This is a genomic window from Desulfonatronum thiosulfatophilum (genome assembly GCF_900104215.1).
Classification (GTDB): Bacteria; Desulfobacterota; Desulfovibrionia; order Desulfovibrionales; family Desulfonatronaceae; genus Desulfonatronum; species Desulfonatronum thiosulfatophilum.
In genome coordinates this window covers 172,874-230,544 of the sequence record NZ_FMXO01000003.1, presented here as the reverse complement: position 1 = coordinate 230,544, position 57,671 = coordinate 172,874, and the positions used below count along the sequence as shown (strand labels likewise).

Below are 57,671 nucleotides of genomic sequence, written 5' to 3'. Positions count from 1 at the left end.
AATCAAGGCAAGCAGGACCTCAGCTGAGTAGTTGCAAAATAAATCTCGTGAGCAGCGCTCAACGTGAGCCTGACATCTTTACAAGATGCGCTGGACACTGTTCCAATCATAAAACAATATTTTTGTCACCTTCTCGGCTCTGCCCTCAACGTTGAAACTCCGTCTCAAGAACCAGAATCTCGACGGATGACCGAACTTGCCACCAAACACGGCTCCGGGGTAGAGCCTCAACCGGAACGCACGAACACTCGTATTGCAACGGGAGACGCCTATGTACATCGTCACAGGGGGAGCTGGATTCATCGGCAGCGCCCTGGTCTGGAAACTGAATCAGCAGGGCATCACGGACATCCTTGTCGTGGATGATCTGGGGCGGGGGGGAAAGTGGAAGAATCTGGTCAACCTGCGCTATTCGGAATATCTGCACAAGGCCACGTTTCTGCAGCTTCTGGAACAGGGGAAACTGGGTCCGGAGGTGCAGGCGATCCTGCACATGGGGGCCTGCTCCTCCACCACGGAAACCGATGCCGAATACCTGATGGAGAACAATTACCGTTACACGAAGATCCTGGCCCAGTTCTGCCTGCGCCACGACGTCCGGTTCATCTATGCCAGCAGCGCGGCAACCTACGGCGACGGAGTCCTGGGTTTCGACGACGACCCGGAGATGATGCCCCGTTTAAAGCCGCTGAACATGTACGGCTACTCGAAGCAGCTCTTTGATCTCTGGGCCCTGCGCAACAACCTGACGGACCGGATGGTCGGGTTGAAGTTCTTCAATGTCTTCGGTCCCAACGAATATCACAAGAACGATATGATGAGCGTGGTCTGCAAGGCCTATCGCCAGATCCTGGAAACCGGGAGGCTGCGCCTGTTCAAGTCCCACCGGCCTGATTACGCCGACGGCGCCCAGCAGCGCGATTTCATCTACGTCAAGGATTGCCTGGATGTGGTCTGGTGGCTGCTCGAGAACCGGGAGGTCAACGGCATCTTCAACCTGGGACGGGGCGAAGCCAAAAGCTGGAATGATCTGGCCCGCGCCGTTTTTTCAGCCATGGAGCAGCCGTTCAATGTCGAATACATCGACATGCCGGAGGCCATACGCGAAAAATATCAATACTACACCGAAGCGAGCATGAATCGCCTGTACGATCTCGGATGTCCCGTCATCTTCGGCTCCCTGGAAACCGGCGTGGCCGATTACATCCACACCTACCTCATGAAAGAAGATCCCTATCTGGGATGATAACAGCTGAAACCGCTCGCCCGCTGACCGTCCTGCAGTAAACTTCAGATCGTCTTCAGGCGATCACGAACAAGGGGCGCACTCTCGTGCGCCCCTGCCAATTCTTTATCCATCCGTGAACCGCGGATCAGCCGAAGCCTCGTTACAATCCCTTCTCAGCCAAAAACGCCGCCAGATCCGCAAGACGGCAGGAGTATCCCCATTCGTTGTCGTACCAGGCCACCAGCTTGATCAGGTTGCCCTGACCGCCCATGACCAGGGTGAATTCCTCATCCACGATGCTGGAGCGATCGTCGCCGATGAAGTCCGAGGAAACCAGCGGCAGGTCGGCATAGCCGAGGATGCCGTGCAGTGGTCCGTCCGCCGCGGACTTCAACGTGGCGCGGAGTTCCTCGGTAGTGGTCTCGCGCTCCAGAAGAATGGAACAATCCACCACCGAGACCGTGGGCGTGGGCACCCGCAGGGAGTACCCGTCGAAGCGCCCTTTCATCTCGGGCATGACCAGTGCCAGGGCTCTGGCTGCGCCGGTGCTCGTGGGAATAATGTTGCAGGCCGCGGCCCGGGCCCGCCGGAGATCCTTGTGCGGCAAATCCAGGATGCGCTGGTCATTGGTGTAGGAGTGGACCGTGGTCATGGTGCCCTTGACGATGCCGAAGGCGTCGTGCAGCACCTTGACCGGTGGCGCCAAGCAGTTGGTGGTGCAGGAGGCATTGGAGAGAATGTGGTGCTTTTGAGGATCGTACCGGTCCTGATTCACCCCCAGGACAAGGGTTACATCCTCCTCCTTGGCTGGAGCCGAAATTATCACCTTCTTCGCCCCGGCCTGCAGATGCTGACCGGCAGTGGCCCTGGACCGAAAAATTCCGGTACATTCAAGAACAATATCCACCCCTACATCCTGCCATGGAATCTGGGAGGGATCACGCTGGGCAAAGCTACTCACGGTCCAGTCGCCGATGGTCATCTGGTTCTCGCTGGCCCCGGCTTCGAAACGAAACCGCCCGTAGCTCGTGTCGAACTTGAAGAGATGAACATTGGTGGCAACATCGAACAGATCGTTGACCGCCACCACCTGCAGTCTGTCGGCGTGCTTTTCATGAATCGCCTTGAGCACTTGGCGACCGATCCTGCCGAACCCATTAATTCCAATATTTATTTTTTGCATATCTACCTATCCTTACTTTCACAAAAGTAAAACCGATTCGCAAGGGAAAACACTTTGCGTTCTCTCATCCTTAATCATCAAAGAGCCGGTAGTCGTAGGCTGTCTGCAGCTCGCTATCCAGTTTGAGACGATGGTGTAGGCGGGCATTTTCAATGGCAATGGCACTCAGGTTGGCAATGATGGTCAGAAATTCGATTTCCTCCTCTGAAAAATCCCGGCACTGCTCCGAATAACCCCGCAGCACGCCAATGGCTTTTTCCTCGGCCAGAAGCGGCAAGACCACGACGGAGGAGATTCCCTCTTCCTTGGCTTTTTCCGGATACTGAAAACGCGGATCGGAACAGGCCTCGCGAATGGTGACCTGCTTCCCCGAGAGCGCCTCCTGATCCAGCCCGCTCTTGGCCACTTCAACGGCGCCTTTGCGCAGGTAGCCTTTGCTGAGTCCATGGGAAGCGCCCATCAAGAGATTCTTGCCGTCGTCAGCCAGGAGGCGGATGGAGCAGGCCTTGAGATCAAGGGCTTTGGTCACCTGCTGGGTGATGGCGTCCAATACCAGTGAGGGATCCAGGCTGGAATTGATTACCTTGGCCACTTCGTACAGGGAATGATAATAGTCCTTCTCTTTGGTCATGGGGTCTTACCTCCGGAGGATTCAAGGTTTCGCGCAAATTCTCAGCATATGCATCGACGTCAAGACGTAAAATGGTCCGGCTTGCCTTGTCAGGCTGTGAACAATCATTCCATACCAATGCTACGATAAGCAATTTTCTACCCGGATTCTCCGCAAAGGTCGATATCACGGCAGACGAAAATTTTGCCGTCGAACGAATGAAGTTTAATGTCGCTTACCGATGATTTTCCTCCTTTCATGGGAGAGCACTGACAACTTCAAAATGATTCATGCAAAAAAGAATGCAGTATTGTGATCAGAATCCTTTAATCACTTTCAAAACACCTTCAGCCAAGGAGAGCCAGATGAGAACAAAATTGATGACGTTTCTGATGGGGTTGGCAGCATTGGCCTTGTCTTTCGGAGTCACCCCCGCCGAAGCCCAACGCGCCTCATTCCTCGCTTTCGGCGGCGGCCCGACCGGGGGCACATTCAATTATTTTGCAAACGGCATCTCCATTTATCTGTCCAGAGCCATGACCAATGTGGAAATCTCATCTGAAGGTTCCGGCGGTTCCGGTGAAAATCTGCGAAGGCTCCATGCCGGCCAGGTTGATTTCGGCATTGTGTACGCCGGCGACGCCTACCTTGGCCGCAATGGTCAACTGCCCAATGACGACAGAGAATACGTCAATGTCAGGACCATGGGCTATCTGTACGGCGCACCGGCACAGTTGGTCGTGCGTGCGGATGCCGGCATCAACTCCGCCAAGGATCTGGCCGGGAAACGGGTTGCCGTGGGCAATGCCGGTTCCGGAGCAGCCTTGGCCGCGGAACGTTTTTTCCGGCACATGGGTCTGTGGGATGACATCAATCCGCAATTTCTGGGCTATTCTCCGGCTGCCTCAGCCTTCAAGGATCGCAAGATCGATGCGTTCTGGGTTCTTGTCGGCTATCCCAATGCCTCGATTATTGAAGCGGCCACCCAGGACAATATCGCGCTGGTAAATCTGCACAAGGATGCCGAGGAAAGCGGCTTTTACTCCGAATTCCCCTTCTACGCCCGGGTTGAAATTCCCGCGGACACCTACCGCGGGCAGAGCGAGCCGGTGGTCACTTTCCAGGATTCCACCTTCTGGATGACCAATGTGAAGGTTTCCGACGACGTGGTCTACGATGCTCTGAAGATCATCTATTCACCGGAAGGCCTGCAGCACATGGTCACCGCGCATTCCGCGGCCCGGGAGATGTCCATTGAAGGCGGTCTGAACGGTGCTTCCGTACTCCTGCACCCTGGAGCTGCCAAATTCTGGTCCGAGCAGGGAGTTGCCATCCCTGAAAATCTGAAACCTTAGTTTAACCTTACAAATACGTAGTCCCGGAGCTTTGCAAGGCTGCGGGACTACTTTGTTTCTTTCACAGCGAAACCGATTGGTCGCAACCACACGTGCCCAAAATATCCCCAGTGTAGCGAGCCGCATGATGCATGCCCATGAATAGTCGACGTCAGGCCTGTTCCGCTAAGAAAGCAAAGACCGACGAATGAATTTCACCAACCAGACCTTCACAGCACTCGGAGAGCTTGTACATGACTGACCCACAGGAAATGTCCGTTGCCCGCAAGGAAGAGTTGAAGCGGATTCAGGCCAAGGATGCCAAGACCGGCCGGAAATTGACCGGGGTCTGGAAATGGATGATTTCCATCATGGGTCTTTGCATGGTGCTCTTTTATTTCTACGCCGCCGGCATTCGTCCGGTGAGCGATCAGTATCACCGCGGGGTATATGTCTTTTTGACGTATATCATGATTTTTATCTCCTTTCCTTTCTGGAGACACTCGAACCAGACCCGCCCGACGGTGGTGGATGTTCTCCTGGCGCTGATATCCGCGGGAGTCATCGGGTACTGGATCTTCGAGTTTGAAAACCTGAATTACCGCGCGGGCATGGAAACCCAGATGGATGTCTGGGTCAGCATTGTCGGGATCATCATATCTCTGGAAGTCTGCCGTCGGGTTCTGGGCTGGTCCATCACCATGGGCGGGGTCCTGTTTCTCGCCTACGGATATTTCGGCCCGTATTTCCCCTCGGCCATCGCCCACCGCGGTTTTGACCTCGACCGTCTGGCTCCGTATCTTTTTCTGACCCAGGACGGCGTGTTCGGCGTCATGGCCAGCGTTCTGGTCACATACGTCATTCTCTTCATTTTTTTCGGCGCATTCCTTCAAAAATCCGGAGTGGGGCGTTTTTTTATCGACTGGCCCCTGGCCCTTGCCGGGCGCTCCATCGGCGGCCCAGCCAAGGTCTGCGTCATGGCCTCGGCTTTTTTCGGTTCGGTTTCAGGATCGGCCATTGCCAACACCGTGACCACCGGCGCCTTCACCATCCCTTTGATGAAAAAAGCCGGATTCCGGCCGCATGTTGCCGGAGCCATAGAGCCGGCGGCCTCCATCGGCGGCATGTTCATGCCCCCGATCATGGGCGCGGGCGGATTCATCATGGCCGAGCTGACCAATACGCCCTACGTCCAGATCATGCTCATCTCCATCTTTCCGGCGATACTGTATTTCCTGTCCGTCTTCACCATGATCCATTTCGAGGCCAAAAAGATGAATATCAAGGGGCTCGACTTGGACGACATGCCGTCACCCTCTGCCATATTCAAGCGACACTGGTATAAGTGCGTGCCCCTGGTAATCATCATCGTCATGATGCTCATCGGCTATTCTCCGGGCAACGCCGCATTTTGGGCGACGTTGTCCTGCATCTTGATCAGCCAGTTTGATCCGGAATTTAGGATGGGCCCACAGCAGGTCTGGGAGGCCTTGGTCGCCGGAGCGAAAAGCACACTGGTCATCGGCGCCACAGTGGGAGTCATTGGGATCATCGTGGGCACCATTGCCTTGAGCGGCATCGGTCTCAAGTTCTCGGACATCATTATTTCTCTTTCCGGCGGACACCTGTTGCCGGCACTGATCCTCATCGCCTTGGCCTCATTGATCCTGGGCATGGGCGTACCGGTAACGGCCTCATATCTGATCGTGGCCGTACTGGCCGTACCCGCCCTCCATGAGATGGGCGTCGGTTTGATCGCCGGTCACATGATCGTCTATTGGTTCAGCCAGAATTCGAACATCACGCCGCCGGTCTGCGTGGCCGCCTACGCCGGCGCGGCCATTGCCGGTTCCGATCCCTGGAAAACAGGCTGGACGGCCTTCAAGTTTTCCAAGCTGCTTTATGTCATGCCCTTCCTCTTTGCCTACGAACCGGCCATGACCCTCTATATCGGCTGGGATGAAGCCGTCACGGGTGACGCGGGGTGGGCCGGAATCGCCTCGGTCTATTTCGCCGCGGCCATCGGCACGGTGGCGTTCTCGGCCTGGTCCATGTTCTATCTGTTGCGACGGACTACCATGGTGGAATGGATCATTTTCGGCGGCGCCACCTTCCTCTGCTTCCAGCCGAACCTCCTCAGCGATGCTATAGGCATCGGCATCGTCGTTCTCTTGGGGATGTGGCAGCACCGCAAGAACAAGCTGGAAGAGGCCTTGGCGGCAACGGCAAAATTTATTGCCCCCGAGCAGACAATTGTGGGGGGAAAAATCGTCTGAGCATCGAGACGGATGTCGTTTCCTGTTGAACAAAGGGTACCAAACAGCAAGGCCCGGGAGAAGTCAAAAACTTCCCGGGCCTTGCTTGTGAAGCGGCGATGACGCCTGACGCATGCCTTTTGGGAGGTTTTACGGAATGCCTCCCGTCTGGCGCAATGCTTCGTAGAGTACGATTCCGGCACAAGTAGACAGATTCAGGCTGCGCACTTCTCCCCAGATCGGCACGCGGATGCAGGGCGCATCGTTTGCAAGCAGTTCCGGAGGCAGACCTCTGGTTTCCGGCCCAAACACCAGCAAATCCTGCTCCTGAAATGGAAACTGATGGAGCTCAACTCCTTTTCTCGCACTGCTGAATACCAGGCGGCCAGGACTGATTCCCTCAAGAAACTCCTCCCAGTTCGGCCAGACCCGAACCTGGACGTGCTTCCAATAGTCCAGTCCCGCCCGACGCAGATATTTATCCTCAAGCCGAAATCCCAGGGGTTCGATCAGATGCAGCGGAGTCTGCGTCGCCGCGCAGAGCCGTGCAATATTGCCCGTATTCGGAGGTATTTCTGGTTGATACAAGACTATCTGCACTCACGACTCCGTGAAGCATCCAAGATGGAAGGGAAATCCGGCAACGGCACTCGACTCCGTCGTGGATAATAAGGTCTGAAGATCATTGTCCGGCACGCCGCTGAAGAACCCACTGCTCGGCCTGTCTGCGGGCATCGCTGATCTGTCCCGGCGTCATGCGTGTTTCAGCCAGATTCATTGCTTCGGCTGCCTGTTCAAGCCCATGGAATACGGCCAGGATGAACCACTTGTAGGCCAGCACGTTTTCCTGGGAGACTCCCTGACCGGTCAGATACATCACCCCCAGATTGAGCTGCGCCTCGGGCAGTCCCTGTTGCGCGGCCATCTTGTACAAGGCGGCGGCTATGTGAAGATTCTGTTTCACGCCCTCGCCCCGCTCCAGCAAATATCCGGCGTGATACTGCGCCGGCGCATAGCCTCTTTCAGCTGCAGCAACGAGCAGATCCAAGGCTTTCTGAACGTTCTCTTCCGCATCTTCCTGCTCCAGATGCAATTGGGCCAGATTATACAATGCCTCTGGGTGGCCCTGATTTGCAGCCTCGGTGTACCAGCGCAGCGCCTGGTTCTTGTCCGGAGCGAATCCCAGTCCCTCTTCGAAGAGGATGGCCAGATTGTTCTGGGCTTCCGGGTGCCCCCGTTCAGCGGCGATTCGGTACCAATGGGCGGCATGCAGATAATTTCGCTGCACCCCGACCCCCATGGCGTACATGGCTCCCAGATTGACCTGGGACTCCAGATGTCCCTGCTCGGCTGCCTTGGTAAACCAGTAGAACGCCGACTCCGAATCACGCGGCACGCCGCGACCCTCGCCGTAGATCAACCCCAATTGATGCTGAAACATTGCATCACCCGCCAGGGCATGCTGCTGGACATAACCCAGGTCATGGCCGGAACCCGCGGAATAGCTTCGTTCCGCCCCGGCAAAGAAAAACATGACAACGAGGCAGCCGCAAAAAGCGATCCGCTTGGACATGAGAACTCCTCGGATGAAGTTAAAGGCGACATTTCAGCGATTGAGGCTGCCGCCAAGGGCGGCAACGTCTTCATCGGAACAACCATTGCCCGTTGAGAGAAAACGGATACTTGTCATTGACCTCTCGCTTCGCATCGCTGTAGATTAAATATTGCCGGCGAAACGGGTCTCGTCGAAAAGCCGGTTCTGCCCATATTTCTCTAATGGATTCCAGAGAAGTCCGCTGCTGAAATCCCATTGCCTGTGTGATGTACAAAATCCACGTTCATCCGGCAATCTCCCTTGCAGCGCATTTCCGTGTACAGGCAACCACGCCCCTCGCCGGCTCTTCAACACCCGCTCCGGCGTATACTCAACGTTCATTCTGCTGAGGAAGGCATACATGAAATTATTAAATCTTATTCTTCTTTTTGTTCTCCTGGTCTTTTCGGCACAGTTATCCTGGGGGGGGACCACCAAATCCCTGACCGTCACCGTCTACAATCACGGTCAGGCCCTGATCAACGAGGTCCGCGAGCTGGAACTGCCCACCGGAACCGGAACGGTTGAGTTCAGCGGTGTCGCCGAAACCATTGCGGCCTCGACGTTGCAGGTTCGCTCACGGACCGCTCCGGAAGACTTTGCCGTGCTGGACATGAACTACGAGTATGACCTGATCAGTGTGCAGAACCTGCTGGATCGTTATGTCGGGCGATCCCTGCAGGTCGTTCTGCCCGATCCCCACGACCGCAAGGCAACCATCCTTCGCGAAGCCACACTGCTGGCCAATAACGATCGCCCGATTTTCCAGGTTGAGGGTCAGATCTACGTCGGCGACTACGACTCGGTCTATCTGGCCGAAATGCCGGAAGGACTACGGCCCAGGCCGACATTGGTCTGGCTGGTGAACAATCTGGGCCCGGTTCGGCAGGACATTGACGTCTCCTACCTGGCCGGAGGCATGAGCTGGCGTGCCGATTACGTGCTCAAGGTGGACCGCGACAACGACCGGGCCTCCTTGTCCGGCTGGGTCACTCTGGACAACCAGTCCGGCATGGCCTTTGCGGATGCCGCCCTGAAACTGGTTGCCGGCGATGTGCATGTGGTTCGCCCCGAACCGACCCGAATACGCCGCGACATGGTCATGGCCGCGCCCATGGTCGCGGAGCAGATGCAGCAGGAAGATTTTTTCGAGTACCACCTCTACAGCCTGCCCCGTCCGGTGCACATGGCCAACCGCCAGACCAAACAGGTCAGCCTGCTGCAGGCTCCGGACATGCTGCTGGAGAAAAAGCTTGTCTCCCGCTACAGCGGATATCCCGGCCCCGGGCAGGGAACCATCAAACAGGGCGTCGACGTCTTCTTGATCTTCAAGAACGCCGAAGACAACGGACTGGGCATGCCTCTTCCAAAAGGAATCGTCCGGGCCTATCAGGAAAGCCGGGACGGCAGCACCCTGTTCATTGGCGAGGATCGCATTGATCACACCCCACGGGACGCGGACGTGGAATTGAAGATGGGTCAGGCCTTTGACGTAAACGTGGAGCGGCGCATGCTCTCCCATGAGCAGATCGGCAAGAACATGGCCCGCTACACCTGGGAGATCCGGGTCCGCAACAGCAAGAACGAACCGCAGCGGGTGATCCTGGAGGAGTATGTGCACGGTGACTGGCGGCTCACGCAATCCAGCCATCCCCATGAAACCGTGGACGCTCGCCTGATCCGTTTCCAGGTCGTCGTTCCGCCTTCCAGCGAGCAGGACCAGCTCGTTCTGACCTATACGGTGGAACACGATTTTGATTCCACAAAACCAGGTTTCGTCTCGGGCATTTCCCACTCCGGCGGGAATCTGTCCGAACCCCCTATTCCCATTGCCGCCTGGAGCCAAACCATGCCCAACTACTGGCTGCTCAAAAGCGAGCCCACCTGCTTTGCCATCGACGACCTTGCCGCGGCCCCGAACCAGACCACATACTGGGACGGGGTGCGAAACTATCAGGCCCGCAACCTGATGCGCGATATGCGCACCGGGGATCAGGCCCTGTATTATCATAGCCAAGTCAACCCTTCCGTGGTCGGTCTGGTCGAAATTGTCCGTGAAGCCTATCCGGACCACACTGCCTGGGATCCCCAAAGCGACCACTTTGATCCGAGATCCACGCCGGAAAAACCGGCATGGGACATGGTGGACATCCGCCTGATGCAAAAGTTCGCCCATCCCCTGCCTTTGCCCATGCTGCGCACCATCACGGCACTGACCGGCATGGAACTGCTGCGCAAAGGCAGCCGACTTTCCGTCCAGCCCGTAACCGCGGACCAGTTCGCAATCATCCTTGAGCTGGCCGCGAATCAATCCTCATCATCGATTTCCCAGGAACTCCATGCAACTCAATGAAACAAGCTCCCCGTCCTTCAAGCCGGAAATACTTGCTCCCGCCGGAGACCGACAGGCCTTCCTGGCGGCTCTGGCTGCCGGAGCCGACGCCGTCTACTGCGGCCTGAAGCACTTCTCGGCCAGGATGGAAGCGGAGAATTTTTCCCTGCGCGAACTGGCCGACCTGACCCAGCTGGCCCAATCCAAGGGCTGCAAGGTCCTGGTGGCCATGAACGCGCTGCTCAAGCCCCGGGATCTCACTGCCGCCGGACATCTGGTGGACCAGTTGCAGCGCCACGTCCATCCGGACGGACTCATTCTTCAGGATCTGGGACTGCTGGAACTCACCCGCCAGACCGGCTTCTCCGGCGAGGTGCATCTCTCCACCCTGGCCTGCGTCAGCACGGCCTCAGGCCTGGAGACCGCGGCGCGCCTCGGCGTGCGGCAGGTGGTGCTGCCCCGGGAACTGCATCTGGATGAAATCAAGCAGATGGCCCAGGCTTGCCCATCGGGCATGAACCTGGAAGTCTTCGTCCACGGCGCGCTGTGCTACGCCGTCTCCGGACGCTGCTACTGGAGCAGCTACATGGGCGGCAAAAGCGGGTTGCGGGGGCGTTGCGTCCAGCCGTGCCGACGGGTTTACAAACAGGAGGGCCGCATGGGGAGCTATTTCTCCTGCCAGGATCTCAGCCTGGACGTGCTGGTCAAAACCCTGCTGGACATCCCGGAAGTTCGCACCTGGAAAATCGAGGGCCGCAAGAAAAGCGCCCACTATGTTTTCTACACCGTCACCGCATACCGCCTCCTCCGGGACGAAAGCAATTCGGTCCGCGCCCGAAAAGAAGCCGCTGCCTTGCTGGAAATGGCTCTCGGCCGCCCCGGATCCCATGCCGGATTCCTGCCCCAACGAAAATACACGCCCCTGGCTCCGAACACGCACCTCGCTTCCGGGCTTTTGGCCGGGCACATTCCCAAGGATGCAAAAACCGCCTTCATCCGGCCACGGCTTCCCCTGCATCCGGGTGATCTGTTGCGGCTCGGCTCCGAGGATCAGCCATGGCACAGGGTCCTGCGGGTCACCCGGTTCGTCCCCAAAGGCGCACAATTCAACCTTGCCGTGGAACAAGGAAAAAAAGCTTCCGATAAAACGAAACGTTCCTTCGATGGCAGACCAGGAGGCACAACGCCCAAGAGTACGGCCCCGCCGCCGGGAGCCCCTGTCTGGCTCATTGATCGTCGTGAACCGGAATTGAAACGACTGATCCAGCAACTTGAAATCGAGCTGAACCAGTTCGCATCGGATGATGTTCAGGCCTCGTCCTTTGCCCCGACTCTGCCTCGAGCCGCTCGCTTCGAGGGCCGCGGGCGAACCATGACGGTCTCCCGCAGGCCGCGACGAAGCCAGGAAAAAGTTGCCCAGGCAATGTGGTTGGACCCGAAATTCCTGGAGCACATGGGCAGGGAAACCTGCCGCCGATTGTGCTGGTGGCTGCCGCCGGTGATCTGGCCGGAAGAGGAATATATCTGGCGCAAAGCCCTGGAGCAGGTCCAATCTGCTGGAGCGACATTTTTTATCTGCAATGCATCCTGGCAGCTTTCCCTATTCGATTCCCCGATCTCCATGACGGATCGGGAAATCTGGGCCGGCCCCTTCTGCAACACGGCAAATGCCCTGGCCATAGATCAACTGCGGCAAATCGGATACGACGGCGCCGTGGTCAGCCCGGAACTGGACGAAGAGTCTCTCCTGGCCCTGCCCGAACAGGCCAGTCTGCCACTGGGAATTATTATCGAAGGAATGTTGCCTTTCTGCGTCTCACGCCTGCAGGCCGAGGAACTGGTCCCGGAAAAGCCTTTGGTCAGCCCCAAAGGCGAAATCGCATGGACGCGCAAATACCAGCAGAATCTCTGGGTCTATCCGGACTGGACCCTGGACTTGCGCCCTTACAGAGAAAAAATCGAATCCGCGGGGTACCGCATCTTCATCCAGCTTGAGGAAAAACTTCCTGCGGGACTAGATCAGCGGCCCCGGACATCCCCGTTCAACTGGAACTTGCGGTTGCTCTGAAATCTGGAGGAAGGAAAATCCGGCTCGCGCACGCGTCTGACTGATCTGTTCAACGAAAGCGCGAACCGGATTGGAAATTGCTCTAAGGCCTGATCGTGAGGACCTGACCTGGGTTGATCCGGTCTCCGCTGAGGTTGTTCTGGCGGCGAATGTCATCCACGCTCACATTGTAGGTCCGGCTGATGCGAAACAGGGTCTCGCCGGGCTGCACCTCATGGGTTACTCCCCTGGAGGCTGCCGGACGTTGCGGTGCCGGGGCTGATGAAGCGACCTGAGCTGGTGCGGGAGCCGGAGCCGGGGTGGGAGCGGGTGCCGGAGCGGCCGTTTGTTGCCGGGCAGGCTGCGGAGCGGGCGCCGCGGCTTGCGCGGTTTGCCGCGTTGCCGGCGGGCTGGAGACTTCAGCGACCTGCTCCTTCATTTCCCGGGAAAGCTTGTCCACCCGCATGGTCAGGATACTGAAATCGCCCTGCATCCGGACCAAAGCCTGCTGGCGTCCGCTCTCCTGATTTTCCAACCCCATAATCCTGGACTCGATGCTCTCCAGCCGGGCCAGAATGTCGCTGAAGTCCCGATCCGGATTCCCGCCCCGACCGGACGAGATGATGATCACCATGATGATCAGGACAAACAAGCCAACGCCGCCAAGAATCAATTGCTTTCCACGGCCTTCCAAAGCTTCTCGCAAAGTATACGGTTCCGGTTCAGGAGTCTCAACTTCTCTCGGTTCCTGCTCCATGGATTCCAACTTCTGCAACCAGCTTTTTTTGTCCATATATATTCTCTCCGGTTAGTGTTGACGTGCGTCGGCATGTTTCCAAAAAACACCGCAAGATGCAAGTCGATTCTGCTCCAGAAGCAGTGATATTCCCGTGTTCACTCATCCTTTGACAAGTTGACGCTTCCTCTTCCGATCGTAACAACCGGGATGATTTGCTTATTCGGGGTGAGGAACCGTCATTACTGTAATCAGGAAATTTTCTGAAATAAATGCTTGACACATAAAAACTGTTTCGACTAGCTTTATTTCCATGCCTTCCTCAATCACCTTCCTCTCCACCAATTTTTATTTTGGTTTTTTTTATTTTTGGCGTGGATTGGCCTGTGGTCAGAGGGAAGCGGTGTATCCAATACAATAGGAAACCAGAATAAACCGCTCTCAAAGGGCCGCAGGCAAACCGCCTGCGGCCTTTTTTTTGGCTCAGGCGGCGACGAGACGGACTCCTGGAGACAATGCCGGGGAGATGAGATCATGCAAAACATGCACTTGGGAAAAGCCGTCCGACTGGAACGCATTTTCAACCGCAACACGGGGCGCACCATTGTCGTGCCCATGGACCACGGCGTCAGCGTGGGGCCGATTTCCGGGCTGGTGGACATGCGCGAATCCATCAACAATGTTGCCGAGGGCGGAGCCAACGCCATCATCCTGCACAAGGGGCTGGTGCGCTGCTCCCATCGCGGCCGCGGCGCGGACATCGGACTGATCGTCCATCTTTCCGCCAGCACGTCCCTGTCCCCCTTTCCCAACGCCAAGACCCTGGTCGGCACGGTGGAAGACGCCATCAAGCTGGGGGCGGACGCGGTCAGCCTGCACATCAACCTCGGCGACGAGACCGAGCGGCACATGCTGGAGCAGATGGGTCGGGTGACCACTTCGGCCATGGATTGGGGCATGCCCGTATTGGCCATGGTCTATGCCCGCGGCCCGAAGATTCCCAGCGAGTACGATCCGGAAGTAGTCGCCCAGTGCGCCCGGGTCGGGGTGGAATTGGGCGCGGACGTGGTCAAGGTGCCGTACACCGGCAGCATCGACACCTTCCGTCCCGTTGTGGACGGGTGCTGCGTTCCCGTGGTCATCGCCGGCGGCCCAAAGCTGGACAGTAGCGAGGACCTGGTGCGCATGGTCTACGACAGCCTCCAGGCCGGCGGCGCGGGATTGTCCATCGGCCGCAACATCTTCCAGGCCAAGCAGCCTTCCCGCCTGGTTCAGGCCCTGCACGGCATCGTCCATGACGACTGGGAAGTGGCCCAGGCCATGGAACTGCTGCAGTAAAATCAAGACAAGTCGGACCTCGGCGAAGCAGCTTGCTCTGCTGAAAGAGACGCGACAACAAGAGGACAACATCATGCCCCAAGTCTGGTTTAAAGCCGTTCCCTTCGACAAGACCTCCGTGACTTTGGCCCTGGAATCCGGAGTGGACGCCCTGATTGCTCCCGCGGACCGGGTTGACGAGATCAGGGCCCTGGGCCGCGTTCAGGTCCTGGCCGAGAACGAAATGGAAACAATCTGTCTGGAACAGAAGGCCGACGAAGAACAGGCCGTGCACTGCCTGCGCACCCAGGGCAAGGTCCTGCTGCGTCTCGGCTGGGAGATCATTCCCGTAGAAAACATTCTGGCCCAGGGTAATGGGCTGGGCGTGGAGGTTGCATCCCTGGACCAGGCCCGACTCGCCGCGGGGATCCTGGAACGCGGCGTTGATTTCGTGGTTGTCCTGCCCGAAGCAGTGCAGGAATTGAAAGCCATCGTGGCCGCCTTGAAACTCTCCGAGGGCCGCCTGGACCTGGACACGGCCCGGATCGAGGAGATCACGCCCGTGGGCCTGGGCCACCGGGTCTGCGTGGACACCTGCTCTTTGCTGCGCACCGGCCAGGGCATGCTGGTGGGCAATTCCAGCGCCTTCACCTTCCTGGTCCATGCCGAAACCGAAGACAATCCCTATGTCGCGGCCAGACCGTTCCGTATCAATGCCGGCGCCGTGCATGCCTACACCCTGCTGCCCCGCGACCGGACCGCCTATCTCGGCGAAATTTCCGCCGGAAGGGAAGTGCTGGTCGTGGACGCCCAGGGCCGGACATCCTTGGCCGTGGTCGGCCGCGCCAAGATTGAAATCCGCCCCCTGATCCTGATTGTCGCGGTATGCGGCGAACGCAGGGGGACGATCTTCCTGCAAAACGCGGAAACCATCCGCCTGGTGCGTCCTGACGGGACCCCGGTCAGCGTGGTGGCTCTGGCTCCCGGCGACGAGGTGCTGTGCCGCCTGGACACGGCGGGACGCCATTTCGGCATGGCCATTAGCGAGGAGATCAGCGAAGCATGAGCCAGAACAACAGCCAGCCATCCCTCTCCGAAGAAACTCCTACCCGGATGAGCGAACTGCGGCAGGGGATCGACGCCGTGGACCGTGAGCTTCTGACCCTCCTGAACCGCCGGGCGGCCTTCAGCCTGGAGGTCGGACGGCTGAAGCGGGACCAGAAGGACATCATCTTCAAACCCTTTCGCGAGAAGGAACTCCTGACCAAACTGATCGCGGCCAATCCCGGCCCGCTTCCGGAAGAGCACCTGCGTACCATCTACCGGGAAATCCTCTCCTCCTCCCGCCGTTTGCAGCGACCGCAAACCATCGTTTACCTCGGCCCCGAAGGCACGTTTTCCTACTTCGCCGGAGTGGAATACCTCGGCCACAGCGGGGAATTCCGGCCCAAGCCGACCCTGCATGAAGTCTTCACGGCCATCGTGCGCAAGGAAGCCGAACTGGGCGTGATCCCCCTGGAAAATTCCCTGCAGGGCACCGTCGGACAGAGCCTGGACCTGTTTCTGCAGTTCGAGGTCCATGTTCAGGCGGAAATCTACTGCAAGATCAGCCACGCCCTGCTCTCCACGGCCCGGCAGATGGCCGACGTGAAACGGGTCTATTCCCATCCCCAGGCCCTGGAGCAATGTTCCGCCTGGCTGCGCGCCCAGTTGCCCACGGCCGGCATCGTACCCGCGGAAAGCACGGCCGCCGCGGCCCGCCGGGTCCTGGAGGAACCGGACAGTGCCGCCATCGGCCATGTCCGCCTCGGCCAAATGCTCGGCCTGACCGCCCTGGCCCAGCGCATCGAGGATCAGCCGGACAACTGGACCCGATTTCTGGTCATCGGTTCCGTCCCGGCCGGAACGGGCAATCAGGACAAGACGTCCATCCTGTTCACCCTGCCGGACAAGCCCGGTTCCTTGGCCGCAGTCCTGAACCTGCTGGCCCGGGAAGGCATCAACATGAAAAAACTGGAATCACGCCCATTTCGCGGCGAGAAATGGAAGTACGTCTTTTTCGTGGACCTGGAATGCGACATCAGCCGTGAGGAATACCAGCGGGTTCTGGCTGACCTGCGCGATAACTGCCATACCCTGCGGATTCTGGGCAGTTACCCGTCGGGTCCCTACCTGGACGTTTCCGCCGACACATGATCATTATTTTCTGCTTCATCAAGGACGCACCATGACCACACAACCCTCTCCGATCATCCTCCAGGCTCCGGCCTCCAAGTCCCTGTCCCACCGCGTGCTCATCGCCGCGGCCCTGGCTCCGGGCAAATCCCGCCTGTCCAATGTCCTGGAAAGCGAGGACCTCGAACGCACCCGAGACATTCTGGCCCTGGCCTCGGCCCTGATCCAGCGTGACGAACCGGGCCGGTACACGGTCTCCGGCATGCCTCGCGGCCCTCAGGGTCGCCAGAGCCAGGACGACCAGGAACCGCTGGTCATGGACGTGGGCGAATCGGGCACGACCTGCCGTCTGCTGACGGCGGTTTTGGCCGCGGGCCAGGGAGCGTTCCGCATCCAGGGCCGAGGCAAGATGCACGCCCGCCCCATTGCCAGCCTGGTCCGGGCCCTGCGCGAGCAGGGTACGGATGTCGACTACCTGGAACAGCAGGGCTGCCCGCCCCTGCTCCTGCGGGCCGCGGGCCTGCCCGGCGGCGAAGTATCCATCGATCTCGACGAATCCAGCCAGTACCTCTCCGGCCTGCTTTTGGCCGCGCCCTTGGCCCATGCCCCCCTGACCGTCCGGATCGGCGGGAGCAAGGTGGTCTCCTGGCCCTATGTCGGCCTGACGTTGCAGATCATGGAACGGTTCGGGGCACGCTTCCAGGTCCAGAGCCTGCAGGATGAACGCTGGACGGACGTGCCCTGGCAAGCCCCTGGAAATGTGGTTCCCGCACGCCTGCGCATCGTGGTCCAGCCCGGCGCGTATCAGCCCCGGGACATGGCCGTGGAAGGAGACTGGAGCAACGCCTCGTACTTTCTGGCCGCCGGCGCGCTGAGCCGTGTTCCGGTGGGTCTGCGGGGGCTGAACGCCGACTCTCTCCAGGGCGACCGGGCCATCGCGGACATCCTGGCCCGAATGGGCGCCGGGGTCACCTGGAAGGAGAACGAGGTCGTGGTCGCGGGCGGCCGGTTGCATGGCGTGGACCTGGACATGGGCTCCTGCCCCGACCTGGTACCCACGGTGGCGGCCGTTGCGGCCCAGGCCGAGGGAACCACCACCATCCGCAACGTGGCTCATCTGCGCATCAAGGAAAGCGATCGTTTGGACGCCGTGGTCACGGAACTCACCCGTATCGGAACCAAGGCCACTCCCCTGGAAGACGGCATGCGCATCGAGCCGGCGCCTCTTCCCGCGGGTCGGCGCTTCGCCTTCAAGACCTACGGCGACCACCGTTTGGCCATGAGCCTCTCGCTCCTGGAACTGGCCGGAATCGGCGTGGACCTGGACCAGCCGAGCTGCGTGGCCAAATCCTTTCCGGAATTCTGGAACCGCTGGGCCGAACTGAAAGTCGGCTTGCACGCGGCCGGACAGGAGACTTCATGACATCATTGACGGCTCCGCCGGCCGGCACGGGCAGCCGCGCCGTCGACCGGATCTCACGTTGCTGCGTGATCGGTTCGGGCGGACGGATGGGCGGCCTGTTCGTTGCCCGACTCCGGAAGGCCGTAATCGAGACTGCCGGGCTGGATCAGCCCCTGGAAGCCCCGCTTCTGGCCGAGGTGTTGCCCAGCCAGGATCTCGTGCTCCTGGCCGTTCCCGCGCCGGCCATGGAAGAGGTCCTGGTGAAATGCGCCCCGCATTGCAGGCCAGATGCCATTCTGGTGGATATCTGCTCCGTGAAGGTCCAACCCCTGCGCCTGATGCTGCAATATCACCCGGGACCCGTGGTGGGCACGCATCCCCTGTTCGGTCAGGATCCGGGCGAAGCGCCGCGCGTCGCCGTGGTCCCTGGCCGCGACGATCAGGCAACGCAAACAGTCTCCTCGGTGCTGGAAGACCTCGGGTTTCAGACCTTCCCCACCACGGCGGAGACCCATGACCGGGCCATGGCCGCAATTCAGGGGCTGAACTTCGTGACCACAGCCGCCTATCTGGCCGCGCTGGCCGGGGATGACGGCCTGCGGGATTTTCTGACTCCCTCCTTTGAGCGCAGATTGGAAGCGGCCCGCAAAATGCTGACGGAAGACGCAGCTCTTTTTGCTGACCTGTTCGAAGCCAACCCCTACAGCCAGGACGCGGTCCGCCAGTTCCGCTCCCACCTGAACATCGCTGCCGGCGGGGACGTAGACGTCCTGGCCCAGCGGGCCGGCTGGTGGTGGCGAAGCTCATGATTTAGGGGAAGATGGCTCAAAAGCTTGTGCATCGTCACGACATTTACTCAAAAGCCGCCTTCCCAGGGAAGGCGGCTTTTTTTATGGCATCAGTTGAATAGCGAACCCAAAACCAAGGAGAACGCAATGCACATCGATCTGCCCCAGACGGGCCAATGGCTGGCCGCGGACGTGCAAACGCCCATCAGTCTGTTTCTCGGCCTGGTCGGCAAGCGCCCGGGAATCTTGCTGGAAAGCGCGGAAGTGGACGGTCGCCTTGGGCGATACAGCCTGATTGCGTGGGACTTTCGGATGCGTCTGAGCTGTCGGGACGGCCGCATGGACGTCCAGACTCACGATTCCCGCCTCAAGGGTTTGGAAAAGCTGGACGGCGAGGAATTCATCTCGGCTTTGCGCGAAATAATGGCCACGCTGCGCATCACCGCGCAGGACGAGTTCGCGGACCTTCCGCCTCTGGTCAGAGGGCTGTACGGGTACTTCGGCTACGGCATGGCCGGGCTTTTCGAGCCCAAGCTGGCTCCGCTGCTGCCTCCGTCCCAGGCCGACTGCTGCCTCGTGCTTCCTGGCCGAGTGGCCCTGTTCGACCACCTGCATCACCGCTGCTGCGTGCTCGGCCTTGATCCGGACCGCAACTCCGTGGAAGAGCTGCAGAAGGCCGTTCCGGACGAGCCGCCGGTGGTGGGTCAGGTCCGGCACATCCCCGATGGCGACGAATTCATGGAACGGGTCCGTCGGACCAAGGAACTCATCCGCACCGGCGAGGTGATCCAGACCGTCATCTCCACCCGGTTCGAGGCCCCCTTTTCCGGCGAGCCCTTCGTCCTCTACCGACGTCTGCGCCAAATCAATCCGTCACCCTACATGTTTTTCATGCGCCTGCCCCGGCTGACCCTGCTGGGTTCCTCCCCGGAACTGCTGGTGCGTTGCGAGGCAGGCCTGCTCCAGTCCCGACCCATTGCCGGAACTCGGCCGCGCGGGGAAACCGAGGTCCTGGACCGGCAGCTGGCCGAAGAACTGCTGGCTGATCCCAAGGAGCGGGCCGAACACGTCATGCTCGTGGATCTGGGACGCAACGACCTGGGCCGCATCGCCGCACCGGGCACGGTGGAGGTGGGCAAGTATATGCAAGTGGAGCGTTTCTCCCACGTCATGCACATGACCTCCTACGTGCAGGCCCAATTGGCCGAGGGCAAGGACGCCCTGGACGTGCTCCAGTCCACCTTCCCCGCGGGCACGGTCAGCGGCGCGCCCAAGATCCGGGCCATGGAGATCATTGCGGATCAGGAACAACTGCCCCGGGGGCCTTATGCCGGAGCCGTGGGCTGGCTGGGGTTGAATCCGGCCAACGGGCCGAGACGGAACGAGGTCAACCTGGATACGGGCATCACCATTCGCAGTCTGTGGGTCCGGGACGGGCAGGTGCATTTTCAGGCCGGCGCCGGAATCGTGCACGACTCCGACCCTTTCAAGGAATGGGAGGAATGCCACAACAAGGCCAGGGTGCTTCTGGAAGCCTTCAAACGTCAGGGAGGAAGCGATGTTTTTACTTATCGATAACTATGATTCGTTCACCTTCAACCTGGTCCAGGCGTTCCAGGTTCTGGGGCTATTCCCCCACGTGGTGCGCAACGACCAGCCCGAGTTGACGGATCTGGCGCAAAATCCGGAGTTGCGGGCCGTGATCATCTCACCCGGTCCCAGCCGACCGGAAATGGCCGGACAATGCCTGGACTTCCTCAAACTCCTGCCGACCGCCGTTCCTGTTCTGGGCATCTGCCTCGGTCACCAGATCCTCGGGCATCATGCCGGGGCCTCAGTGGTGGTGGCCGACAGGATCATGCACGGCAAGACTTCCTCGGTGATGCATACCGGTGACGGCCTTTTCTCCGGACTGCCCCAGCCCCTGGAATGCGGGCGCTACCATTCCCTGCTGGTCCGGGTGGAGGAAGCCCCCGATCTGCTGGAGCGCACCGCCTGGACCGAAGAGGGCGAGGTCATGGGCCTGCGTTACAAGGACAGGCCGTGGTGCGGCGTTCAGTTCCATCCCGAATCCATCCTGACCCCGGACGGCCCGAAGCTTCTGGAAAATTTTCTCAAGATGCAGCCCATTGCAGCATAGCCGAGGAGGACACCGCAATGACCGACAGCGTGAACGACATTCTTGAACAACTGGCCCGCCGGCAGCCCTTGACCGACATCCAGGCGGACCGGATTTTCAATGCCTTGCTCCAGGGCGAATTGGGTCCGGCCCAGGCCGGAGCGTTCCTCATGGGCCTGCGGGCCAAGGGCGAGGACTCCACGGACCTGGCCGCCGGCGTCCGGGCCGGCCTTGAACATGCCCGCCCCATTCCCGGCCTTTCCGGCGTGCGCATCGACACCTGCGGCACCGGCGGAGACAACGCCTGCAGCTTCAACTGCTCCACGGCCGTGGCCCTGTTCCTGGCCGAGATGGGTTATCAGGTGGTCAAACACGGCAACCGGGCCGTATCCTCTTCCTGCGGCAGCGCAGATGTACTCGAGGCCCTGGGCCTGCCTCTGGACACAGAGCCGGACCAGGTGGCCTCCCGTCTGGCCGCCGACAAGTTCGTCTTCCTCTTCGCCCCGGCCTATCATCCAGCGTTTCGGCATATCATGCCCGTCCGCCGGGAGCTGGGCATCCGGACCCTGTTCAATCTCATGGGCCCCCTGCTCAATCCGGCCCGCCCCACCCACCAGCTCATCGGCGTGGGCGACCCGGCCTTTCTGTTCATCATGGGCGAAGCCCTGCTGCTGACCGGCGTGGAACGTGCCCTGGTGGTCCACGGAACCGGCGGCTACGACGAGCTGACCACCTTCGGCCCGGCCCGGTGCTACATCATCAAGGACGGGATCATGGAAAAGACGGCCATCAACCCGCAGAAACTGGGTTTTGAGCGTCATGCTCCGGAAGACGTCACCGTGAAGGACAAGGATCATGCCGTGGGCGTGATGCGGGAAATCCTGGCCGGCAACGGCCCGAAGGCCATGGCCGAGATGGCGGCATTGAACCTGGCCGCCTGCCTCTACCTCCTGGAAGAGGGTAAAACCCTGATCGAGTGCGCCGAAATGGCCCGGGCTGCGGTCAAAAAGGGCGTCGGCAGCCGGGTGCTCCATGCTTGAGAAATTCCGACGCGCCAAGGAGGCGGAAATCCATGTCCTGCGGCAAATGGCCGCTGATGAAACCCTGCCCAAACCCCTCTCCATGCAAAGACCATCCCTGCGCCGGGCCCTGCTGAGCCGTGGGCCGGGAGCCGTGATCGCCGAATACAAGCGCGCTTCGCCGAGCAAGGGATTGATCAATGCCGCCTGGACCCCGCGCCAGGCAGCCGAGGGCTATGCCCGGGCCGGAGCCGCGGCCCTGTCCGTGCTCACCGAGGAAGTTCACTTTCAAGGCAGCCTGGATTTTCTGCCGGTCATGGCCGAACCCGGCCTGCCCGTTTTGCGCAAGGATTTCCTGCTGCATCCATTGCAGGTCCTCCAAACCGCCGCCACTCCGGCCTCGGCCCTGCTGCTGATCGCCCGAATGCTTACCCTGGCGGAGCTGGAAGCCATGCTCGTGGCATGCCGGGATCATGGTCTGGAAGCCGTGGTGGAGGTCTTTGACACCACCGACTTGGCAAAGGCCAAAGCCGCCGCGGCGAGTATCATTCAGGTCAACAACCGGGACCTGGACAAGCTGACCACGGGCTTGCGCATATCCGAGGAACTGATCGAGCACAGGGCGTCCGGCGAAGTCTGGATCAGCGCCAGCGGCATGCATTCGGCCGAGGATATGCGCCGGATGCAGGGCGTCGGCTACGACGGCCTGCTCATCGGCACGAGGCTGATGCAGGAGACCGATCCGGGAATCGCCCTGACAAAACTGCTGGAGGAAATGAATGGAGCCTGAAACCGGCACCGGCCTGCCAAACGGGATTCCGCGTCCATTGATCAAGGTCTGCGGCTTGCTCAGGTCCGAAGACGTGCTGCTCTGCGAAGAGCTCGGCGTGGACTGGACCGGATTCATCTTCCATCCAGCCAGCCCCCGCAACGCAGACCCGAAGCTTGTGGCCGCGCTGCCCCGGGGCAAGGCCCTGCGGGTGGGCGTTTTCGTCGACCAGAGCGCAGAGGATGTGTGCAGGATCATGAAGGAAGCCAGGCTGGACCTGGCCCAGTTGCACGGCAGACAGGATCAGCAATTCTGCGCCGCCTTGGGGAGAGAGCGGGTCATCAGGGTCTTCTGGCCGCAACGCTATGCTGGCCGGGAACTTCTGGAGCAGGATCTGCAAGCTTTCGCCTCAGTTTGCAACTGGTTCCTCCTGGACGCCGGGACCAGCGGCGGCGGGCATGGAGCAAGTCTGAACTTCCGCGTCCTGCACGGGCTGAACTCACCCAGACCCTGGCTGCTGGCCGGCGGTCTGGGACCGGAAAATATCCGGCAGGCCCTGGACCGGTGTCTGCCCGACGGACTGGATCTGAATTCGGGCGTTGAAGATGCGCCGGGGAAGAAGTCAGGACCAAAACTGGAACTGGCTCTTCGTTTGGCGAGAATGCCGTAGGCAATCCCCCACAGAACACATCTTCTTGTAGACGAGACCCGTATAAGCATTGCACTTTATACAGATCAAAAAGGAGAAGCGATGAAAAAAGGATATTTTGGCGATTTTGGCGGACGATTCGCGCCGGAATTGCTCATGCCGCCGTTGTTGGAACTGGAAGAGGCCATGGAGCGGATCATGTCCACTCCGGCTTTTGGGCAGGAACTCGGAAATCTTTTGGAGCACTATGTCGGCCGCCCCACGGCCTTGTACCACTGCGCCCGCCTCTCTGAAGAACTCGGCTTCGGCGTCTGGCTCAAACGCGAGGATCTGGCTCACACCGGAGCGCACAAGATCAACAATACCGTGGGCCAGGCTCTGCTGGCCAAACACATGGGCAAGACCAAGCTCGTGGCCGAAACCGGCGCCGGGCAGCACGGCGTGGCCACGGCCACGGCCGCGGCCCTTCTCGGGCTGGAATGCCTCGTGTACATGGGGGCCGAGGATGTTGTCCGCCAGGCCCACAACGTCCAGCGCATGGAACTGCTGGGCGCCCGGGTCCAGCCCGTGGAGTCGGGCAGCCGGACCCTGAAGGACGCCATCAACGCGGCCATGCGCCATTGGATTGCCGAACAGGAACAGACCCATTACTGCCTCGGCTCCGCCGTGGGACCGCATCCCTTTCCGCTCCTGGTGCGCGAACTGCAAGCCGTCATCGGCCGCGAAGCACTGGAGCAGTTCCGGCGACGGACCGGCAGTCTTCCTGACCGGGTCGTGGCCTGCGTGGGCGGCGGGTCCAATGCCATCGGCATGTTCCATGCCTTCGTTCCCCATCCGGAAGTCGCGCTGATCGGCGTGGAGGCAGCGGGAGACGGTTCGCCGGGCTGCTGCCATTCCGCCACCCTGAGCACTGGAACCACCGGCGTGCTTCACGGAACCATGACCAAGCTCCTGCAGACCCCGGAGGGCCAGATCCTGCCGTCGCACTCCCTTGCTCCGGGACTCGACTACCCCGGCGTCGGCCCGGAGCACGCCCACCTGCAAGCCCTGGGTCGCGCCGAATATGTCAGCGTCACCGACAACCAGGCCCTGGCCGCCTTCATGCGTCTTGCCCGGACCGAGGGCATCCTGGCGGCCCTGGAGAGTTCTCACGCCCTGGCCTATGCCATCGGTCTCGCCGGCACCCTGCCTGAAACCGAGAATGTAGTCATTTGTCTCTCGGGCCGCGGAGACAAGGATTTGGAAATCGTTCGCGCCGCCCTGTCCAAAAGTGAATGATCGCAAAAACCGACTCGATTCAAAATCTCAACAACCTGGAGCTCCGATAATGTCCCAGAATCTTTTGACCCAAAAAATCGAACAGGCAAAATGCCAAGGCCGCAAAGCCGTGATGCCCTATCTCCCCGCCGGTTATCCGTCCAGGCAGGATTTCTGGACGCACATCCGGGATCTGGACGCCGCCGGCGCGGACATCATTGAAATCGGCGTGCCCTTCTCCGATCCCGTGGCCGACGGTCCCATCGTCGAACAGGCGGCCTTGCGCTGCCTGGAGCAGGGCGTCTCCCTGGAGTGGATCCTTGAGGAGCTGCGCCGAAAACGTGCATCAATTAACGCCGGAATCGTCCTGATGGGCTACATGAATCCCTTTCTGCAATACGGCATCCCCAAGCTGGCCCGGGAAGCCTCCGTAGCCGGAGTGAACGGCCTGATCATCGCGGACCTGCCCTTTGAGGAAAGCGCCGAGATCCGGGAGATCCTCCAGGCCCAGGCCATCGATCTGATCCCCCTGGTGGGACTGAACAGCTCGTCGGAACGGCTGCGCATGCATGCCCATGAAGCCACGGGCTTCGTCTACTTCGTCTCGGTCATGGGCACCACCGGCGAGCGCGCCGTCCTGCCCCCCGAACTGCGCACCGCCCTGATCCAGGCCAAATCCATATTTTCCATCCCCTTGGCCCTGGGCTTCGGCCTGCACTCACCCTCCCAACTCCAGGGCGTGGAAGATGCGGTGGACGGAGTGGTCATAGGCAGCTCACTGATCCGGCACATCACGAAGACTGGGCAGGTGGGAGATTTTCTGACAGCTTGGCTTAACTGAGCCCATCAGCACCCTTCTGCGGGAGTCCATAAACTGCGATGTCTGACTTATCTTGATTCGTTGTTCGGACCAATTGCCGAACGCTCACCCCAAGTGCTTATTGCGCAATGTTTTGATTGCAAGGTCAAAACAAGGCCGGCCAAAGTCTTGGAATAGGTTGCCAACACTTTTGTAACACTCGTTGCTTTTTTCACATAGACCTCGTACATGTCGCCGAAACTACACAGCATGGGATACTATTAGCACTATCAATCCATTACGACGCTACATGGAGGAAATCATGAAAAAGGCTGTGATTGGACTAGCCACAATTCTGGGTCTTTTGCTGGTTTGTTTTCTGCCGTTGATCACAGGTGCTCAGTTGCCGGACGCGAGTTACGTCGGCAGCAAGGAGTGTGCGGACTGTCATTATGATCTGTATGAAAACTTTACCAAACATGCCAACAAGTCAAAATCCGACCATAGCGTGCGTTTGATGGCGCCGAAGCTGACTACGGAAGAACTGCGGGAATGTTATGGGTGCCATACCACGGGGTACGGCCGGCCCGGCGGTTTTCGCAGTTTTGAAGAAACCCCCGATCTCGGACATGTCGGCTGCGAGGGGTGTCATGGACCGGGATCAATACATGTTCTCACCGGAGACCGGGCCGACATTCGGGGCAGTCTGACCATTGAAGTCTGCAGGCCGTGTCATGAGGATGAACGCGTTCGAGTAATAAATTATAAACCCCTGCTCCACGCCGGCGCCCACTAGAGGATACGATCATGAAAATAATTCGCGCCTCCCTGGGAGCTAAAATCCTCGTACTCGTCAGTATCCTCACGGCATCGGTCTTCACAACTCTTTTTCTCGTCAACTCCTACTGGCAACGCAGCGACGCCATGAGTCAGATCGACCGCATGGGTTTGCGCGTCACCGACCTCCTGCAACTGGCCATTGAAGAGCCGATGCTGATCGGCGACGACGAAGGCACCACCGCTCAATTTGCCAAGGTCGCCGGCCTGTATACGGACGTTGATATTTTTCTGACCGACTTTCGCGGCAACATCACCTACTCCACCCAACAAGAGACAATCCGGCGAGACATGACTGCCGTGATCGACCATGATCAAATCCGAGATCTTCTTGACGATGGTTTGCGCCGGAAAACCGACCGGGCCGTCACCATGGAGCAGGCGGAAGCCACGACATATGTCCGCCTGCGTTCTATTCCGAACCAGCCAAGCTGCTATCATTGCCATGGATCGTCCCAGCCGATATTGGGAGCAATGCTCGTTTTTCAAGATGTCAGTGAGGATATCGCAACGCTTCGAGACCATCAGGTCAAGGGAGCTGCGCTGTCCGCGGGTGGTTTTGCCATTTTGCTGATCGGCCTCCTGGTCTTCATGCGCAAAGCGGTGGTGAGGAAAATCGCCACCCTCGGCGCTGCCAGCCAGAAAATCAGCCAGGGCGACTATTCCGTGGAGTTCGAGGTCACGGGAAATGATGAACTATCAAAGCTCGCCGGCAATCTGCAATTCATGGTACGCGGCATTCAGAACCAGTTGGAATACAACAGAGGTGTTCTGGAAGGGATTGCCGTGGCCATGTACGTCACGGACAAGGACGAGCGCATTCAGTTCATTAATGACCAGGCCCTGCAGCTGCTCGGCAGGTCCAAGGAAGAGGTGGCAGGCAAAACAGCCGGCGAGATCATGCGCGGGCAAGGCGGCGCGGGTGCGGCTTCCGAAGTCCTGCGCGAAGGGAAGCTGGTCAAGGGCAAACGCGATTACCAGCATCCGGATGGACGGCTCGTGCCCATCTACCGTGAAGTTTCCCCGTTAAAAGATGCACAAGGTCAGGTGGTGGGGGCCATCGGCGTATTGATTGACCTGAGCCAGGAAGAGGAAGCCAAAAAACGCATCCAGAACCAGCAGGACAACCTTCTGGTCGTTGCACGGGATGTCACCGAGGTGGCCCACAATCTCTCTTCCGTAGCTCACAAATTGTCCGGCCAGATCAGCACGGTCAATGAACGAATCGGGCATACCGAGCAGCAGACCACCCAGGCGGCCACGGCCATGAACGAGATGACCACCACGGTCATCGAAGTGGCCCGTAATTCCGCCAGCACCGCGGATGCCGCGGCTCGGGCGACCCAAAGCGCCAAGGAGGGCGGCGAGGGGGTTCGCGGCACCGTGGAGGACGTCAAGAAAGTGGCGCAGGACACGGACATCCTCTCCCGCTCCCTGAATGACCTGGCTCATCGGGCCGAGGACATCGGCCAGGTGCTCGGAGTCATCAACGACATCGCCGACCAGACCAACCTCCTGGCCCTCAACGCCGCCATCGAGGCGGCTCGAGCCGGAGATGCCGGGCGAGGATTCGCCGTAGTGGCCGATGAAGTTCGCAAACTGGCCGAGCGGACCGTGCAGGCGACGAAGCAGGTGGAAGAAGTGATCACCACCATCCAAAACAGCACCCGGGACGCGGTTCGAAAGATGGAACAAACCCGCCAGGTGGTGGACGATACGGCCAAGAAGGCTTTGCTTACCGGCGAGGCCTTGCAGTCCATCGTCTCCCAGTCCGAGTCCATCGCCGACATGGTGACCACCATTGCCACCGCCGCGGAGCAGCAGTCCGTCACCAGCGATGAAATCAACGAAAACATCAGCCAGGTCAGTCAGCTCTCCATGGCCAACAGCCAGGAGATCCAGGCCGCGGACCTCGACATCCAGGAAATCGCCCGCATGTCGGATCGATTGAGCGAGCTGGTCAAGCGGTTCAAGGAAAGCTGATAATCAATGAAAGACTACGTATCCTTCCAGAAACTTCTGGACGAACAGTATTCCTGGCCGGCCGTATATCCGTTCAAATTCATCGTGCCCAGAGCGAGTTCCGAAAAGCTTCTGGCCGTGTTTGAGTCCCGAGAGGGTGTGAGCGTGCGCGAATCCGGCAAAGGCAATTACATCAGCGTGACCGCCAATGTAATCATGCCCTCCAGTGCAGGTGTGATTGCGGTTTATGAAGCTGTAGCGGAAATCGAGGGGATCATCTCGCTGTAGACGCAAGAGAGATTGCGCATTGCAGGCGTGATCAATTCGGGCAGGCCGTTGAACCATAACAGGTTCAACGGCCTGCCCTTTTTTGTATGCTTTTCAGGGACCAGCTAACCCATGGGCGTGTTTTCCACCAGATCCCAGACCCCGCACGGACAGCATTTGCCGCAGAAGCCGCAACCGATGCATTTGTCCGGGTTGGCGGCGCGTTCGTATTTGCCGTCGCCCTGATCTTTGCGCTCGATTGCCGCCGCGGGGCAGACCACATCGCACAGGCCGCAGTCCATGCAGGAACCGCAGGAGGAACACTGGGACGCGCAGTCGTTCAGGTTTTGGAGTTCAGTGATCCGGGGGTCATAGTACTCCAGGGTCATCCGGGAGTAGTCGATGCGTTCGGAGGATTCGCTGTACTCGATGGGATAATCCTTCAGCCATGAAGCGTTCATCAGCGGACGCTTGCCTGAGGTCATTTCGTCGATGATCCTGGCCGCCTTGCGTCCAGCGCCGATGGCATCGGTGAGCAGGCCCGGCTTGACGATGTCCCCGATGGCAAAAACCTGCGGGTCCGAAGTCTGATGGTTCTCATTGACCAGGACGAAACCCCGGTCCACGAGAATGGATTCAGGCAAAAAGCCCAGATCGGGCAGGTCGCCGATGGAGATGACCACGGTGTCCGCCGGGATGACCTCGCCGGTGGTCAGCATCACGCCCTCGGGAGTGATTTCCTTGGTGAAGCACGGATACCGGAAGACCGCGCCGGCGCGTTCCGCGGCTTTGCGTTCCTCACCGAAGGACGCCGGTTCCTGGATGTCGATCAGGGTGATTTCCTCCGCGCCCAGACGGTGCCCCTCGGTGGCCACGTCGCAGCCCACATTGCCCGCGCCGATGATCACCAGCCGCCGGCCTACTGGTTGATTGTTCAGCTTGGCGCTCTTCAGGAAGGTCAGGGCCGGGACGATCCGCTCCGCGCCGGGAATGGGGATTGTCCGCGGCTTCTGGGCTCCCGTGGCAATGACCACATAATCGAAATCAGCCTTGAGCTGTTCAAATTCCTTGTGGGTCAGGTTTTGTTGCAAATGAATGTGCGGCAGGATTTGACGGGCGCGCTCGACTTCCGCCTCCAACACCTCCCTGGGAATGCGCTGTTCGGGAATGGCCGTGGCCATCTTTCCGCCGAGCACTTTTTCCATATCGTAGATCCAGGTATCGTGTCCCTTGAGCCGGAGCTGCCAGGCCACGGAAATGCCTGCCGGTCCCCCCCCGATCACCGCCACGCGAGTGCCGCTCAACTCCGGGAGTTTGGGAGGCTTCGAGCCGACGCCTTTTCTGCCCAGATCCGTGATGTCCACGGGCTGCAGCCCCCCAGCCACGCCCTTGGTGCAGCCCTGCATGCACAAATGCGGACAGAGGTATCCGCAGATGGAGGCTGGAAAGGGTGTGAACGCCAGGGCCACGTCCACGGCTTCGTCCACCTTGCCTTCACGAATCAGTCGCCAACGCTCCTGGACCGGCATGCCCGTTGGACAGGCGGCCTGACAGGGCGCAAGATACTTGCGGTGCTCCCAGACCGGTACGTAGCGTCGTAAATCACCGGTGGTGATCAAGGGTATCGGGCTGCGATCCAGGTTGGTCAAATCGCCGATCATGCCGCCGCGGCCCAGCTCCTTGTCCCATACATCCCGTCGAAACTCGCTCATGGATCGGCGCTTCGCACCGATTTTTTCCATGGGCGTCCGCGCGCTCAGGCACTGCCACTCTTCGCGGATCGTAAGCCCTGCAAGAAGCTCCTTGCGATGCACTTTGTCCAGGAAATTCTCCATGTTCGTGGTCAGCCACTGCCATTCCTCATCGGATATGGGCGTCAGCTTGGCGTCCGCCTGGCTGTAGCCATGGATGGGCCCGCGAAAGAAAATTTTCCCGCCGACCATGCCCACACAGGGACGATAGCCCAGCACGTTGGACGGATCCTGCGCCTCGTGACCGCAAACAACCGCGACCCCCCCGGCCATGAACTCGGCGAAGTAATCCCCCGCCGACCCCAGAACCCACAATTCCGGATGGGAAAACCGCGGGTTGAACTTGGTCATGGTCATGCCCCGGGAACCAATGGGCCCGCCGACAAAAACCTTGCCCTGGGCCATGGCGTTGCAGGCCCCGTTGGTGACGTAGCCGTGGACGATGATTTCCGCGCCGGCATTAAGCCAGCCGATGTCATCGGAAGCCGGACCGTGAATTTCAATGGTCGTTCCCGGCGAACCCATGGATCCGGTGCGCTGACCGGGTGAGCCGGTGATCCGCACGGTGATCGGCTTGCCTTCCGGCTGAAAAAGCCGCCCGCCAATGCCGTGCTGGCCCCGGGCCGCTACCTCCAGATCGCAGGCGCCGCTGCGCACGGCCTCCTGAATGCGCTCTTCCAGTATTCGGGAGGAAACCCGTCCTGTCTCGTCTGTACCGGCAATATGTACTGCTTCTGCTTTGCTCATGTATGCCTCATCAAGAAATATTTCCGTTCTTCATGGACGTCACGTCGGAACGGTTCACTTCTTTGTCCTGGTTGAAAAAAGGAAGTGGCTCACGGTCGCGGCCATCGTGACGCCTGGGCTTGCGTACCAAGATTTAAAGACCGTGGCCTCGATCCCTACACCACGTATTTGATCTGCAGCCGTTCCGCCGCGGCCTTGTCCGCAATGCCCAAGGCGTCGGACATCCCGATGGGCAGGGAGGTGGAGCGGCCCAAGGGGGCGACGATCTTCTTCAGTTCCGTGTCGAATCCGACAAACACGTCCACCACCCGCTCGGCCACCTGTTCCGGGTCCAGGCGGCGATAAAGCCGCGGATCCTGCGACGTGATCCCTTTGGGGCAACGGCCGATATTGCAGATGTTGCAGCGGTCGCCCTCGGACCCCAGGCACCCCGCAGCGGCCTGCATAATGTACTTGCCGATCTGGACCGCGCTGGCGCCGAGCATGATCAGGGCCGCGGCGTTGGCCGCCAGGTTGCCGTTCTTGCCCGCACCGCCGCCGGCGATGATGGGCAATTCGTTCTGTTTGCCCAGCTTGACCAGGTTCAGATAACAATCCCGCAGATTGGAGGCGATGGGATGGCCCATGTGGTTCATGGACACGTTGTAGGCCGCTCCGGTGCCGCCGTCCTCGCCGTCGATGGCCAAACCCGCGGCATAGGGATTGCGGGTCAGATTGTTCAACACGGAAAGCGATGTGCTGGAGGCGGAGATCTTCGGGTATACCGGCACCCGGAAGCCCCAGGCCATGCTCATGGACTGAATCATCTTGGCCACGGCTTCCTCAATGGAGTACTTGGTCTGGTGCGTGGGCGGACTTGGCAGACTGACGCCGGGCGGCACACCGCGGATCGCGGCAATAAGCTGGTTGACCTTGTGCCACTGGAGCAGTCCGCCGTCGCCGGGCTTGGCGCCCTGACCGTACTTGATCTCCACGGCGCAGGGGTCTTCCTTCATGTGCGGAATGGCGTGAATGATCTCATCCCAGCCGAAATAGCCGCTGGCTATCTGAAGAATGACGTACTTCATGAAGCGCGAACGCAGCAGTCGCGGCGGACATCCTCCCTCCCCGGTGCACATGCGCACCGGCATGCCCAGCTCCTCGTTCAGATAAGCCACCCCCATCTGCAATCCTTCCCACATGTTCGGGGACAACGCCCCGAAGCTCATGGAACCGATCATCAGTGGATAGATTTCCCGAACCGGAGGCATCCAGCCCTGTTCCCGGCGGGTCTTGAGCGCCTCGGCCGGGGGCAGGATGCGACCGATCAGCGTGCGCATCTCAAACTCATGACGTCCGGCATCCAGGGCCGGGTCCGTGAGCATGGAGATGCGCATGAACTTGATCTGATCCAGAACGCTTTCCCCGGCATTGCGCCGGCCGCCGCGGGTTCGCGGCTGGCCGCCCCGGTCGCGGTGATAGCGCAGCGTGTCCGTGCTTTCCGACTTCAGCGGTCGGATGGCGTTGTTCGGGCAGACCATGTTGCACGTGGCGCAGCCGATGCAGGCATAGGCAGGGTCCGTGCGCTGCCGGATGCCGTAATAGACGTTGGAACTGGAGGAGGGCTTTTCCCGCAGGCCCAGGGGCGGCGTGACGATGGCCCGCTTGCGGAACGTGCCGAACTCAATGGCATTGACGGGGCAAACCGCCGTGCATTTGCCGCACAGGGTGCAGGTATGAATGTCCCAGTTGATCTGCCAGGGAAGGTCGCGTTGACTTAATGTAGATGGGGTAACGGCTGCGTTTGCCGGCATATTCGAATCTCCTGACAATCGGGCGACACAATGGCCGTGTCAAGGTGCATGGGTTGAAAATCCTTGGATTTGTCGCGTTCCGGAATGGCGGCGTCCAGCCCGCAGGCTTCGGACGAAAAGGCGAACAGGCCTGGCCTGCCGCCGACAATGCCGGGACGCAGTTTCTTGCGGTCCTGAACCATGAACATGGACTTGTCCGGCAGGCAGCCGATGACGCAATTCGGGCCGTCGATGATCAGCCGCCGGCAGGCCTGCTTCAAGGTATGCAGAAAATCCCGGTCCGGATGGGCTTCCAGATCTTCAGCCTGCAGCGGGGTAATCACGTGCTTATAGGCTTCCAGGCCGAGTCCGAGGCCCTTGAGGGTGAAATGGAGAATATGGGTGAACACCTCGGAGTCGGACTGGTACCCTTCATAGCCGGGAACGCCCTGAGTGCTCAAATATTCCTTGATGGGCACGAAGGCCGTATTCTCGCCGTTGGTCATGGTGGACACGCCCTGAATGAAAAAGGGATGGCACGCGTACAGATTGATGCCGTAATTGGTGTTCTGCCTGCCCTGGGCAAGTATTCGCCCCGCATACAGCTCTTTTCGATCCAGACCGAGGTATCGGCCGATTTCCATGGGATCGCCGACTTCCTTGATCATGATCACGTCCGGCCAGAAACTGAAGACGACCATGTCTTCCTCTACCTGCCCCATATGGCGCAGGGTCAGCCGGGTCCTGGTCAATTCCTGTTCGCGGATCGTCGGCTCCAGGTCATTCCAGTGTGCCGGGGGTTCATAGACCTGCGTCAGATAGACTTCTCGCCGGGGAGTGCCCGGAGGAGTTTGATTCATATCCAGGGTCAATCGGAATTTGGGGACAAAACCTTTTTCGGACATGACTGCGTCCAGACGGCGCAGACCATCCTGGGTGAAAATACCGGAAAGGATGGGCAGGTCTTTGAATTCCTGGAAGGGACCGGAAAGATCGGTCAGAAAAAGACCTATTCCCGAACCGTCATGACCTTCCTTCATCACATCCAGTGCCTCAATGGCCCGCATCGGCGATATGGGCTCGGAACTGGTCAGAGAGAATAAACGGCACATAGGTACACTCTTTCATTGAGGTGAGAACAGTACATCAACTTGATGACGCAGGACGATTGCCGGCTGAAGCAAAAAAGCAGCATAACAAATACCCGTAATTTCGACCATGAAATACCACATGAAATTCATAAGAAGATACAAAAATGTATTAACAGGCTGAAAAGATTTCAGCAAGAAAAACACAAACGTTACAAAACTGACATAAATTCGCCAGACCATGACAGATATCCACGGAAAAAGCAGCATGAACAATTCCATAACTTGTTATATTTAAATAAAATAACTTACAAAAATATAGGGTTATGGTGGCAGTTGCCATTTTTGAAACATTACTTAATGAATGCTTTTATTCATGGCAAGGTTTTTCTTATCAGGATTTCAATTGAAATCAGGACGGCGATAATCCGAAACACCAGGGAAAGCTTTCAATGTACGACTCAGGGATTGTCGGCCCGGAACGGCGTTCTCGTTGATAAACACCACGGGTCCTGGTAGATGGTTGATGAATAGTGTCGGCAAAAGCTGCTGCATACTGCCATAGTCCGTAATGCATGCTTCAGGAGGTCCTCTCATGGATGTCGCCGTTGTGGTTGATCAGATAGCCAATCTGCAGATCCTGAACCAGTTTCTGCTTTCCCTGTTTCTCCTCATCCCCATGGTTCTGGTGGCCAGGACGGCCGTCGCCGGGACCCGCTATTCGCCGATCCTGATCATCGTCATTTTCGGGCTGACCATGGGTTACGTGCTGGTGGCCAGCGGAGTATCCACTCCCGGCTTGCCTCAGTTTTCGCTGATCGATCTTGTCAGCCGCACGACCATTGTCGCCTTGACGGTCTCCTTTTTCGTGGGGGGGCAGGAGCTGCGCAAGATCCTCGGCGGCATCGAACTTGATCCGGACGACATGGTGATTCATTCCACGGAAGAAACAGTCCTGGGCACGGGGCGCACCCAACTTGTCTTCATTATTCGTTCTTTTTTTCTGCTGATCGGCATCGAAGCCTTGTACCGATTGATTGTAGGCCTGAGTTTTACCGACCTCAGCCGATTCTACCCGCTGATCGCCTATCTCGGGCTGGTAGGCTCCGTGATCCTCATCGATCACAAGGCCAAGGTGGCCAACAAGCGCCTGTACATCAAGATGGGGCTGGTGGAAGTGATTGCCATTCTGGGCATTCTCCTGGCGTCGTATACCATTGCGATGTGGATCAGGCCCGTCATCGCCCTGCCCCAGATCTTTTTTGCCATGATCATTGCCGCCGGTCTCGGAGCCTTGATGTATCGCTGGCGCTTCGGGCCGACCATTCGCGCCCTGTTGTTTGCCGGGATACCCGTTGTATTGGCCGCCAATTTCATGATCGGCGGCTCCCGGATCACGGAAGCCTTTGCCATCACCGGCATGAACGCGGTTCTGGCGTATGGATTTTTCGGGCAAATGTTCTGGATGTTCGGCGGGATCGCCCTGCTGATGCTGTTCGGAAAGACCAACCAGGCCCGCAATCTTGCACCGGGCATGGCCGGAGCCTTGTCTCACTCCGGATTGACCGGCGCCTGCACGGCGGGAGACCTTGGCAACACCGCCGCCTACCGGGCGCCGATCATGATCAACATCCCCTTTTTCGGCCATATTTTCGTCTTTTCAGTGCTGGCCATGAGCGCCCAACTTGACAGGCTGATCATGTGGCCGTCCCTGCTCATAGTTCTGGTCGGCGTCCTGCTGACCATCTATTCCATGCGAACAATGGGCAGAGCCGGCGGCAAGGACGCCAGCGAGGTCAAGGGGTTGATGCAATTCTCCTTTGGTTGGCAGCTTTGCGCCGTGTTCGGCGGATTCGTCCTGCTCAGCATCGCCGGCATGCCCTTGGGATTCACGGCCATGGCCGTATCTTCGGGTATTTCCCATTTCGGTCTGTTCGCCGCAACCCAGGGCGGCATGTTCGGCCCGGAGGCAGCCCTCCTGATTCCGTTCATTTTCTCCATGCCCTTTCTTGTCCACCCCGTGGTTTTTTTCATGTTCGGGCGAGCCATGGAAAATGATGGTGAAATGCCGCGAACGCCGGTTTTTATCCTTGCCGGCATCGGGCTGCTGGGCGTCTTGTATTCCTTATTCGCGGTATGACGAGCTCCTGATTCATCCCGACAGCTTCAGCGGGAGCATTCGGAATTTGATTTTGGTTCGTACCAACGAACTTCGACCCACAAACCCCGAATGCTCCTGTTCAAGTCTGTTGCGCGGTGATGATGACGATGCCCGCAAGGGCCAGGGCAACACCGGCCAACTGAGCCCGGGTCATGCTTTCATTGAGAAAAAACCTGGCCAGAAACATGGTCGGCGCGGGTGAAAGGGCCACGATAACGGCAATGATGGAGACCAGGCTTTCCTGTATCGCCAGCAGAAAGGTCAGAACTCCGAGGGATTGCAGCACTCCTGCCGAGAGAATGTGCGGCAGGTTGTGCCGGTTGAAGGTCAGGGGCGAACTCGTCGCTGCGACCATTGGTCCGGTAATGACAACCGCGGCGATGCTCGCGGCGAAGACCGGCCAGATGATGTTGCCGTGCATGCTTGCCTGCTTCATCAAAATGCCGAGCAATCCAAATCCGATGCCGGCCAGTGTGGCTCCGATCAACCCATGTGTTTTCAAGATCCCTCGTAAATGGCCGGCCAAGAACAGGACAGAGGCCTGACCCGCCTTCCCCGGCTTCCTGTCGCCAGCGACCACTATCCGTTCCGGACCATGCGACATGATGCCCACGGCGACGATGACGCAGAATATGCCGATGACGGCCATCGATGAAGGTCTTTCCCCAAGGGCGAGGCCAAGCGCAAACGGCACCACCGCCGACCAGATCGCCGTGATGGTGGCCACGATCCCCATGCTGCCCAGGGCCAAAGCCCGATAATACGCAAAGATCGATAAAGCGACGACAGCGCCTGCCGCCGCTCCCCACCCGACAGCCGAGACCGTGGGCTGCTCCCTGATCAAGACCATGGCAATCCCGAACATCACCAGCCCCGTCAACTGGGAAAGAAAGGTCACCGTCAGTGCGGGCGAACGCCGCGACGCCAGACCGGCGCTGAAATCCGCCGCTCCATATGCGGCGGCGGCTACAAGTGCGAGCAAGATGTCCATGTTTTTCTCGTATTGGGAGTTTCTAAAGGACGGATAAGCAATTTTACGTATTGTGCATCTACATACCGACACGATAGCTTTTGCATATTCCGACAGGAAATGAGGTGTGATAGAAGCGCCAAACGTCGTCGGCCTCCCACACCTGCTCTCATAATCTTGAAATTTGCCGGTGTCTGAGGAATCGTCGTGAAAGCGCAGTTCTTAAAAATATTCGTTAAGATTCGTTCCAGTTTGTGGTTCACTCCGGGTGTCATGTCCAGCGTGGCCGTGGCCCTGGCCTTTTTAACCATCACTATGAACGATCCCATGGCGGATTTTTTTGAATCATTGGGCTGGACCTTTTCCGGCGGAGCCGAGGGCGCCAGTGCGGTCCTGAAAACCATTGCCGGATCAATGATCACCATCGCCGGCGTCGTGTTCTCCATAACGCTGGTCGCCCTGTCGCTTGTTACATCCCAGCTCGGTCCCCGGCTGCTCCGGAATTTCATGCGAGACACAACGACCCAGGTGGTGCTCGGCACCTTCGTCGCCACGTTTCTCTACTGCCTGATCGTGTTGCGCACCGTGCGACGTTCGGATTCTTCGGGAGACACCGAATTCGTTCCGCATTTGTCAGTGACTCTGGGCGTATTCTTTGCGGTATTGAGCGTGGGAGTCCTGATCTACTTCATCCATCACGTCTCCGTTTCCATTCAGGCCAACAGGGTTGTGGCCCGTGTGGGCAACGAGCTGCTCACGACCATCGATCATCTTTATCCTAAAAAACCTGCAAAAGACACCCCGCAAAAGGAAGAACGGCCCAGTGCGGATTTCCTGGATATGTTCTCCAGGAAATCCCGTCCTGTTCCCGCAACCACCGACGGTTATATTCAATTCATCGACAAGGAAGTCCTGATGGAATGGGCCGTAAAGGAGGATGCGGTCATCCGACTGGAGCAGCAGCCGGGCCGGTATATTGTTGCTGGACAACCTTTGGTGCGGATCTGGCCGGAAGACAAAATCACCGATCAACTCCCGAAACGAATCAACCGGGCGTTCGCCCTGGATGACGAAAGAACCCCGAGCCAGGACGTAGAGTTCGCGGTCCTTGAACTTGTCGAGATTGCGTTGCGGGCGCTTTCTCCCAGCTTGAACGACCCGTTCACGGCAATCGCCTGCATTGACCAACTGGGAACCGCCCTGTGCCGACTGGCCCAACGCAACATTCCTTCCCCGTATCTCTTTGACGAGGGGAAGCAACTGCGGATCATAGCGCCCACCAGGGGATTTTCTGAGATCACGGACGCGGCATTCAACCAGATCCGACACAATGTCCGCTCCAGTGTCCAGATATTCATCCACCTGCTGGACACGATAGCCACTGTGGCCTACTTCGCTCACCGTCCCGAAGATCAGGCTACGCTTTTGCGGCATGCCGAAATGCTTGTCCGGGGCGCCCGTGAAGGCTTGCCGGAAGAACTGGATCGCTGGGTCGTTGAAGAGCGATATCAAGCTGTCGTCCGACTGTGCAACGAACCGCGGCCGGGACTTGAGCAGGATATTGATCGGCAGCCAAACGCCAATGAAACATCACTCGTATCGTGAAGGAGACAGCCCATGGCGACACAACCACAATCCCAGGATTCCGCGGCCGTCGGCACCGGTTGGAACTTCGACAACAGCTATGCCCGGTTGCCCGAGACGTTGTTCGTCCGGCTTAATCCGATTCCGGTCCGCGAATCCCGACTGGTCGTGTTCAACCGTGCCCTGGCGGAGTTCCTGGGTCTGAATGCGGATGCCCTGGCAGGCGAAGGGGGGGCGGCAATATTTGCGGGCAACAGGATACCCGAAGGCGCCGAGCCTCTCGCCCAGGCCTATGCGGGTCACCAGTTCGGATATTTCTCCATCCTTGGCGACGGTCGGGCGATCCTGCTCGGAGAACAGGTCACCCCGCGCGGAGAGCGGCTCGACATCCAGTTCAAAGGGTCCGGACGAACGCCTTTTTCACGACGGGGAGACGGACGCGCGGCCCTGGGCCCGATGCTGCGGGAGTACATCATCAGTGAAGCCATGAACGGTTTCGGCATCCCCACAACCCGCAGCCTTGCCGTGGTGACCACCGGAGAGCCCGTCTTTCGCGAAACTCCGCAGACAGGAGCGATCCTGACCAGGGTCGCCGCGAGCCACATCCGATTCGGCACGTTTGAATATCTTGCGGCGCAAGGAGATCGGAATACGATCCGGGTCCTGGCCGACTACACCCTGCGACGTCATTATCCGGATCTGGACAAGACCGAAAATCCCTATCTCGCCTTGTTGCGGGCCGTTCTGGAACGCCAGGCTTCTCTGGTGGCAAAATGGCTGCATGTCGGTTTCATCCATGGGGTGATGAACACGGACAACATGACCTTGTCCGGCGAGACCATCGACTACGGCCCCTGCGCCTTCATGGACGCCTATGATCCGGAAACGGTCTTCAGTTCCATCGACAAGGACAGACGCTATGCCTACGGCAACCAGCCCCAGATCGCCCAGTGGAATCTCTCCCGTTTCGCTGAAACGCTGCTGCCCCTGATTGCGCCGGACCAGAAAACGGCCGTCACTCTCGCCCAGGAAGCGATTTCTTCCTTTTCAGAAATTTTCGAGCGGGCATGGCTTGCGGGCATGCGCGCCAAGATCGGCCTGTTCAATGAAAAGGCCCCGGACAAAAGCCTGATCCAGGAACTGCTCTCCTGCATGCACAAGAACCAGGCCGATTACACCAACACCTTCCGGGATCTTGCCTCGGAACGGCTTCCGGATGCGCCCGTGTTCCAGGATCCGGCCTTCCAATCATGGCATGAGCGCTGGATGGCCCGGCTGTCTGAACAGGCGGATTCCAGGGAAGAATCCCGCGTTTTGATGCAGGCCCGAAACCCGGCGGTCATCCCCCGCAACCACAAGGTCGAAGAAGCCCTGGAAGCCGCGGTGGAACGCAACGACTTGAGCGTGATGAACCGCCTGGTGGAAGTCCTGTCCCGACCATACGAAAGCAGTCCCGAGCATGCCGAATACTGCCTGCCTCCTGAACCCTCGGAGCGGGTCTATCAGACCTTCTGCGGCACATGACCGAGTTTCCTCCCTCGTCCGCAAATCCCTTCGAGGCAGTACAAGACCAGACATGTGTTGCTACGAAGTCGGGGTGGGAGTCGCGCGGGATCGAAAATTGAGATAGCCGGAACACGCAACTGAACAGTAACCATACAAAAAACAAGGCCCGATTTTCCGCGGAAGCGCGAAGATCGGGCCATGTTTATTTGAAAAAATATCAGCCGCGAACGCTACATGAACGCCTCGCAGCTTCCGGGCAGACCGAAGCCGTTGTGAACGCAGATGGATTCGCGGGAGGCTTCCCGGACATCGAAGGCTACCATTTCCGTAACCATTTCCGGAAAGCTGATCTCGGGGGTCCAGCCCAGTTTTTCCCGGGACTTGGTCGGATCGCCGAGAAGACTTTCCACTTCCGTTGGCCGGAAGTAGCGGGGATCCACGGAAACCAGGACATCCCCCTCCGAAAGGGAGACGTTTTTTCCGATGCGTTGCAGGCAGGACTGGACGATTGGAGTCGGCTGGTATTTAGCGATAATGCCCTTTTCTTCGAGTCCTTCACCTTCCCAGCGCAGCTCGATGCCCACTTCCCGGAAGGCCAGATCGCAAAATTCCCGGACCGAGTGCTGTTCGCCCGTGGCGATGACAAAATCTTCAGGTTTGTCCTGCTGCAGGATCAACCACTGGGCACGCACGAAATCCTTGGCATGGCCCCAGTCCCGCAAGGCGCCGAGATTACCGAGGAAAAGATTTTTCTCCAGTCCCAGGACGATGCGCGCGGCCGCCCGTGTAATCTTACGGGTGACGAAAGTTTCGCCGCGAATCGGAGATTCATGATTGAAGAGGATTCCGTTGCAGCCGAAAATGTTGTACGCCTCGCGGTAGTTCACCGTAATCCAGAACGCATACAGCTTGGCCACGGCATACGGAGAGCGGGGGTAGAACGGGGTGGTCTCGCTCTGGGGCACTTCCTGGACCTTGCCGTAAAGTTCCGAGGTGGAAGCCTGGTAGATGCGCGTCTTGTCGGTCAAACCAAGAAGGCGAATAGCTTCGAGCATGCGCAGGGTACCGAGAGCATCAGTGTTGGCCGTGTACTCAGGGCTTTCAAAGGACACCTTGACGTGGCTTTGGGCGGCCAGATTGTACACTTCGTCCGGCTGCACCTCCTGGATGATCCTGGTCAGGTTGGTTGCGTCGGTCAGGTCCCCGTAATGCATGAGGAAACGTACGTCCTCTTCGTGCGGATCACGGTAGAGATGGTCCACCCGTTGGGTGTTGAACAGGGAAGAACGGCGCTTGATGCCATGTACTTCATAACCCTTCTCCAGCAGAAATTCCGCCAGATAAGCCCCATCCTGACCGGTTATTCCGGTTATCAAGGCTTTTTTCATGAGCATTTTCTCCTTGATTGATGCTCGCTGCCCATGTACGGGCAAACCCCCGTTCATAACGAATTGCCGATTGCACGGCAACTTTGGATAGTTTAGAAAAACACGACATGGCATTCCCATACGAGATTCCGTCATGTCCCACGTCGCTTCCGGATCATCCTCGCAGGAAACGGCATTTCGGACGCTGATTCTGCAAGAGGATACAATACGCCAGGGCCTTGTCGCCGGGCAGGAACAGGAACGAGAACCATGATCGACAGACACGCCCATCGCCGGGAAAGGCTGCGGGAACGGCTGCACGAAGCCGGACTCCAGGCATTGCTGGTCTCCAGCCCGGCAAACAGATTCTACCTGAGCGGATTCGAGCTGCACGACCCCCAATGCAATGAAAGTGCGGGCTTGCTGATTGTCGACGCAGCCGGAAAGGACTGGCTGCTCACGGATCCGCGCTACGAGATCGCCGCTGCCAAAGTTTGGCCCAAGGAGCGGCTGTTCATCTATACCAGCCCCAAAATACAGCAGGTCCGGAATTTTTTGGCCGGATTGAACTACAACGCCTTAGGATTCGAATCCCGGGCCATGAGCTATGATTTCCATGCCGAGTTGAAGGACCACATTGTCCTTGCGCCGACGCAAAACATGGTTGAAATGTTGCGCAGGATCAAGGATGAATACGAAATCGCCCTGATGGAGGCCTCCTGCAAGCTGAATCACGAGGTTTTCGCCATGGTGCCGGACCTGTTGCAGCCGGGACGCACGGAACGGGACATCGCCTGGGAGATGGAGAAGCTGTTCCGGGAACGCGGCGCCCAGGAACTGGCCTTTCCGACCATCGTGGGAGTGAACGCCAATGCGGCCCAGCCCCATGCCGTGCCCGACAACACCCCTGTCCGGGAGGACTGCCTGGTTCTGGTGGACGCCGGCGCCCGCCTCAACGCCTACTGTTCGGATCAAACCAGGACCTTCTGGGTCGGCGCCGCCCCCCCGGACGGCTTCAAACGCACCATGGACCTGGTCCGCAAGGCCCAGGACGCGGCCATTGCTGCGATTCGCCCGGGAAAGCCGGTCGCCGAAGCATATCATTTGGTGAAGAGCTTCTTTCGGGATTATCTCGTGGATGAGCGGTTCAACCACGGCCTGGGACACGGTATCGGGCTGGAAACCCATGAGGCGCCGAGCCTGGGGCCCCACGACAAGACCATCCTGGCTCCGGGCATGATCGTCACCGTGGAACCGGGGCTCTATTATCCGGAATGGGGCGGCATTCGCTGGGAATACATGATCCTGGTCACGGAAGACGGGTGCCGGATTCTGTAATTCATGTGATCATATATCTATGAAATTTAATCACACGAGGTGTTTCATGAACATTCGCCACCAATCCCTCTCCCTGACATCGTCTTTTCTTGCGTGCCTGCTCCTTGTCCTAGCCTTGTCATGGCTGCCGGTTCGCACGGCCTCGGCGGCATTGAACGACAGCCTGGAAGCCATGGTGGGCCAGATGCTGATGATCGGATTTCGCGGCCTGGATGTGGAGGAAACCTGCTCCGTCATCCAAGACATTCGTGCCGGACGGGTGGGCGGAGTGATCATCTTCGACTACGACGTCGAGTTGAAAAGTCGCGTCCGCAACGTGGCCTCGCCGGAACAGCTCAAAAATCTGGTGGCCAGGCTCCACGCCGCGTCCCCGGACGTCCCGCTGTTCGTGGCCATCGATCAGGAGGGCGGACGGGTCAACCGGCTCAAGGAAACCTTCGGGTTTCCGGCAACGGTTTCCAAGGGCTGGCTCGGCTTGCAGAACGACCTGACCCTCACGGGTGAATATTCCCGCCAGACTGCCAGGATGCTGGCCGAACTGGGCATCAACATCAACCTGTCTCCCGTGGTGGATGTGAACGTCAACCCGGGCAACCCGGTCATCGGCATGCTGGAACGCAGCTTTTCCGACAATCCGCACATTGTCGCCGAACAGGCCATGGCGGAAATTCTCGCTCATCAGGCCGAAGGCATCCTGACCGCACTGAAACATTTTCCCGGCCATGGCAGTTCCACCACGGATTCCCATCTCGGCTTCACGGACGTCACCCAGACCTGGACTGAAATCGAGTTGGAACCCTACCGCGAAATCCTGAGCTCCGTGGGCACGGACATGATCATGACCGCACATGTTTTCAATGCCGCCCTGGATCCGGATTGGCCAGCGACCCTTTCTCCGGCGATCATGCAGGGCCTGTTGCGCGACCAGATGAACTACCAGGGCGTGATCATCTCCGACGACATGCAGATGCAGGCCATTACAGACCACTACAGCCTGGAAATCGCCCTGAAACAAACCATCCTGGCCGGCGCGGATATCATTATTTTCGGGAACAACCTTGTGTATGACGATGGGATTGCGCAAAAGGCCCAGGAAATCATCCTGGGTCTGGTCCGGGATGGCCGCATTTCGGAATCCCGCATACAAGAATCGTATGAACGCATCATGCGCCTGAAAACCCGTCTTGCCGCGCGGAACAATATTGCGTGCCACCGATGCGACGCCTTTTGAGGCAGCGTGATGGTCAGGGGGGGCAGAAAAAATGCTTGGTTGAACCGGTGCTGAGACGTCTCAAGTGAGAAAGGAGAAGTCCTGGCCGGAAGAAGAAGTCATTCCTTACGTTCGCTGGTGACCCGCAGGGCGATATCACCCCCGGGGAGTTGCCAGGTGCCCGCCGCTGATGATCCTATAGGCAGAGGAGCGCCTGCAAGAGAGGCTTTTTGTAGATGATCGAAGAATTTGGGCGGCTGGATTTTCAAAAATCGGAGCAGGCTTTCCGAAGAAACGAAAATCCCGTGGTGCAGAAACAATCCGGCAAGTTCGCGGCCCACGGCATTGTAGAGACGGACATGCAGCCGGAACGGCTTTTTTTCAGAAGCCTCAAGACCATCGCCCTTTGCCTGGGAAATGCCCTCCCGCATCCGGCTGTAATACCCGCCCCGGCGCATGGTCGCTCCCACCAGTCCGGGCATGGCCGCGGACAGGGCCAGTCGTGAGGACGGCCCGAGCAAGGCCCGGTCCAGATCGTCAATGGCTTTTCCGTCCAGGAAGATGGTCTGCAGACTTTTTTCCGTATACACCCCGCAGACGCCGACCAGCTCGCACAGAAACTCCCGCAGCGTACAGGGTTCGGGAACGGGCATGTCGAATCCGCCCTGAAGCAGAATGCCAAAATATTCTGGCGCGTCATGCTCCATCAGGACCAGCGGCAGATTTCCCAGGAGTTGATCGTAGGGTTCGGGATAGGGGGCTGTGTACGGCACGGTGACTCCTGGATTCAAGGTTCGTCGTCACTGCAAGGCATCAGACGCCGCGTCGAAAAAAATCCCGGACCGGAGGCTCGGCCTCCGGTCCGGGAAGGAAGTCGTAGCTGTTAGAAGTTGTAGACGCTGTCAAGTTCCTCGGCGGATACGTCGAAAACCACGTTATGAGGCGCCAGCGGCTCGCGGGAGAAGTAGCGGGGCAGGCGGTCATGTTCGGGACCGAAGCCGGCCTTCTTGTTGAACTCGCGCTCCATCTTCAGGATCTTCTGGCCCAGTGCCACCACGTCGTCGCCGGTCATTTCCAGGCCGTACATGTGGTTGATGGAATCGACCATGGCGCCGAAGGTTTCAGGTTGATCCAGGATGGCGAAGGCGATGAACAGGCAGTAGCCCGTGGCGTCCAGAGCAGCGGTGGCCACCTGCAGATTGCGGGACAGCTCGGCCTGGCCTTCGGACTTCAGCGGATCCACGTCACCGCCGACCTTGAGGATGTTCGTGGCTACGGCATACCCTGCGGTATGGTCCGCGCCCTGGGTGGTGGTGGCGTAGGTCACGCCGATGCCCTTGACCGCGCGGGGGTCGTAGGCCGGCATGGCCTGGCCTTTGACCACGGGAGCGTGTTCCAGGCCGTAGCAGCGGGCCGTGGTGGCCGCGCCGGCGCCAAGAATGCGACCCAGCGGCGTGCCCTTGCCCACTTCATGGACCAGATTGACGGCGCCTTCGGCATCACCAAATTCGATCACTCCGGCCTGCATGGCCACGCCGATGGTCACGCCCATCTCAATAGTGTCCAGGCCGTAGTTGTCGTCCAGGAAATCCAGCTTGGCCACGACGTCCAGATCGTCGATGCCGCAGTTGCCGCCGTGGGACCAGACGGTTTCGTACTCCGGCTGCTTGGTCATGTAGTTGCCGTCTTTGTCCGTCCAGGTACCGGAACACTGAATGGCGCAACCCCGATGGCAGCCGTGGGTGGCCACGCCGCCGGGACGGTTCTTCATGGTCTCGGCCTGCAGTTCCCCTGACAGATTCTGGGCGTGCTTGTAGCGGCCCTCGCGGAAGTTGTACGTCGGATAGCCGCCGGCCTCGTTGAGCACGTTGGTCAGCACGTTGGTGCCGTAGGTGGGCAGGCCCTGGCCGGTGACGGCATGTTGCTTCAGACCTTCGACGAACTTGCGGTTGGCTTCCTTGAACTCATCCGGGCGCACGGGCTGGCGCATCTTGGTATTCGAGGCGTCCACCACGATGCACTTGATGCCTTTGGAGCCCATCACCGCGCCCACGCCGCCGCGGCCGCAGTGCCGGGTCGGACGGAATTCGGGATCTGTGACCGCGATGGAGGAATTTGAAAATCGCATTTCCCCGGCCGTGCCGATGGAGATGACCGAAACCTTCTCGCCGTGCACGGGCTTCAATTTTTCGATCAGATCGTAGTTGGGCAACATTTTCAGATCGTTGGCCTTCTCAATCTTCACGTCCTTGTCGTCAATGACGATCTTGTACATGTCGTCGCCCTGACGCTCGCCTTCCAGAATCACCGCGGCATACCCCAGCCGGCCGAGAGCCTGGGCAGCCGTGCCGCCGGCGTTGGATTCCTTGATGGTGCCGGTCAGCGGGCTCTTGCAGCCCACGGAAATGCGGCCGGACGAGGAAGCGGCTGATCCGCTCATCAATCCAGGAGAGATGACCAATTTGTTTTCCGGTCCGAGAGGATGACAATCAGCGGGAACTTCCTTGTACACGACCATGGTGGTCATGCCGCGTCCACCCATGCCCGCATAGTCGCCCACCGGCTCGACGGTGGCTTTGGGGCCGCCTTGCGCTCCTACGTCAATCCGTAAAATCTTGTCCATGAAACTACCTCCTTAACGGGTTATCCTGACAGGAATAATCACATATACAAATCGCCGGAACGCATGCGGCACATCTACTCAAGCACCGCTGAAGCTCCGGCATGCCATCTGGAATCATCTGGTACGTACGGCCGCCGCAATCACTTCAACATTGAAGACAGCTGTCGCAAATGAGAGCGTTCTTCATCAATACATTGCTGGACGAATTTCTTTTCGGAATCCGGAACCAGTTCTCGCATTTCCATGAAAAACAGGATGGTATCCTTTTCGAAGCCCATGGCCAGACGAATGGCCTCGTTCTCGTTCCCGGCCTCGGCTAAACGCTTTTGCAGATCGGGTGAGAAAATAGAGTGCGAGTCGATCAACGCCTGGAGATACATCCCGTATTCCTCGTTGGTGCTCCAGGCCGGCAGCTCGATCTTGCCGAGACGATCCTTGAGCTGCTGAAATATGTCCTCGTGCCGAGCCTCTTCCTTGGCGAAATAGAGGAAGAAATCCTTGGCATCCGGATTTGTGGCCGCATTGGCCGCGTTGGAGTAAAAAACCTGTCCTTGACGCTCGATGTTCACAGCGGCCGCGGCAATCTCGGCTGCTTGAAAAAAAACGGCCATTGTCTTCTCCTTGATTCCGTTCTGGTGCGACAAAAATCGCAAGCAAAGCGGATCCTACAGCTCGTTGGGCAGTTCGAGCAATTGTTCGTTCGTAAATACCGGACCGTCCACGCACACGTATTTTGTCCCGATGTTGCATCGACCGCAGATGCCGACGCCGCATTTCATGCGCTTCTCCAGGGTCGTGACGATCTGGTTGTCCTTGAAGCCCAGCTTCTTGAGGGCCTGCAGGGTAAACTTGATCATGATCGGGGGGCCGCAGGTCACGGCCACGGCCTTGCGCGGCTTGGGCGCCATTTCCAGGAGCACGTTGGGAATCAAGCCCACTCTGTGTTCCCAGCCTTCGGCTTCCCGGTCGATGGTCAGCACGGTTTCCATGTCCTTGCGCTCCAGCCACTCCGGCAGTTCGTAACTGAAAGCCATGTCCTGGGGACTGCGCGCTCCGTACAGCACCCGGATCTTTCCATAATCCGCCCGGTTGTCCAGCATGAACAGCAGCAAGGTGCGCAATGGGGCCATGCCGATCCCGCCGCCGATGAAGACGATGTCCTTGCCCTTCATGGATTCGTACGGAAAATGATTGCCCAGGGGCGCGCGCACCCCGACCCGGTCGCCCTTGGAAAGGCCATGCAGCTTGGTGGTCACTTCACCGGCGCGCATCACGCTGAACTGGAGATACTCCTTGCGCGTGGGCGGGGAATTGATCACGAAGGTGGCCTCCCCGATGCCGAACACGGAAAGCTGACCCACCTGACCGGGCTCGTAATGGAAGTCTTGCATCCGTTCTTCACTGCCCAGAACAACCCGGAACGTCTTGATGTTGTGGGTTTCCTGGATGGTTTCGACGATGGTGCCGATTTCCGGAAGATAGGGGTTGGCCGCCAGGGGGGATCGTTGCGGATTCTCGGTCATTTTGCGGCCTCCTCGACAGCCTTGGGCTGGTAGTCCATGGCCCTGGTCACGATTTCTCGAATATCCACGCTCACCGGGCAGCTCTTGATGCAGCGTCCGCACCCGCAACAGGCGATGATTTTTTCGTGCAGATCCGGATAGTAGCTGAACTTGTGCCCGACCCGGTTCCGGAGGCGATGGGCTTTGGTCGGTCGCGGGTTGTGCCCGCTGGCTTCCATGGTGAACTGGAAGGACATGCAGTTGTCCCAGGACCGGACGCGCCGTCCGGTCAGTCCGGCATTCTCATCCGTGATGTTGAAACAGTAGCAGGTCGGACACAGGTAGGTGCAGGCCCCGCAACTGATGCACTTCGCGGACATCTCTTCCCAGAACCCCAGGTTGTCGAATAGCGCCAGCAGTTTTTTGCTGGCCGGACCGAAATCCTGCGGATCGCCCATTTCCTGGAGCGCCTTCTCCCGCAGGGATTTGGCCTGATCAACCTTGTCCCCGGCAGCTTCGAGCAGCGAGCTTTCCAGAAGCGGAGCCGCCTTGTCACTGACACCCTCGACCACATATCCGCCCTCCACCGGCGTGAGCAGCAGATCCGAACCGGTCGCGTCGCCGGGAGCGGAGCCCACGCTGTGGCAGAAGCAGGAATTCTCGGCCTGCCGACAGGCGATGGTGGCGAAAATGGTGGCTTCGCGGCGGGCAAGATAGTAGGGATCCTTGTATTTGGCCCCGTCATAGACCCGGTCGAAAATCAGAAATCCCCTTGCCCCGCAGGGACGGGAACCGAAAACCAGAGTCGGTTCCGGGGAAATGGTGGGCAGCAGTTCCACCTCCACCTGGCCCAGATTCTCGGGATCCTTGCGGTAGTCGTAGCGCAGAAGTTCCTCGCTGGCCGGGAACACGGCGCTTTTCGGCGGGGCCGTGGCTTCGGCGTCCAGTTCCACCTGTTGACCGGGAGCGTACGGAGCGAAGACCACGGCATCGCCCTGCCGGGTGGGCGCAAGCACGCGCATCCGGCCCGACAGTTCGTCCAGCCATGCCGTCAGCTTGTCGTTTGCTATGAATTTGGCCTCGGCCATTACCAACCTCTCTCGTTTATGTTCTCTTCCTCCACCTGGAAGGAGAGCAGCGGCGGTATCGCCTTGGGATCGACACCGGCTTCATAGTTGAACAATTCCTTGATTTCCTTGTTCAGCTTGCGCTTCAGCGCAAGAACCGGAATGTCCACCGGACAGGCCCGCTGGCACTCGCCGCACTCCACGCAGCGTCCGGCCAGGTGCATGGCGTGAATCACCTGGAACATCCATTTTTCCCGCACCTCGTCTTCCTGGGTCACCCAGTGGGGTTCACGGGACTGGGCCACGCAATGATCCCGGCAGACGCACATCGGGCAGGCGTTGCGGCAGGCGTAGCAGCGGATGCAGCGACTCATCTCTTCTTTCCAGTGCTCGAACCGATCCTCCAGAGGCTGAGATTCGAAGTCCTGGACATCCTGGTAGTCGTCCGTCGCGGCATGGGGCTCTCGCGGTTTGCCGGCGAAGTGGTCGTGGACCAGGGCATTGGGGAACCGGCAGCGCAGACACTTGTCCGCCAGAACGTCCGCCAGGGGGATGTCGGTTTCCTGGCCGTCGTGATGCAGACGCAGACTGTCGGGGGAGATGTCCACCTGGTTGACCCGGCCAATGTCGCCGAGCCTGCGGCGGACCTTGGTCAGATCGGCCACGCCCTCGCAGGGGAAGCCGAAGACCACGATGTTTTCCTGGTTGATCAGCCCTTCCTGCACCAGTTGGACCACGGCCCGGCTGTCGCAGCCCTTGACCACCAGGCCGACCTTCTTGTTCTTCAATCCGGTAAGATATGTCGCGGTATTGTGCACGGCCAGCGGACCGATCTGAAGACGCTCCACGTCCTCGGCACCGCGCATGAACAAGGGCGTGGCATGCAGCGGATCAAAACCCTGCTCCCAGCCGATGACCATGTCCAGTTTCGGCAGTTGCGCCGCGATCTGTTCCTTGAGTTGCGTGAGAATCGTCACGGTATCAGCTCCTTAACACGCGGCTGCGGCAGTCTTGTTCTGTTCGTGGACCGTTCCGATACGCGGCGCGGGCCCGAGCTTGTGAATCTGCTCGGTGAAGGTGGTCACCACCTTCTGCCAGCGCTGACCTTCGGATGCGGAAACCCAGGTGTATTCGAAGCGATCCGGATCAATGCCCATGGTCGGCAGGAACCGCTTGAAGATTTCCAACCGGCGGCGGGCGTAGAAATTGCCTTCGGCATAATGGCAATCTCGCGGATGGCAGCCGGAGACCAGGACGCCGTCCGCGCCGGACAGCAGGGTCTTGGCCACGAACAAGGGGTTGATCCGCCCGGAGCAGGGCACGCGGATAATCCGCAGGTCCGTGGGCTGGGAAAACCGGCCCACTCCGGCCGTGTCCGCCCCGCCGTAGGAGCACCAGTTGCAGAGAAAACCGACGATACGTAGTTCCTTTCCGGCTAGAGCTGACATAAGGCATTGACCTCGGCGAGAATCTGGTTGTCTGTAAAGTGCGAGAGCTGAATGGCGCCCTGTGGGCAGGTCGCGGTGCACAGACCGCAGCCCTGGCAAACCGTCTCAATGACTTCGGCCTTGGGCTCGCCGCGGAAATCCACTTCCTTGATCGCGCCGAAGGGGCAGACCTGGATGCATTTGGCGCAGCCCACGCAGCGCTTGATGTCCACGAAGGAGATCATGGGATCGTTTTCCAGCTTGTCCTTGGCAAACAGGGACAAAACCTTGGCAGCGGCGGCGCTGCCCTGGGCCACGGACGCCGGAATGTCCTTGGGGCCCTGGCACGATCCGGCTAAGTATACGCCGGCCGTGTTTGTCTCCACGGGCCGCAGCTTGGGATGGCTCTCCATGAAGAAGCCGTATTTGTCATAAGAGATGCGCAACTTCTCGGCCAGCTGCGGCGCGCCAACCGCAGCCTCGGCCCCGGCGGCCAGAACCACGAGATCCGCCTCCACTTCCACCTGGGCCCCCAGCAGCGTATCCACGCCCCGGACCAGCAGCTTGTCGCCCTTGGGATAGATCATGGAGACCCGGCCCCGGATATAGTTGGTGTCGTACTCTTCCATGGCCCGCCGGGTGAACTCGTCGTACATCTTTCCGGGTGCCCGGATGTCCATGTAGAAGACGTAGGAGGTGGAATCCGGGATATGGTCCTTGGTCAAAATGGCCTGCTTGGCCGTGTACATGCAGCAGAACCCGGAACAGTACGGCCGGTCCACGCTTTTGTCCCGGGAGCCGACGCACTGCACGAAAACGATGGTTTTCGGCTCCTTGCCGTCCGAGGGCCGCTTGACATGGCCGCCGGTGGGGCCGGAGGCGGACAGCAGGCGCTCGTACTGCAGGCCGGTGATCACGTCCGGCAATCGCCCGCCGCCGTACTCGCCGTACTTGCTGATGTCGAAAAGGTCATACCCCGTGGCCGCCACGATGGCGCCCACTTTTTCCGTGACCACCTCTTCCTGCTGTTCGTAGACAATGGCCTTGGTCGGACAGACTTTGGCGCAGATCCCGCATTTGCCCTTGGTGAATTTCAAACAGAATTCCGGGTCGATCACGGCTTTCTTGGGAATGGCCTGGGGAAAGGGGATATTGATGGCCGTGGTCATGCCCACCTGTTCGTTGAACCGGTCCAGGGACTTTTTGCTCGGACACTTTTCCATGCACAGGCCGCAGCCCGTGCACAGGTCCCAGTTCACATAGGCGGCCTTACGCCGGATCTTGACCTCGAAGTTGCCCACATAGCCGCTGATGTCCTCGACCTCGGACATGGCGTAGAGCTTGATCTTGGAATGCTGGGCCACGTCCACCATTTTCGGACCGAGAATGCAGCTGCTGCAGTCCACGGTGGGAAACGTCTTGTCCAGCTTGGCCATCTTGCCGCCGATGGTGGATTCGCGCTCCACCAGGACGACTTCGCGATCCCCGTCCGCGCAGTCCAGGGCGGCCTGGATTCCGGCCACCCCGCCGCCGATGACCATCACCCGCTTGTTGATGTCGAACTGTTTGGCGAACAGCGGCTTGTCCTGGCGCAGCTTTTCCACGGCGATGCGGGTCAGTTCGATGGCCTTGTTGGTGTTCGCTTCCTTGTCCTTGCCGATCCAGGAAACGTGCTCCCGGATATTGGCCATTTCGAACATGAACCGGTTCAGTCCGGCCCGTTCCACGGTGCGGCGAAACGTGGGCTCGTGCATCCGGGGCGTGCAGGACGCCACGACCACGCCGTCCAGTTCGTTTTCCTTGATGGCCTGGATGATTCCTTCCTGTCCGGGTTCGGAACAGGCATACATGGTGTCCGAGGCAAAAATCACGTCGGGAAAGGCGCGGGAGACTTCGGCCACCTTGGCCGCATCCACCGTCCCACCGATATTGCTGCCGCAGTGACAGACAAAAACTCCGATCTTCATGAACGTTCCTCCGGCTGTGCCTTGCGGATCAGGCGGCCTTCGCCTTGCTGGTTTGCTTTGCGGCCTGCGCTTGCGCCTTGGCCGCCGCCTTTTCCTGCTCCTCGTCGCGGGCCTTGTGCATGGCGTCCAGAGCCAGTCTCGGCGAGACGCACAGCTTGGACAGACCCAGTTCGTCCTGGGGCAGCCGCAGGGCTAGGCCGATCAGTTGAGTGTAGTAGAAAACAGGTAATTGAAATTTGTGACCCGCGGCCGCCGATGCCTGGCCCTGGCGCATGTCCAGGTTCATCTGACACAGCGGACAGGCCGTGACCACGGCATGGGCCCCGAGGCCTTCGGCCGTTTCCAGGAGCTTGCCCGACAGTCTGGCCACGATGTCCTTGCGGGCGATGCCGTAGGAGGCGCCGCAGCATTCGACCTTGAGAGGAAACGGCACCACCTCGGCCCCCAAAGCCTGCATCAGCTTGTCCATGGCAGTGGGGTTTTCATGGTCGTCGAACTGCATCACCTCGGGGGGCCGGTTCATGATGCACCCGTAATAGGGAGCCAGCTTCAGGCCGGCCAGAGGCTTGTCCGGCAACATTTCGGCCACGGCTTCGGGACCGATGTCCTCGGCCAGGACCTGCAGCACGGACTTGACAGGCACGGTGCGCTGCGCGGGCTTGTCCAGCAGCTCATTGACCTGGACTCGGAACTCCCGGTCGCTCATCCGGTGCACGGCCATCTTGAGATTGGTCAGGCAACTCGGGCAGGGAGTGATCACCGCGGCCACGTCCATGTCCTCGGCCAGCGCCAGATTGCGCGCCGCCAGGGCTGAAGAGAGCAGGTGATCCACGGTGTGGGCCGGCGTGGAACCGCAACAGCTCCAGTCAGGTATGTCCAGCAGATTTATGCCCAGGGCACGGCACACCGCCCGGGTCGAGGTATCGTATTCGACGGAGGTTCCCTGGCCGGAACAGCCGGGGTAATAGGCATAATTCATCGTTTGTCGGCTCATCGGCTCGCCTCCTTCTCCCTGAAGCGTCTGAAGATCTCGGCGACCTTGTCCCGGCCCTCAATTTGATGCGGCTTGAAGGAAAGCTTGCCCTTGGGCAGAATCTTGGGCCCGAGTTCGATGTCCGTCCAGAACCGTCCGGTCTTGGCCACATAGGTAGCCAGCAGACCCATTTCGAAAACTCGTCCATGCCTCTCGACGGAATCCAGAAAGGTGTCCCAGAAAGTTTTGACGTTCTTTTCGGCCGCATAACCTTCCCGCCTGGCCATGTGCCGCAGCACGTCCATGATGCGGGCCACGTCGATCTCGTTGGGACAGCGCGTGGTGCAGGATTCGCAGGTCGCGCAGAGCCAGATGGATTTGCAGGACAGTAGGCGTTCTTTTTGCCCGGCCTGAAGCAGGCGCATGACCTGACTGACAGGTATGTCGTAGGCAAAGGTGTAGGGACATCCCGCGGTGCAATTGCCGCACTGGTAGCAGAGACGAACCTTCTGCTCGCTCTCTTCTTCAACCATGGCAATGAATTCGCGGTCGCACGAGGCGTGAATATCAACAACTTCCATGTGTATTCAGCTCCTTGAGGGGAGGGGGTTGGCGCAGGGGGACAGAGGTTGCCGGGATCAGAACTGCCCGGCCGTCCGCCAGAATAATGCCGGAATCCGGCATGACAATGTTTTCACAAAAATTCGTAACTTCTCAGCTTGAGTGAGAAAAAATTGGTTTTCAAAAACTTGTGGCAAGCATGACCTGGATTCCCGCCTTCGCGGGAATGACTTGTTTTCTGATGCCGTTTCCGAGTCAGTCATACCCGTGAAGGCGGGTATCCAGCCCATTTATTTATATGAACTGAGTAGTTACAAAATTCTGAATTAGGTGGTTTTGCAGGGCTCAGCAAGATGGTTTCCACGTGTTGAAATAAGAATAAATGGTGGAAAACACAACCGCGGATCATGCCCCCTCACACCGCGGCCATTCACTGCCCCAAAACAGGAAGGCCGGACATGGCGACCCGGCCTTCCTGAACAAACCATGCATCCGGTCCTTACAGGGCGGCCTCGTAGATGGCGGTCACATCGGCGTCCTTGGGGCAGCGGGGGTTGGTGAATCCGCATGCGTCCTTCTGGGCATTGCCTGTCATCACGGCGATGTCTTCCTTCTTCACGTCCTTCCCGTAACGCTTGCCGAGTTCGATCAGGCCACTGGGGATGCCGACATCGGCGGAGAGTTCCTTGATGGCGTCCAGTGCTTTTTCGGCAGCGGCGCGGGGGCTCAGGCCCTCGATGTTTTCGCCCATCAGCTGAGCCATCTTGGCAAAACGTTCCACCTTGGCGATCAGGTTGAACTTTTCCACGTGGGGCAACAGGATGGCGTTGCACTCGCCGTGGGGCAGGTCATAGAAGCCGCCCAACTGGTGCGCCATGGCGTGAACGTGTCCCAGGCTGGCGTTGTTGAAGGCCATGCCGGCCAGGTACTGGGCGTAGCACATGCCTTCGCGGGCGTTGATGTCCTGGCCGTTGGCCACGGCAGGCCGCAGATGCTGGAAGATCAACTCGATGGCCTTCTCGGCGCAAGCATCGGTCATCGGGGTGGCGATGGTGGAAACATAGGCTTCCACGGCGTGGGTCAGGGCGTCCATACCGGTGGCCGCGGTCAGTGCCGGAGGCATGCCCATCATCAGCAACGGATCATCCACGGCAACGCCGGGAGTGACGCGCCAGTCCACAATGGCCATCTTTACCTTGCGGGAGGTGTCCGTGATGATGCAGAAGCGGGTCATTTCGGAGGCGGTGCCTGCCGTGGTGTTCACTGCGACATAAGGAGGCATGGGCTTGGTGGACTTGTCCACGCCTTCGAAGTCATGAATCTTGCCGCCGTTGGCAATGACCAGTCCAATGCCCTTGCCGCAGTCGTGGGAGCTGCCGCCGCCCAGAGTGATCAGACTGTCGCACTTGTTTTTCTTGTAGACTTCCACACCGTCATGAACATTGTTGTCCGTGGGGTTCGGAATGGTTTCATCATAAACGACGCAATCCATCTTTTCCGACTTCAGGAGCTTGACGATCTGGTCGGTCATGCCGATGCCGGTGATGCCCTTGTCAGTGACCAGCAGGGGCTTTTTTCCGCCCAATGCTTTAATCTTGTTAGGAATTTCCTTGTGGGCACCAATACCGATCAGGGTAACGCTGGGAATAAAAAAACCATAAACTTGCTCACGTACGGCCATAATGACACCATCCTTTCCGGTTAGAAGGGGAAAAACTGGGATACATACTCTCGATGATCACGCTGCAGCGACAATTTCCCATTCCTAAAAGCAATTTCAGTGCCATAAATTAAATTAAAATATTTCAGCATGATTCAAGGTAGAGTTGCCCCTGGCAAGTATTCAGGAAGGTGCTCTTTGTCTCCATCTGCCGGACAGGCTGAGGCGAACCCGTGAGCAATTCAAAAATAGGCTTAATTTACAAATGGATAGAATGAAGTGTCACTTTGACCCTGAAGAATGCGACAATCGAGTCAAAAAGACACATGGTCATATGACGGTCCAGGCCGGAAGGAGCCCGAATCATAAGGAGACGAACAATTCGGGTTAATACTCAGCACTTTTCATGAGAAACTCAAAGTGTTCCGGGTTGTCTCTATTTTTGGCATCGCCTGTCTGACTGAGCCAGGATTCGTTCATCAAACCATTGCCAAACGCCTGGAGCGCAAATTGATGTTTATTCAAGCAATGGTTTGATGTTACGAAGCCGGCGAAGGAGTTGCGATGCCGAAAAATCGAGACAAGCCGGAACGCGGCTGAATAGTTACCAATTCGGTATCAGTCCAGCTCATATTCTTTTAATTTCCGATACAAGGTCTTGCGTCCGATGCCCATGGCCTTGGAAGCCTGATGCCTGTTGCCCTCGAAATAGTTCAAAACCCGAGAAATATGATCGCGTTCCACGGTGCGCAGGGAAAACACCCCTTTGTCTCCGGCGAGAATATCCCCATGGGCCAGAGAGTGCTCCACGAGTTCGCGGGGCAAGGCTCGTTCCGTAATGATGCCCTCGTCGCTCAGAATCATGCTCCGTTCCAGGACGTTGCGCAGTTCCCGGACATTGCCGGGCCAGGAATAGCTCAGCAGACAATGCATGGCCTTGTCCGTGATCCGGTACCGCGTCGGGGTATTGGAAAGACTGGCCAGGAAGTGCTCCACCAGCATGGGGATGTCCTCCTTGCGCTCCCGCAGCGGCGGCGTCTCGATATTGAAGACGTTGATCCGGTGCAGCAGGGCTTCCTGAAAACGCCCCTCCTCCACCTCGACATGCAGATTGCGGCTTGTGGCGAAGATGAAGCGGATGTCGATAGTCCGTTCGTCCTTATCCCCCACCCGGCGGTAGGTCTTGTTTTCCAGGACTCGTAACAGGGAGGCCTGAACCTCCAGGGGCAGTTCGCCGATTTCATCCAGAAACAGCGTGCCCTTGTGGGCGAAGGCCATCAGCCCTTCCCGTGACTCCGTCGCGCCGGTGAAGGAGCCCTTGATATGACCGAACAGCTCGCTCCGGGCCAGTTCCTTCACCAGTGCGGCGCAGTTCTTGATGATGAACGGCTTGTCGGCCCTCCGGCTGCCGGAGTGGATGGCCTGGGCCGCCACATCCTTGCCCACCCCGCTCTCCCCGGTCAGCAGCACGGGAACTTCCGTGGGCGCCACCCTTCCAACGAGATAGCGCACCTGTTTGATGCTCTCGGAGTTGCCCACCATGCGGTGCACTTTTCGACTTTCGCTTGAAAGCCGGAAGCTGCGGTTCTCCCGCTGCATGCAGGCCCGCTGCCAGGCCCGTTCGATGACCAGTTCCAGCTTGTCCAGATTGAAGGGCTTGGTAATGTAGTCATACGCGCCCAGCTTCATGGCCTGGACCGCGCTGTCGATGTTTCCAT

Annotated in this window: 47 protein-coding genes and 1 pseudogene (1 of these 48 cut by a window edge); 26 read left to right on the top strand and 22 right to left on the bottom strand. The window is 59.0% G+C overall.

All coding sequences use genetic code 11. From position 1 onward, the window contains the following. Positions 1–271 precede the first annotated feature (271 nt). On the top strand, positions 272–1,246 hold the full coding sequence (gene rfaD / locus BLP93_RS03755) for an ADP-glyceromanno-heptose 6-epimerase (protein ID WP_092117358.1): 975 nt from the start codon (positions 272–274) through the stop codon (positions 1,244–1,246). A gap of 142 nt (positions 1,247–1,388) precedes the next feature. On the opposite strand, the gene gap is transcribed toward rfaD, so the two are convergent. Both gap and BLP93_RS03745 read right to left on the bottom strand, forming a co-directional pair. After that, the gene (gap, locus tag BLP93_RS03750) at positions 1,389–2,411 is read right to left on the bottom strand and encodes a type I glyceraldehyde-3-phosphate dehydrogenase (protein WP_092117357.1); all 1,023 of its coding nucleotides are present in this window, start codon (positions 2,409–2,411) and stop codon (positions 1,389–1,391) included. Positions 2,412–2,481: 70 nt separating this feature from the next. Further along, positions 2,482–3,042, bottom strand: coding sequence for a GAF domain-containing protein (locus BLP93_RS03745; protein WP_092117356.1), 561 nt, complete (start codon positions 3,040–3,042; stop codon positions 2,482–2,484). Positions 3,043–3,386: 344 nt separating this feature from the next. On the opposite strand from BLP93_RS03745, the gene BLP93_RS03740 reads away from it, so the two are divergent. Both BLP93_RS03740 and BLP93_RS03735 read left to right on the top strand, forming a co-directional pair. After that, positions 3,387–4,376: a TAXI family TRAP transporter solute-binding subunit gene (locus BLP93_RS03740; protein ID WP_244148628.1), complete on the top strand. Its 990-nt coding sequence runs from the start codon at positions 3,387–3,389 to the stop codon at positions 4,374–4,376. Positions 4,377–4,609: 233 nt separating this feature from the next. Further along, positions 4,610–6,631, top strand: a complete 2,022-nt coding sequence (locus BLP93_RS03735; RefSeq protein WP_092117355.1) for a TRAP transporter permease — start codon at positions 4,610–4,612, stop codon at positions 6,629–6,631. Between the two features lie 129 nt (positions 6,632–6,760). Here the strand turns inward: BLP93_RS03735 and BLP93_RS03730 are convergent, their stop codons facing one another. Together BLP93_RS03730 and BLP93_RS03725 are read right to left on the bottom strand one after the other, a co-directional pair. After that, the gene (locus tag BLP93_RS03730; RefSeq protein WP_092117353.1) at positions 6,761–7,210 is read right to left on the bottom strand and encodes a tRNA (cytidine(34)-2'-O)-methyltransferase; all 450 of its coding nucleotides are present in this window, start codon (positions 7,208–7,210) and stop codon (positions 6,761–6,763) included. Between the two features lie 82 nt (positions 7,211–7,292). Next, complete coding sequence (locus BLP93_RS03725; protein ID WP_092117351.1) at positions 7,293–8,183, bottom strand: tetratricopeptide repeat protein; 891 nt, start codon at positions 8,181–8,183, stop codon at positions 7,293–7,295. Positions 8,184–8,565: 382 nt separating this feature from the next. Between BLP93_RS03725 and BLP93_RS17570 the strand changes: the two are divergent. From BLP93_RS17570 to BLP93_RS03710, 3 genes and pseudogenes are all read left to right on the top strand, one after another. Then, positions 8,566–9,807 (top strand): annotated as a pseudogene (locus BLP93_RS17570) (DUF4139 domain-containing protein); the annotation flags it as partial. Positions 9,808–10,053: 246 nt separating this feature from the next. Beyond that, the gene (locus BLP93_RS17340) at positions 10,054–10,557 is read left to right on the top strand and encodes an EVE domain-containing protein (protein ID WP_244148632.1); all 504 of its coding nucleotides are present in this window, start codon (positions 10,054–10,056) and stop codon (positions 10,555–10,557) included. Further along, positions 10,544–12,604: a peptidase U32 family protein gene (locus BLP93_RS03710; protein ID WP_092117345.1), complete on the top strand. Its 2,061-nt coding sequence runs from the start codon at positions 10,544–10,546 to the stop codon at positions 12,602–12,604. Before BLP93_RS17340 ends, BLP93_RS03710 begins: the two co-directional genes overlap by 14 nt. Positions 12,605–12,686: 82 nt before the next feature. Here BLP93_RS03710 and BLP93_RS16570 read toward each other — a convergent pair whose 3' ends face one another. Further along, on the bottom strand, positions 12,687–13,376 hold the full coding sequence (locus tag BLP93_RS16570) for a LysM peptidoglycan-binding domain-containing protein (RefSeq protein WP_139162904.1): 690 nt from the start codon (positions 13,374–13,376) through the stop codon (positions 12,687–12,689). Between the two features lie 486 nt (positions 13,377–13,862). Here BLP93_RS16570 and BLP93_RS03695 point away from each other — a divergent pair, with 486 nt between their 5' ends. From BLP93_RS03695 to BLP93_RS03625, 15 genes are all read left to right on the top strand, one after another. After that, positions 13,863–14,657, top strand: a complete 795-nt coding sequence (locus tag BLP93_RS03695) for a 2-amino-3,7-dideoxy-D-threo-hept-6-ulosonate synthase (RefSeq protein WP_092117398.1) — start codon at positions 13,863–13,865, stop codon at positions 14,655–14,657. Between the two features lie 73 nt (positions 14,658–14,730). Continuing rightward, on the top strand, positions 14,731–15,702 hold the full coding sequence (locus BLP93_RS03690) for a 3-dehydroquinate synthase II family protein (protein ID WP_092117339.1): 972 nt from the start codon (positions 14,731–14,733) through the stop codon (positions 15,700–15,702). After that, on the top strand, positions 15,699–16,832 hold the full coding sequence (gene pheA / locus BLP93_RS03685; RefSeq protein ID WP_092117337.1) for a prephenate dehydratase: 1,134 nt from the start codon (positions 15,699–15,701) through the stop codon (positions 16,830–16,832). Before BLP93_RS03690 ends, pheA begins: the two co-directional genes overlap by 4 nt. 31 nt (positions 16,833–16,863) lie before the next feature. Continuing rightward, complete coding sequence (aroA, locus tag BLP93_RS03680; protein WP_092117335.1) at positions 16,864–18,234, top strand: 3-phosphoshikimate 1-carboxyvinyltransferase; 1,371 nt, start codon at positions 16,864–16,866, stop codon at positions 18,232–18,234. Then, complete coding sequence (locus BLP93_RS03675; RefSeq protein WP_092117333.1) at positions 18,231–19,022, top strand: prephenate dehydrogenase/arogenate dehydrogenase family protein; 792 nt, start codon at positions 18,231–18,233, stop codon at positions 19,020–19,022. The genes aroA and BLP93_RS03675 overlap by 4 nt, the downstream gene beginning before the upstream one ends. 126 nt (positions 19,023–19,148) lie before the next feature. Continuing rightward, positions 19,149–20,579: an anthranilate synthase component I family protein gene (locus BLP93_RS03670; protein ID WP_092117331.1), complete on the top strand. Its 1,431-nt coding sequence runs from the start codon at positions 19,149–19,151 to the stop codon at positions 20,577–20,579. Beyond that, a complete protein-coding gene (locus BLP93_RS03665; protein WP_092117329.1) occupies positions 20,560–21,141 on the top strand; it encodes an anthranilate synthase component II in 582 nt (193 codons plus the stop codon). The genes BLP93_RS03670 and BLP93_RS03665 overlap by 20 nt, the downstream gene beginning before the upstream one ends. 17 nt (positions 21,142–21,158) lie before the next feature. Beyond that, positions 21,159–22,160, top strand: a complete 1,002-nt coding sequence (gene trpD / locus BLP93_RS03660) for an anthranilate phosphoribosyltransferase (protein WP_092117327.1) — start codon at positions 21,159–21,161, stop codon at positions 22,158–22,160. Further along, positions 22,153–22,929, top strand: a complete 777-nt coding sequence (locus BLP93_RS03655) for an indole-3-glycerol-phosphate synthase (RefSeq protein WP_092117325.1) — start codon at positions 22,153–22,155, stop codon at positions 22,927–22,929. Before trpD ends, BLP93_RS03655 begins: the two co-directional genes overlap by 8 nt. Then, the gene (locus tag BLP93_RS03650) at positions 22,919–23,578 is read left to right on the top strand and encodes a phosphoribosylanthranilate isomerase (protein ID WP_092117323.1); all 660 of its coding nucleotides are present in this window, start codon (positions 22,919–22,921) and stop codon (positions 23,576–23,578) included. Before BLP93_RS03655 ends, BLP93_RS03650 begins: the two co-directional genes overlap by 11 nt. An 81-nt stretch (positions 23,579–23,659) precedes the next feature. Continuing rightward, positions 23,660–24,835 (top strand): tryptophan synthase subunit beta, encoded by a 1,176-nt coding sequence (gene trpB, locus BLP93_RS03645; protein WP_092117321.1) that lies wholly within the window; start codon positions 23,660–23,662, stop codon positions 24,833–24,835. 49 nt (positions 24,836–24,884) lie between these two features. Continuing rightward, positions 24,885–25,655: a tryptophan synthase subunit alpha gene (gene trpA, locus BLP93_RS03640; RefSeq protein ID WP_092117319.1), complete on the top strand. Its 771-nt coding sequence runs from the start codon at positions 24,885–24,887 to the stop codon at positions 25,653–25,655. A 280-nt stretch (positions 25,656–25,935) separates the two neighbouring features. Continuing rightward, positions 25,936–26,409 carry a cytochrome c family protein gene (locus BLP93_RS03635; protein WP_092117317.1) on the top strand — a complete coding sequence of 158 codons (474 nt, stop codon included), beginning with the start codon at positions 25,936–25,938 and terminating at the stop codon, positions 26,407–26,409. Between the two features lie 11 nt (positions 26,410–26,420). Next, positions 26,421–28,433 carry a methyl-accepting chemotaxis protein gene (locus BLP93_RS03630; protein ID WP_092117315.1) on the top strand — a complete coding sequence of 671 codons (2,013 nt, stop codon included), beginning with the start codon at positions 26,421–26,423 and terminating at the stop codon, positions 28,431–28,433. A gap of 6 nt (positions 28,434–28,439) precedes the next feature. Continuing rightward, positions 28,440–28,700 (top strand): DUF493 family protein, encoded by a 261-nt coding sequence (locus BLP93_RS03625; RefSeq protein WP_092117313.1) that lies wholly within the window; start codon positions 28,440–28,442, stop codon positions 28,698–28,700. Between the two features lie 104 nt (positions 28,701–28,804). Here BLP93_RS03625 and BLP93_RS03620 read toward each other — a convergent pair whose 3' ends face one another. The 3 genes from BLP93_RS03620 to BLP93_RS03610 form a co-directional block, all read right to left on the bottom strand. Next, positions 28,805–31,177, bottom strand: coding sequence for an FAD-dependent oxidoreductase (locus tag BLP93_RS03620; protein WP_092117311.1), 2,373 nt, complete (start codon positions 31,175–31,177; stop codon positions 28,805–28,807). Positions 31,178–31,332: 155 nt separating this feature from the next. Beyond that, positions 31,333–32,970 (bottom strand): glutamate synthase-related protein, encoded by a 1,638-nt coding sequence (locus BLP93_RS03615; RefSeq protein WP_092117309.1) that lies wholly within the window; start codon positions 32,968–32,970, stop codon positions 31,333–31,335. Continuing rightward, positions 32,934–34,061, bottom strand: a complete 1,128-nt coding sequence (locus tag BLP93_RS03610; protein WP_092117307.1) for a class II glutamine amidotransferase domain-containing protein — start codon at positions 34,059–34,061, stop codon at positions 32,934–32,936. The genes BLP93_RS03615 and BLP93_RS03610 overlap by 37 nt, the downstream gene beginning before the upstream one ends. 571 nt (positions 34,062–34,632) lie before the next feature. Here BLP93_RS03610 and BLP93_RS03600 point away from each other — a divergent pair. Then, positions 34,633–36,177, top strand: a complete 1,545-nt coding sequence (locus BLP93_RS03600; RefSeq protein WP_092117303.1) for a hypothetical protein — start codon at positions 34,633–34,635, stop codon at positions 36,175–36,177. A 100-nt stretch (positions 36,178–36,277) separates the two neighbouring features. Here the strand turns inward: BLP93_RS03600 and BLP93_RS03595 are convergent, their stop codons facing one another. Continuing rightward, entirely contained in the window at positions 36,278–37,189 is a 912-nt protein-coding gene (locus tag BLP93_RS03595) for a DMT family transporter (RefSeq protein ID WP_092117301.1), read from the bottom strand. 186 nt (positions 37,190–37,375) lie between these two features. Here BLP93_RS03595 and BLP93_RS03590 point away from each other — a divergent pair, with 186 nt between their 5' ends. Both BLP93_RS03590 and BLP93_RS03585 read left to right on the top strand, forming a co-directional pair. Beyond that, positions 37,376–38,773, top strand: a complete 1,398-nt coding sequence (locus BLP93_RS03590) for a DUF2254 domain-containing protein (protein ID WP_092117299.1) — start codon at positions 37,376–37,378, stop codon at positions 38,771–38,773. Positions 38,774–38,785: 12 nt separating this feature from the next. Beyond that, entirely contained in the window at positions 38,786–40,276 is a 1,491-nt protein-coding gene (locus BLP93_RS03585; protein WP_092117297.1) for a protein adenylyltransferase SelO, read from the top strand. 212 nt (positions 40,277–40,488) lie between these two features. Here BLP93_RS03585 and gmd read toward each other — a convergent pair whose 3' ends face one another. Next, on the bottom strand, positions 40,489–41,646 hold the full coding sequence (gene gmd / locus BLP93_RS03580; RefSeq protein ID WP_092117295.1) for a GDP-mannose 4,6-dehydratase: 1,158 nt from the start codon (positions 41,644–41,646) through the stop codon (positions 40,489–40,491). A 249-nt stretch (positions 41,647–41,895) separates the two neighbouring features. Here gmd and BLP93_RS03575 point away from each other — a divergent pair, with 249 nt between their 5' ends. Together BLP93_RS03575 and BLP93_RS03570 are read left to right on the top strand one after the other, a co-directional pair. Further along, on the top strand, positions 41,896–42,963 hold the full coding sequence (locus BLP93_RS03575; RefSeq protein WP_092117293.1) for a M24 family metallopeptidase: 1,068 nt from the start codon (positions 41,896–41,898) through the stop codon (positions 42,961–42,963). Positions 42,964–43,009: 46 nt separating this feature from the next. Then, on the top strand, positions 43,010–44,194 hold the full coding sequence (locus BLP93_RS03570) for a glycoside hydrolase family 3 protein (protein WP_092117291.1): 1,185 nt from the start codon (positions 43,010–43,012) through the stop codon (positions 44,192–44,194). 98 nt (positions 44,195–44,292) lie between these two features. Here the strand turns inward: BLP93_RS03570 and BLP93_RS03565 are convergent, their stop codons facing one another. The 12 genes from BLP93_RS03565 to BLP93_RS03510 form a co-directional block, all read right to left on the bottom strand. Beyond that, the gene (locus BLP93_RS03565) at positions 44,293–44,946 is read right to left on the bottom strand and encodes a hypothetical protein (protein ID WP_092117289.1); all 654 of its coding nucleotides are present in this window, start codon (positions 44,944–44,946) and stop codon (positions 44,293–44,295) included. Positions 44,947–45,056: 110 nt separating this feature from the next. After that, positions 45,057–46,796 (bottom strand): aldehyde ferredoxin oxidoreductase family protein, encoded by a 1,740-nt coding sequence (locus BLP93_RS03560; protein ID WP_092117287.1) that lies wholly within the window; start codon positions 46,794–46,796, stop codon positions 45,057–45,059. 140 nt (positions 46,797–46,936) lie between these two features. Then, positions 46,937–47,407 (bottom strand): ferritin-like domain-containing protein, encoded by a 471-nt coding sequence (locus BLP93_RS03555; RefSeq protein WP_092117285.1) that lies wholly within the window; start codon positions 47,405–47,407, stop codon positions 46,937–46,939. A 54-nt stretch (positions 47,408–47,461) separates the two neighbouring features. Beyond that, the gene (locus BLP93_RS03550) at positions 47,462–48,319 is read right to left on the bottom strand and encodes an FAD/NAD(P)-binding protein (RefSeq protein ID WP_092117283.1); all 858 of its coding nucleotides are present in this window, start codon (positions 48,317–48,319) and stop codon (positions 47,462–47,464) included. Next, positions 48,316–49,386, bottom strand: a complete 1,071-nt coding sequence (locus tag BLP93_RS03545) for a 4Fe-4S dicluster domain-containing protein (RefSeq protein ID WP_092117281.1) — start codon at positions 49,384–49,386, stop codon at positions 48,316–48,318. The genes BLP93_RS03550 and BLP93_RS03545 overlap by 4 nt, the downstream gene beginning before the upstream one ends. Then, the gene (locus BLP93_RS03540) at positions 49,386–50,342 is read right to left on the bottom strand and encodes a 4Fe-4S dicluster domain-containing protein (protein ID WP_092117279.1); all 957 of its coding nucleotides are present in this window, start codon (positions 50,340–50,342) and stop codon (positions 49,386–49,388) included. The genes BLP93_RS03545 and BLP93_RS03540 overlap by 1 nt, the downstream gene beginning before the upstream one ends. Before the next feature lie 12 nt (positions 50,343–50,354). Next, positions 50,355–50,813, bottom strand: a complete 459-nt coding sequence (locus BLP93_RS03535; protein ID WP_092117277.1) for a hydrogenase iron-sulfur subunit — start codon at positions 50,811–50,813, stop codon at positions 50,355–50,357. Then, positions 50,801–52,759, bottom strand: coding sequence for a CoB--CoM heterodisulfide reductase iron-sulfur subunit A family protein (locus tag BLP93_RS03530; RefSeq protein WP_092117275.1), 1,959 nt, complete (start codon positions 52,757–52,759; stop codon positions 50,801–50,803). The genes BLP93_RS03535 and BLP93_RS03530 overlap by 13 nt, the downstream gene beginning before the upstream one ends. Before the next feature lie 28 nt (positions 52,760–52,787). Further along, a complete protein-coding gene (locus BLP93_RS03525; protein ID WP_092117396.1) occupies positions 52,788–53,738 on the bottom strand; it encodes a CoB--CoM heterodisulfide reductase iron-sulfur subunit B family protein in 951 nt (316 codons plus the stop codon). Between the two features lie 11 nt (positions 53,739–53,749). Then, complete coding sequence (locus BLP93_RS03520; protein ID WP_092117273.1) at positions 53,750–54,313, bottom strand: 4Fe-4S dicluster domain-containing protein; 564 nt, start codon at positions 54,311–54,313, stop codon at positions 53,750–53,752. Positions 54,314–54,792: 479 nt separating this feature from the next. Then, a complete protein-coding gene (locus tag BLP93_RS03515) occupies positions 54,793–55,974 on the bottom strand; it encodes an iron-containing alcohol dehydrogenase (RefSeq protein WP_092117271.1) in 1,182 nt (393 codons plus the stop codon). Between the two features lie 597 nt (positions 55,975–56,571). After that, positions 56,572–57,671, bottom strand: partial view of a sigma-54-dependent transcriptional regulator gene (locus BLP93_RS03510; protein ID WP_092117269.1) — the 3' portion only. Its footprint extends 253 nt past the window's final position; the window shows 1,100 of its 1,353 coding nt (coding positions 254–1,353); the start codon falls outside the window, past its right edge; it ends in the stop codon at positions 56,572–56,574.

What these genes read in the sequence shown, in the direction of transcription:
- rfaD (WP_092117358.1), top strand. Translation starts at nt 272, where the DNA reads ATGTACATCGTCACAGGGGGAGCTGGATTCATCGGCAGCGCCCTGGTC.
- gap (WP_092117357.1), bottom strand. Translation starts at nt 2,411, where the DNA reads ATGCAAAAAATAAATATTGGAATTAATGGGTTCGGCAGGATCGGTCGC.
- BLP93_RS03745 (WP_092117356.1), bottom strand. Translation starts at nt 3,042, where the DNA reads ATGACCAAAGAGAAGGACTATTATCATTCCCTGTACGAAGTGGCCAAG.
- BLP93_RS03740 (WP_244148628.1), top strand. Translation starts at nt 3,387, where the DNA reads ATGAGAACAAAATTGATGACGTTTCTGATGGGGTTGGCAGCATTGGCC.
- BLP93_RS03735 (WP_092117355.1), top strand. Translation starts at nt 4,610, where the DNA reads ATGACTGACCCACAGGAAATGTCCGTTGCCCGCAAGGAAGAGTTGAAG.
- BLP93_RS03725 (WP_092117351.1), bottom strand. Translation starts at nt 8,183, where the DNA reads ATGTCCAAGCGGATCGCTTTTTGCGGCTGCCTCGTTGTCATGTTTTTC.
- BLP93_RS17340 (WP_244148632.1), top strand. Translation starts at nt 10,054, where the DNA reads ATGCCCAACTACTGGCTGCTCAAAAGCGAGCCCACCTGCTTTGCCATC.
- BLP93_RS03710 (WP_092117345.1), top strand. Translation starts at nt 10,544, where the DNA reads ATGCAACTCAATGAAACAAGCTCCCCGTCCTTCAAGCCGGAAATACTT.
- BLP93_RS16570 (WP_139162904.1), bottom strand. Translation starts at nt 13,376, where the DNA reads ATGGACAAAAAAAGCTGGTTGCAGAAGTTGGAATCCATGGAGCAGGAA.
- BLP93_RS03695 (WP_092117398.1), top strand. Translation starts at nt 13,863, where the DNA reads ATGCACTTGGGAAAAGCCGTCCGACTGGAACGCATTTTCAACCGCAAC.
- BLP93_RS03690 (WP_092117339.1), top strand. Translation starts at nt 14,731, where the DNA reads ATGCCCCAAGTCTGGTTTAAAGCCGTTCCCTTCGACAAGACCTCCGTG.
- pheA (WP_092117337.1), top strand. Translation starts at nt 15,699, where the DNA reads ATGAGCCAGAACAACAGCCAGCCATCCCTCTCCGAAGAAACTCCTACC.
- aroA (WP_092117335.1), top strand. Translation starts at nt 16,864, where the DNA reads ATGACCACACAACCCTCTCCGATCATCCTCCAGGCTCCGGCCTCCAAG.
- BLP93_RS03675 (WP_092117333.1), top strand. Translation starts at nt 18,231, where the DNA reads ATGACATCATTGACGGCTCCGCCGGCCGGCACGGGCAGCCGCGCCGTC.
- BLP93_RS03670 (WP_092117331.1), top strand. Translation starts at nt 19,149, where the DNA reads ATGCACATCGATCTGCCCCAGACGGGCCAATGGCTGGCCGCGGACGTG.
- BLP93_RS03665 (WP_092117329.1), top strand. Translation starts at nt 20,560, where the DNA reads ATGTTTTTACTTATCGATAACTATGATTCGTTCACCTTCAACCTGGTC.
- trpD (WP_092117327.1), top strand. Translation starts at nt 21,159, where the DNA reads ATGACCGACAGCGTGAACGACATTCTTGAACAACTGGCCCGCCGGCAG.
- BLP93_RS03655 (WP_092117325.1), top strand. Translation starts at nt 22,153, where the DNA reads ATGCTTGAGAAATTCCGACGCGCCAAGGAGGCGGAAATCCATGTCCTG.
- BLP93_RS03650 (WP_092117323.1), top strand. Translation starts at nt 22,919, where the DNA reads ATGGAGCCTGAAACCGGCACCGGCCTGCCAAACGGGATTCCGCGTCCA.
- trpB (WP_092117321.1), top strand. Translation starts at nt 23,660, where the DNA reads ATGAAAAAAGGATATTTTGGCGATTTTGGCGGACGATTCGCGCCGGAA.
- trpA (WP_092117319.1), top strand. Translation starts at nt 24,885, where the DNA reads ATGTCCCAGAATCTTTTGACCCAAAAAATCGAACAGGCAAAATGCCAA.
- BLP93_RS03635 (WP_092117317.1), top strand. Translation starts at nt 25,936, where the DNA reads ATGAAAAAGGCTGTGATTGGACTAGCCACAATTCTGGGTCTTTTGCTG.
- BLP93_RS03630 (WP_092117315.1), top strand. Translation starts at nt 26,421, where the DNA reads ATGAAAATAATTCGCGCCTCCCTGGGAGCTAAAATCCTCGTACTCGTC.
- BLP93_RS03625 (WP_092117313.1), top strand. Translation starts at nt 28,440, where the DNA reads ATGAAAGACTACGTATCCTTCCAGAAACTTCTGGACGAACAGTATTCC.
- BLP93_RS03620 (WP_092117311.1), bottom strand. Translation starts at nt 31,177, where the DNA reads ATGAGCAAAGCAGAAGCAGTACATATTGCCGGTACAGACGAGACAGGA.
- BLP93_RS03615 (WP_092117309.1), bottom strand. Translation starts at nt 32,970, where the DNA reads ATGCCGGCAAACGCAGCCGTTACCCCATCTACATTAAGTCAACGCGAC.
- BLP93_RS03610 (WP_092117307.1), bottom strand. Translation starts at nt 34,061, where the DNA reads ATGTGCCGTTTATTCTCTCTGACCAGTTCCGAGCCCATATCGCCGATG.
- BLP93_RS03600 (WP_092117303.1), top strand. Translation starts at nt 34,633, where the DNA reads ATGGATGTCGCCGTTGTGGTTGATCAGATAGCCAATCTGCAGATCCTG.
- BLP93_RS03595 (WP_092117301.1), bottom strand. Translation starts at nt 37,189, where the DNA reads ATGGACATCTTGCTCGCACTTGTAGCCGCCGCCGCATATGGAGCGGCG.
- BLP93_RS03585 (WP_092117297.1), top strand. Translation starts at nt 38,786, where the DNA reads ATGGCGACACAACCACAATCCCAGGATTCCGCGGCCGTCGGCACCGGT.
- gmd (WP_092117295.1), bottom strand. Translation starts at nt 41,646, where the DNA reads ATGAAAAAAGCCTTGATAACCGGAATAACCGGTCAGGATGGGGCTTAT.
- BLP93_RS03575 (WP_092117293.1), top strand. Translation starts at nt 41,896, where the DNA reads ATGATCGACAGACACGCCCATCGCCGGGAAAGGCTGCGGGAACGGCTG.
- BLP93_RS03570 (WP_092117291.1), top strand. Translation starts at nt 43,010, where the DNA reads ATGAACATTCGCCACCAATCCCTCTCCCTGACATCGTCTTTTCTTGCG.
- BLP93_RS03560 (WP_092117287.1), bottom strand. Translation starts at nt 46,796, where the DNA reads ATGGACAAGATTTTACGGATTGACGTAGGAGCGCAAGGCGGCCCCAAA.
- BLP93_RS03555 (WP_092117285.1), bottom strand. Translation starts at nt 47,407, where the DNA reads ATGGCCGTTTTTTTTCAAGCAGCCGAGATTGCCGCGGCCGCTGTGAAC.
- BLP93_RS03550 (WP_092117283.1), bottom strand. Translation starts at nt 48,319, where the DNA reads ATGACCGAGAATCCGCAACGATCCCCCCTGGCGGCCAACCCCTATCTT.
- BLP93_RS03545 (WP_092117281.1), bottom strand. Translation starts at nt 49,386, where the DNA reads ATGGCCGAGGCCAAATTCATAGCAAACGACAAGCTGACGGCATGGCTG.
- BLP93_RS03535 (WP_092117277.1), bottom strand. Translation starts at nt 50,813, where the DNA reads ATGTCAGCTCTAGCCGGAAAGGAACTACGTATCGTCGGTTTTCTCTGC.
- BLP93_RS03530 (WP_092117275.1), bottom strand. Translation starts at nt 52,759, where the DNA reads ATGAAGATCGGAGTTTTTGTCTGTCACTGCGGCAGCAATATCGGTGGG.
- BLP93_RS03525 (WP_092117396.1), bottom strand. Translation starts at nt 53,738, where the DNA reads ATGAATTATGCCTATTACCCCGGCTGTTCCGGCCAGGGAACCTCCGTC.
- BLP93_RS03520 (WP_092117273.1), bottom strand. Translation starts at nt 54,313, where the DNA reads ATGGAAGTTGTTGATATTCACGCCTCGTGCGACCGCGAATTCATTGCC.
- BLP93_RS03515 (WP_092117271.1), bottom strand. Translation starts at nt 55,974, where the DNA reads ATGGCCGTACGTGAGCAAGTTTATGGTTTTTTTATTCCCAGCGTTACC.